A 57,671-nucleotide genomic window follows, 5' to 3' on the forward strand; every position below is an offset into this window, starting at 1 on the left:
GAGGCGTATCCCGACCTGATTATTGAAAACTGCAGCAGCGGCGGTATGAGAATGGAGTATTCCATGCTGGCACGCCAGAGCATCCAGTCTGTAACCGACCAGACGGATTACATCAAAATGGCGGCGATCGCGGCAAACTGTGCGACGGCATGCGCCCCGGAGCAGGCGGCAATCTGGTCCTATCCGCTGGTGGAAGGAACCGAGGAGGAGACGATCTTTAACATGGTAAATGCCATGCTGTTCCGCATTCACCAGAGCGGTTATTTAGGGCAGATCGGAGAGCAGCGCATGCAGTATGTGCGGGAGGGTATCGCCTGCTATAAAAAGATTCGGGAAGATATCCGGGAAGGAATTCCCTGCTGGCCGACCGGTCTTGCCTCCATGTCTGACGAATACATAAGCTATGGTCTGATAAATGGCGGAAAACAGTATCTGGCAGTTTGGAGAACCGGCGGTGAAGGGGAGAAATCATTTGAGATCCCTCTGGAAGGAAAATCCGGTGCGGCAGCCGAAGTCTTCTGTATCTATCCGGAAAAGAAGGAGACCCCATTTACCGTCAATGGGAACTGTTTAACGGTCAGCCTGGCTCCCAAAAGCGCACGCCTGTTTTTGGTTGTCACGGAACCTCGTGAATAAAGTTAGTACAGCGTTGCGTAAGTGCAGTACTGGTGCTGCCCGGCGTATTTACGCCGGGCGGCAATAGTAAGCGGTCAATAACCGGAAAGGTTAAGTGAGGTTGAAGATGTGACTGAACAGACGGTAAATAGGAAAAGCGGTATCAAATGGAAAGTAAAGTGCATTCTCGGGGGAACGATGCTCAGCCATAATTACTATCTGTTTTTGCTGGTACATACGCTTTTCCTGGTATTTACGAGGATTCCTGCTATTTTTATCAATACCCTTCTGATGAACCAGACCGGAGATGTAAACTCCACCCTGTTTTATAATGGGGCGATCTTCGCGGCATGTGCGCTGACGATGTCCGTCTCGGCGCAGATTTTGCACAAGACGGGATGCCGTGTGACGGCCACTGTCGGAATCATTGGTTATAATATCCTTTATCTCTGCTATATCCTGTTTCAGCCTTATGTGGGAACCTGCTATATGCTTTTCGGGCTGTTTAATGGAATGGCAGATGGCTTTTATTATATCAGCTATGGACATATGATTCTGGACTATACGGATGTCACCAACCGCGACAGCGGAATGGGAATCATCAGTACACTGAGCGCGGGAGTGAACTTAACCGTACCGTTTCTGGCAGGCAGCATTCTGTCTGCGATCGGCGGCGTGAAGGGGTATGTGGCAATCTTTGTACTGGCTTTTGCCATTGCGTTTCTTGCTATGGCCGCTGTATTTAAACTGCCGGGGGAGGTAAAAAAGGAAAAGAGAAATGTGCGGTATGGGGCATTTATCCGGCTGATGGGAGAGAACCGTCAGATTCTCTATGGACTGCTGGGAGAGACCTTAAAGGGAGTTCGGGAAGGAACCTTTATGTTCATTCTGAACATTATTCTGTATCAGCTCATTAAGAGCGAGTTTCTGATTGGGTGTAATTCTCTGCTGACGGGGCTTGTGTCGATCCTGTCCTTCTGGTTCATGAGCCATACCTTCCGGCCGGATAACCGGCGCAGGTTTATGCTTCTGGCCGTTACCGGACTGACTGGAATTACCATTGTCTGCTACTGGTTTTTGAATCCGGTTATGGTGATTCTGTTTGCGGCGGTAAATGCATTTCTGGCCGGTATGATTGAAATATCCTGCTATACCACATTTTTCGATGTTTCACAGAGTGTGAAGGAGATCGAAGATTTTTCACCGGAACTTCTGGCGTTTCACGAGATATTCGTGGTGACCGGGCGGTGTATCGGCCTTGGAGCGTTCGCGTTAATCAATACGGTGTCGGGGGCAACCTTAAAAGCCCAGATATTCAGTCTGCTGCTGTTGACGCTGGCGCAGTTTGGAACGGTGTTTATGTGCAGGACAGCGGTAAGGGCGGCTGTAAGGTTTAAAATGAGTGTGAAAATAGATTGATTTATATGAGCGAAAAAGGACTGATCGGTGTTTGGGTGAATGGCATTCAAATACAGTCGGTCCTTTTTGGTATGGAGTAAAACTTTCGTTTGAGTGTGTGGCGGAACTGTTACTGTGTGGTCGATAAATACGGTTTTTTATTGTTTTTTTGTAATAACCATGTTATACTCTTGTTACGCATTTTCTTATGCGTCACGATATCTTATGCCATATTAATGGCATCACGGCAAGTCTGCCAAAGCATTCACAATTGTTTGGAAATAGAAAGCGGGAGGAGTGGTCTGTCTATGGAATGAATGTAAAAATCTATTGTAAAGTACCAGCTATTTGAGTATAATGGAGGTAGAAACGTGGTAAAAGTTAATAAAAAGTATAAAGACAGATTATTTCGCATGGTATTTAACCGGAAAGAGGAGCTGCTTTCGCTGTATAATGCTGTCAGCCATTCCGAGTATACAAATCCTGAAGATTTGGAGATTCATACGCTTGATGATGTCATCTATATGAAAATGAAGAATGATCTCGCATTTTTAATTGACGACGTTCTGAATCTGTGGGAGCACCAGTCTACATGGAATCCAAACATGCCGGTCCGGGGAGCGTTTTATATCGTAGAGGAATACAGAAAGTATATTGAGCAGAAGGGGCTGAACCTGTATGGAAGCCGTTTGATTACGCTTCCCATTCCTCAATTCTATGTATTTTACAATGGCTTGAAGGAAGAGCCGGACAATGTAGAACTGAAGTTATCCAATGCATTTTCCACGCTTCATCCGGAACTGGAACCGTGTATGGAATTTAAAGCGGTCATGGTGAACATTAACCGGGGACATAATAAAAGCCTGATGGAGCAGTGTTCTGCATTAAGGGAGTATGCAGAATTCGTGGCGCGAATCAGAGAATGGATGAAAGCAGGGGCAGATCTTTTGGAGGCAATCGGAGAAGTGATCGATTCCTGCATCCGGGATGGAATACTGGCGGAATTTTTGTCATCACACAGAGCGGAGGTGTTCGAGGTGCTGCTGACAGAGTATGATGAGCAGAGGCATATAGCGAGTGAGAAGGAAGCGAGCAGGGAAGAGGGGATGCAGGCTGGCATAAGGAAAGGTCACCGCGAAGCGGCCATAAATTTATTTGAGAGAGGTTTGTGCATAAAAGATATCGCAGTGATTTGCAAGGAAACTTACTGTCTTATAGCAGAATGGTATGAGGAATGGAAAATTTCCAAAGGCGTTAGCCGTTAGGATCGAAGCAGAATGCAGCAACCGCGCAGAAAATCACTTATTTCTAATTGAAAGTCAGAAATAGGTGATTTTTTGCTATAATCCTAAACCGATAGCCAGCAAAGCATTTTGTTGAGTCCTTGCGGTTCCTTATAAGGAAAAGTATTATAACCAGAAAAAATATGGAGATGCTGCTGAATTATAATGAATTGAATAAGAATAGGGTTTATGATACACTTGATTTATGCAACGGTATTCATTTTAACGCAATTGGACAAGGTTATATTTTTGATTCGGAGGATAGAATGGCAGCGAGAATTGTGATTATTTCAGGGGCGTGTGGAACAGGCAAGTCCAGCAGCTCCAGGTTGCTGGCTGAAAAATCACCGTACGATTGTGCGGTTCATATTCACAGTGACGATTTCTATCAGTACATACGTAAGGGATATATTGCCCCCTGGCTGGAGGGCAGCGGGAAACAGAATGAAGTCATAAAAAATAGTAGGGGCAGATTCCACATTCGTCTGCACAGAAAATCGCCGAGAATCCCTCAAAATCCCGCCTGGAGCGCATAAAGAGCTTCAATAAATTATGGGACGTTTGGGCTTAACCCGTCAGACGAGTTTTCTGATCTTGATGTCATTATGATTGTCGATAATCCCGACCTTTTCCTGCAATCTAATCAATGGCTTGAGCAAATTGGGTGTTTCTATATTTCTTTTATTGAAAATACGATTGGTGGTGCGAAAGAAAGAAGAATACTTTTTGACGATGCGCTGGACGTTGATTTCGTTATTCTTTCAAAGGGAAATTTTGAAAATGCGGTAAAGAATGGCGGGATTGATATATTAAAACGAGGCTATCGCATTTTGGTTGACAAGATTGATCTTGAGCATACGTTGACGACGTTCTCCATAGGAAATTTGCCTTACTCGCTGTTATCAGAACACGAATTTATCAATATAATAAACGATTTTTGGTATCATACTATTTGGACAGCAAAGAAAATAATGCGAGGCGAACTATGGGCGGAGGATTGGATTATTCAAAAACTATCGAATTGCTATGCTCATTACGAAAAAAATGACATTAAAAAAGCATTATCATCAACCATGGAGTTATTCAGACTGGTAGCTGTGGAGGTTGCAGGTAAGCTGAATTATAAATACCCAACAAAAGCTGATGAGTATTCGACCGAATGGATTAAAAAAAGCCTATAGTATAAAGCGTTACTTCCACCCTCTTAGTAAAATACACAGAAACAAATACAGGCCTATACAATAGTGGCAGGCAGTGTATGAGTGTACACACTCATACGTATGCATAAAGGGCTATGAAAAATAGTAAAACAGTGATATAATTCTATCAAAAATTATCATTAGGAGGTCAATCACGTGACATCAAAAGAATTCGCTGAAATTATAGGGGTATCACAGTCCACCATATCGAGAGCGTTAAACAACAGCAGCCAGATTTCTGTGGAGCGGCGCGAGTTTATTCAGAAGAAAGCGGAGGAGTACGGTTTCGTTTTGAACAGTCAGGCGAGAAGTCTAAAGACAAACCGCACAGGCACGGTGGGGATCCTGTTTCCGAAGCATTTTATCGGAATGAGCTCTAATCTTGGGCTTGCGCATTTATATGATCTGGTGCAGGCGGAGCTGAGTAAATATGATTATGATGTGATGGTCGTCTATGATGGGGAAAAACAGAATGGTCTCTCCACCTTTGAAAGAATGATTAAGATCGGGAAAGTGGACGGATTTATCATTTTTCGAATGGAATCCAGCAAAAAAGACCTGGAACTGATAAAAAAGTATAAGGTTCCCTGCGTTTATCTGCTTCATGCAGAAAAGGCCGGCTCCTATGGCAGCTGCCTCTCAGACTGTGAATACAGCGGATATCTGATCGGAAAACTGTTCGGAAAATATAAGGAATATAAAAGCTTTTACATCAACGTAAAAACCTCCGCGGAATCGAAAACGAGACTGGCCGGATTTAGACGCGGTCTGAAAGAACGCGGCGTTGTTATGGATAAGGATGCTGTATGGCAGAGCGAGTTGTCGGTAAAGTCCGCATACGAATGCATCATCGATAATCAGGAGACGATTAAATCGAGAAAATGTGCGATCCTGGCATTCAATGATACGGTTGCCCTCGGCGTTTTAAATGCATGCAGGGATTTGGGACTAAAAGTGCCGGAAGACGTGCAGATATCAGGCGTTGGAGGTCTGCCGATCATTGCTGAAATTGCGCCGGATCTTACCACTGTGAATGTGTTCCATGAGAGAATCGCCTCCATGGGGTGCGAGATGCTTCGCTCTGCGATTGTTCATGGTGTCCAGGAACCGATTCATACTGTGATCAGGCCGGAACTCGTACTGAGGGGAACTACTCTACGGTAATTCTTTGTGCTATTCGCATAAAAAATCACAATAAAATGTATTAACTGTAACAAAAGTGAATAAAGGTATTGACAATGACTTTACCGGGAGCTATAATTTAACCATGCAACAAACGCATACGTATGCGTAAACTCACACAAACCCAAAGGAGAGGGAGGATTACAATGGTTAGATTCGGAAAGAAAGTATTGGCGGCAACATTATCGGCTTCTATGGTTCTGGCGATGACAGCTTGCGGTTCCGGCAGTTCAAGTAAGACCACAGAGAAGGCGGCGGAGACCACAGCCGCAGCTGAGAGTGCAAAAGAAACCACAGCAGAGGCTAAAGAGGAGTCAGCGGAGGAGACTGCGGGGGCGGTCATGCCGAAAGCGTCAGGCGAGAAGCTGGTGATCGGCACTCTGGCAAACTGGGTGGGACTTCCAGCATGGTATGCCTATGCGGAAGGATATTATGAAGAGGTAGGACTTGATGTTGAAATCGTAAACTTTGGTTCTCAGGGGACCCTCGTCAATGAAGCGATGGCAGCCGACGAATGTGATATTGCCGTATCCGGTATGGCTTCTGTATATGCTCTGTCTACCGGCATGTATAAGTATATCGGGGACGGATGTCTGACGATCAGCGGTGAGACGCTTTACGGCCGCCCGGATGATGCGATCTACAAGGCCGGCGCAGATGCGAATGGTGTCTATGGAAGTGCAGATGCATTAAAAGATGCGGTTATCCTTGGGCCGATGAATACAACTGCTCAGATGAACGCTATCGCATATATGCAGTATTTCGGCATTGATGCAAATTCCTTTACCTTTACGAACCTGGATTACTCCTCTGCACTGGCTGCATTTGAATCCGGTCAGGGCAATTTAATTGCGGTGAATCCTACTTATGCCGCTATTCTTGCAGCAGATGGTTATGTACAGGTCTCTGATTTTACACAGGTGTCGCCCCAGGATATTATTGACGCGGTTTATTGCCAGAATGAGGTGGCCGAGGAGCGCCCGGAGGATGTGGAGCTTTTCCTGTACTGCTACTATAAAGCATGTCAGGATATGTTAAACAATCAGGATAACAGAGTTGCGGTAGCTTATAAATGGTATGTAGATGAGGGGCTTGATTATAAAGAGCAGGATGTCATCGATGAGTGCAGTCTTAAGAGCTATTTTACTCTGGATACGGTGGACAGCGGCGACTATCTGCTGGGAAGCTTTATGAATTACGCTGCAGAGTTCCTTCTTACCAACGAAAAGGTAACAGAAGATGATGTGACTAATGTAAAGGCAAGTATTGATAACAGCTTCATTACTTCCATAAAAAAGTGGGCGGCAGCTGAGTAGTCAGGCAGCCCGCTGCTCGCGGAAATAATTATTGAGAATCCCGGTCCTTTTGTTTTGTAATATTTTTGCGATAACTAAATCTTACATTAAAAGGGCCGGGATTTCTTTGTAATATCGGCAGAGCCGATGGAGTACTGACGGGATAAAACCGCAGAAACTTGAGGAGTAATACGATTGATTTAAAATGGAGAAAGTTCAATGAAAACGAAGAAGAAAATCAGCAAATATACAATTATTTCCTGCTGCACGGTTCTGTTCGTGCTGGCAGCCTGGTATGTCTGCATTAATGTTCTGCATTTAAAACAGGAAACCGTCTTTCCAGGACCGCTCACTGTTGCCAAAACATTTGTGCAGAAAATGACTTCGAAAGTACCGGATGGGGCGACGCTTCCGACCCATCTGATGGGAAGCCTGAAAGTAGCGCTGTTCGGATACTCTCTGGGAGTGCTGTTCGGGGTTCCGATGGGGATCATGATGGCCTGGTTTAAGTGGGTAGACCGTCTTGCAAGACCGCTGTTTGACTTAATCCGGCCGGTTCCGGGCCTTGCCTGGATTCCGATGTTTATTCTACTTTTCGGTATCGGCATTTTACCAAAGGCCGCTGTTATTTTTCTCAGCACCTCGGTTGCATGCATCGTAAACAGCTACACCGGAATTAAACAGACGAAACAGGAACATCTCTGGGTTGGAGATGTCTTCGGATTTTCAAATTTGCAAAAGTTATTTAAAATAGCGATTCCCACTGCACTGCCGATGATCTTTACCGGGCTGAGAGTGGCGATGGGAGCGGCCTGGATGGCTCTCGTTGCGGCTGAACTCCTTGCCTCCTCCGTAGGCCTCGGATATATGATTCAGCAGGGCAGGTACGCTTCAAAACCGGCGCTTGTATTTGTCGGTATGATCATGATCGGAATTGTCGGATTACTATTCGATACAATTCTGCACTGGCTTGAAGTAAAAGTTGCGAAAGGAATGAATGCAGAATGAATGAAAATACAAAAGAAAAATTATTATCAGTCATATGTGCGGTTATTTCGATTGGAGCATTTTTGCTTCTCTGGTGGTTCGTGACGCATTACACAGACTTGTCGAAGCTTCTGCCGGACCCCGTAGTGGTGCTGAAGGCGACCTTCGAGTACTGTATCGGCGTGGTGGGCAAATACAGTCTTATCATTCACATGCTGAGCAGTCTGAGACGAGTACTGATCGGCTTCTGCCTGGGATCTCTGGCCGGTGTAATACTTGGCTTGCTGATGGGAAGATATCTCCTCGCCAGGGCAATTTTTAATCCGATTTTCAGATTTATACGTCCGATTCCTCCGATTGCCTGGATTCCGATTTCTATTATATGGTTTGGACTTGGAGAAGAAGCTAAAATATTCCTTATTTTCCTGGCGGCATTTGCCAATACCACATTGAATGCGATGACTGGGGCCATGAATGTCGATCCTGAAGTGATTCATGCAGCCCGGATGCTTGGGGCAAAGGAACGTCAGATTTTTACCACTGTCGTAATTCCAGCATCGGTTCCTGCTATTTTTGCAGGACTTCAGGTCGGAATATCGTCTGCGTGGGCAAGTGTGGTGGCAGCCGAGATGATCAAGGCAGAGAACGGCCTGGGATGGATTATTCAGGCCGGTATGGATAACAACAATATGACCCAGATTCTGGCCGGAATCATTATGATTGGCGTTGTTGGTTTTTTACTGGCTTATATTATGCGTAAAGCTGAAGAGGTGATGTGTCGATGGAACAAGAGCGGAAGATAAATACAGTAATAGAATGCAAAGGCGTCTGTAAGACATTTGATACGCCGGAGGGGAAACACGAAGTCGTGCGCGTGCTGAATTTTGCCGCCAGAGAAAATGAATTCCTGGTCCTTTTTGGCCCCGGCCAGTGCGGAAAAACAACCATTATCAACATGATTGCCGGTTTTGAACCGGCCACAGAGGGAAGCATAACCGCTTCCGGCAAGAAGGTTGACCGGCCGGATGTCTCCAGGGGAGTGGTGTTTCAGTCCATTTCACTTTTTCCCTGGATGACAACCATGGGCAATGTCGAATATGGACCTAAAATAGCCGGAGTGAATAAGGAAGAACGGAAAAAACGGGCGCAGAAATATATCGACCTGGTAGGGCTTCAGGGCTTTGAAAATTCCTATCCCGTTCAGCTCTCCGGAGGTATGAGGCAGCGTGTCGGCATCGCGAGAGCATACTGCAACGAGCCTGATGTAATGCTGATGGATGAGCCGTTTGGCGCGCTGGATGCGCAAACCAGATATTTAATGCAGGAGGAACTGCAGAGAATATGGAGCGCAGAGAAACGTACGGTTATTTTTGTAACCAATAATATTGAAGAAGCACTGTATCTTGCAGATCGAATTATTGTTCTTACCAATTGCCCTGCAACAGTAAAGAAGGAATATGTCATCGATCTTCCCAGACCCAGAAATTTGGTTTCGAAACAATTCCTGGCGCTTCGTAAGGAAATAACCGGCATCCTGGATAGATGGGAGGATTAGGTATGAGTGATCAGATAAAAGTACAGGTCAGACACCTGACGAAGAAATTTGGGGATCTGCTGGTTCTGAGCGATGTGTCTTTTGACGTAATGGATGGCGATTTACTTTGCGTCGTGGGTCCCACGGGCTGCGGAAAAACAACCTTTCTGAACAGTTTGGTAAATATTTACGATACTACCTCCGGCGAAATCCTGTTGGATGGACAGAAGGTGGATACGAAAAAGCAGAATATAGCGTATATCTTTCAGGGAAATTCAACCATGCCCTGGCTGACCGTAGAAGAAAATGTGGGCTTTGGACTGCTGTATAAGCCGCTTTCCGATGCAGAAAAGAAGGAGCGGACAGAGAAGTATCTGGAAATCGTGGGATTAACCAAATACAGGAAATACTATCCCAAACAGCTTTCTGCCAGTATGCTGCAGAGGGTGAGCATCGCAAGAGCATTCGCCACGGAGCCGGAACTGCTGCTGATGGATGAGCCGTATGGGCAGCTGGATATTGAGCTTCGCTTCCGGCTGGAGGATGAGCTGGTGAAGCTGTGGCAGATGACGAAAACTACGGTATTATTTATCACACATAATATCGAAGAGGCGGTCTACCTGGGCAATAAAATTATGATTCTGACGAACAAGCCGACAACAGTTAAAACAACATTGATCAACGAGCTTCCGCGTCCGCGTGATATTGCGGATCCGCAGTTTATTGAGCTTCGGAATAAAGTGACTGAACTTATTAAATGGTGGTAAATATGGAAAAGAAGAAAAAGAATATTGTCTGGTTCTGTACGGACCAGCAGAGGTGGGATACCATTCACAGCCTTGGCAATCCCTATATACATACGCCGAATATTGACCGGCTGGTGGAGGAAGGCGTTGCATTTACCAGGGCCTATACGCAGGCGCCGATCTGCACGCCCAGCCGCGCCTGCTTTTTAACGGGACGTTATCCCAGAACGACGAAGACGATCTTTAATGGAAATGAAGAGTTCTCAAAAGATGAAAAACTGGTGACGAAGCTGCTGGCTGATGAAGGGTATACGTGCGGCCTGGCAGGCAAGCTTCATCTGACATCTGCGGAAGGCAGAGTGGAGAAGCGGTGCGATGACGGGTATTCCTATTTCCAGTACAGTCACCACCCTCATAATGACTGGAAGGATGGAGGAAATGATTATCAAAACTGGCTGAATGAAAAAGGCGTCCACTGGGAAGAAATCTACGGCGGTAAGTTTATGACTATGGCTACGTGGCCGCCGCAGGCAAATCCCGCATTTTCGGGGAAGCAGGTGGGCGTTCCCGCACAGTACCACCAGACTACATGGTGTGTGGAGAAGACGATCGATTTTATTGAGAGCAGGAGAAATACCGGAGAACCGTGGCTGATCAGCGTGAATCCCTTCGATCCCCATCCGCCGCTGGATCCGCCGCAGGAATACAAAGACCAGCTGAGCATAGGAGATATGCCGCTGCCTCTCTGGGAAGACGGTGAGATGGAGGGGAAGCCCCCCCATCAGCAGAAGGATGTGATTCAAGGTGGACAGGATGGCCAGGCGGAGCCCATAGGCTCGCTTACAGATGAAGAAAAACGGGAGCATTTCAGAGATTACTATGCGGAAATAGAGCTGATCGATGACCAGTTTGGAAGACTGCTTACGTACCTTGACCGAACCGGGCAGCGTGAGGATACGATTGTTATTTTCATGAGTGATCACGGTGAAATGAGCGGCGATCATGGGTTGTATTGGAAGGGCGCCTATTTCTATGAGGGCCTCGTGCACGTACCCTTAATCATTTCCTGCCCGTCCGTCTTCAAACAGGGATTACAGTGCGACGCGCTGGTGGAACTCGTAGACATCGCTCCGACACTGATGGAAGCTGCAGGACTGGAAGTTCCTTATTTTATGCAGGGAAAGAGTTTTTATGGTATACTGACAGGAGAGGCGGATCCCCATCATTTCAAAGATGCAGTTTACAGTGAGTTTTATCACTGCCTGAGAGGAACTCATGAAGACATTAATGCAACAATGTATTATAATGGGAGATATAAGCTGGTAATTTACCATGGAAAAGAGTTCGGAGAGTTGTATGACCATGAGACGGATCCGAATGAATTCCATAATCTGTGGGATAAACCGGAATATGAGACGTTAAAAACAGAACTGGTGAGGAAGAGTTTCGATCATACCGTACTCTGCAATATGGATAATTCCATGCACCGAGTCTATGGTTTCTGATAAAGGAGATGGAGAGATGAGTCAGAAACCGGTAAATATTGTTTGGTTTTGTACGGATCAGCAGCGCTATGATACGATTCATGCGCTGGGAAATCCATATATTCATACACCAAACATCGATCAATTGATAGAAGAAGGGGTTGCATTTACCCGGGCCTATACCCAGGCGCCGGTTTGTACACCCAGCCGTTCCTGTTTTTTAACCGGAAGATATCCCCGAACTACAAAAGCATTTTATAATGGCAATGACAATTATTCAAAAGACGAAAAGCTGGTGACAAAGCTTCTGGCTGATTCCGGATACGTTTGCGGCTTATCCGGAAAGCTTCATTTGACTTCTGCACAGGGGCGGATGGAAAAGCGCACGGACGATGGCTACAGCTATGTTCAATGGAGTGAACATCCTAACGACGACTGGCCGGGCGGCGAAAATGATTATCAAAACTGGCTGAAAGAGAAAGGCCTTCGCTGGGAAGATATCTACGGGGGAAAATATACCAGTATGGCAACGTGGCCGCCGAAACCGAATCCTCATTTTACAGGTAAAACAGTTGGTGTGCCGGCCGAGTACCATCAAACAACCTGGTGTGTTGAAAAAGCGATTGAGTTTATCGAACAGAACCGCAGCAGCGGGAAACCGTGGCTGATCAGCATGAACCCTTACGATCCGCATCCACCCCTGGATCCGCCTCAGGCCTACAAGGACAGACTAAACATTGAGGATATGCCGCTGCCTTTGTGGAAGGCTGGGGAGCTGGACAGCAAACCTCCGCACCAGCAGAAGGATTATATGCAGGGCGGCCAGGATGGGCAGGCGGAACCGTATCCGACTCTGACGGAGGATGACAGGAGAGAACGTTTTCGTGATTATTATGCAGAGATAGAGTTGATTGACGATCAGTTTGGCCGTCTGATGAATTACCTGGAGGAGACGGGGCAAAGGGAGCAGACCCTCGTGATTTTTATGAGTGATCACGGCGAGATGAATGGAGACCATGGCCTTTATTGGAAAGGTGCCTATTTCTATGAGGCGCTGGTTCATGTTCCGCTTATTATGTCGTGTCCGTCCCTGTTTAAGAGCGGCCTAAAAAGTGATGCGCTGGTTGAACTTGTGGATCTGGCTCCGACCCTGATGGAACTTACCGGACAGGAAGTTCCTTATTATATGCAGGGGAAGAGTCTCCTCCCTATTCTGACCGGACAGGCGGATCCCCATCATCATAAAGATTCGGTTTATTCAGAATTCTATCACTGTCTCCTGGGATCGCATGATAATATTTATGCGACCATGTATTATGACGGCAGATATAAGATTGTAAATTACCATGGAATGGAGTATGGAGAACTTTACGACCATGAAACGGATCCGGAGGAGTTCTGCAATCTGTGGGATAAGCCAGAGTACGCCTTGAAAAAAGCTGAGTTGATCAAGAAGAATTTTGACAGTGCCATTATAAAAAATATGGACCGGTCTATGCATATGATTAATGAATACTGACAGGATATGCAGACCAAAGGAGATGCTGATGAAACTTACTTTAGAAGGAATAAAAGACAAACAACTATGGAATCAGGCAGGAATCGAACTGCCATCCTATGATTTGGAAGAACTGGCACAGCGGACAAAAGAAGCGCCAGTCTGGGTTCATTTTGGTATTGGGAATATTTTTCGTATTTTTATTGGCAGCATTGCGGATCGTCTGATCGCAGACGGATTGATGGACCGCGGGATTGTCTGTGTGGAGACATTTGACTATGAAACCATTGACCGGATCTATAAGCCCTACGACAATCTTTCCCTGTCGGTGATCTTAAATAACGATGGAACGACAGAAAAAAGGGTATTTGGCTGTTTCACGGAAGCACTAAAGGGGCTGCCTGACGGGACGGAAGACAGACAGCGCTTAAGAGAGATCTTTGCCAATCCGAGTCTGCAGATGGTTTCCTTTACGATCACGGAAAAGGGATATGCGCTGCGCGGTGCGGACGGACAGTATTACCGCTTTATTCTGGACGATATTGACTATGGCCCGGACCGGGCAGCAGGGGCTGTTGCGATCATAGCCGCCATGCTCCTTGAGCGGTATCAGGCGGGGGCGAAGCCGCTGGCGCTTGTCTCCATGGATAACTGCTCCCATAATGGGGAGAAGCTTCGCAGCGCAGTGCTGGAAATCGGACAGGAATGGAAAAAGAAGGGCTTTGTCGATGAGGAATTTTTAAGCTATATCAGTGACGAGGAGAAGATTGCATTTCCATGGTCCATGATAGATAAGATCACGCCGAGGCCGAGTGAAGCGGTGAGAGCGATGCTTCAGGACGCCGGAGTGGAGGACATGGATATTGTGGTCACCGATAAGCAGACGTACATAGCGCCCTTTGTAAATGCCGAAGAACCGCAGTATCTGGTGGTGGAGGACCATTTCCCCAATGGACGTCCGGCTCTCGAGAAGGCCGGGGTCTATATGACAAGCCGCGAAACCGTGAACAAGGCGGAGCGGATGAAGGTTACGGTCTGCTTAAACCCCATCCATACCGCTCTGGCGCCTTACGGGTGTATGCTGGGCTTCAACCTCTTTTCTGATCAGATGAGTGATCCAGAGCTGGTTAAGCTGGCTGAAAAGGTGGGGCTGCAGGAAGGCATGGAGTTTGTGGAGGATCCCGGTATTATTTCTCCGAAAGCGTTTATTGACGAATGCATCAATGTGCGTTTTTCCAATCCTTATCTTGGGGATACACCGCAGCGTATCGCAGTGGATACTTCACAGATGGTTGGAATCCGCTTTGGGGAAAATATCAAGGCCTGTGTTCTCAAATACGGTGACGCGAAAAAGCTGAAAGGGATTCAGCTGGCCATTGCCGGCTGGCTTCGGTATCTGCTTGCTGTCGATGACGACGGCAAAACGTTTGTGCTTTCCCCGGATCCCATGATCCTTAAGCTGCAGGAGCAGATGGCCGGAATCGCATGGGGCTATCCGGACAGCTTAAAAGACCAGCTCCGGCCGATTCTGGGAAACGCGAATATTTTCGGTATCGATCTGTATGAGGCGGGAATCGGAGACGATATTACGGAGATGGTGCGGGAAGAGATCGCGGGTAAGGGGGCGGTCAGAGAGGTGCTGAGAAAGTATTTGAAATAAGAGTAAGTGAAGTGAGGAGGCAGTCAGATTAATTCTGGCTGCCTTTTTGATCTTCTTGGGGGGGTGTAGTAACTGCTCATTTGACTTACAAAAAGCTGCAAAAATCTTAAAAAACCTCTTGACTTAGAGTTAACTCCAGGTAGTACAGTGGTAATACAAAAAGGAAGGAGAACACGATGCAATCAGTCATTATCTATTATTCCTACAGTGGAAATACGAAAAAGATTGCGGAAATGGTACAGCGCGAGACGGGATTTAGGACGGCAGAGCTGAGAACCGTGGTGCCCTATTCAGAGAACTATGATGTGGTGGCGGATCAGGGGCAGGACGAAGTGAAGCGGGGATTTATGCCGGAGATCCTGCCGCTGGAAGTGGACCCTGAGGAGTATGGCACCGTATTTCTGGGAACGCCGGTATGGTGGTATACGTTTGCCCCGGCGGTAAAGACATTTTTGGCACAGTATAAGCTGGCCGGAAAGACGATTCTGCCATTTGCCACAAACGGCGGTGAAGATATCCAGCGGAGAGCCGGGAGGCCATCATTTCCTGTCATTCAAGCTGATAGAGCCACTGGTAAAAGAGATAAACGGCACGATTGTGGAATGCAACACGGCATATGGCGGAAGAAGGGCCGATACTAAATCTCATTGTAAAGTAATGGAGGAGCATGGCTTTTAAACTATCGCGCCTTATGATATTATGGATACAGATGGTTCCATTGCTATTCCGGTGGCGGGCGGTGTTCATTTAAAAGAGGACATGGTGGGCTCGCATCTGGCATACTATGATTTTATCGTAAATCTGGCTCATTTTAAGGGGCATGCCATGGGCGGCTTCGGCGGCGTGCTCAAAAATATGTCCATTGGTATTGCATCAGCTATGGGAAAGAGTCTGATTCACAGTGCGGGAAAGGAAACGACCGGATTTGGAATCGATACACCTCAGGATGATTTCCTGGAGTCCATGGCGGAAGCGGCCAAGGCGGTGGCCGATTACAGGAACGGTTCCATCCTCTATATCAATGTGATGAACCATCTCTCGGTGGACTGCGGCTGTGATTCCCACCCGGCTCCGCCGGAAATGAACGATATCGGAATCTTAGCTTCCTTAGACCCGGTGGCCTTAGACCAGGCCTGCGTGGACCAGGTCTATGATGCTCCCGACGGATCGGCACTCATTGAGCGAATCGAGTCACGCCACGGAATCCATACCGTGGAGCACGCGGAAGCAATCGGAGTCGGAACGAGGAACTATGTCTTGTATACACTGGATGAGTGAAACAGAAGGAGAGATAAAATGACCATAGCAGAGGTGAGCAAAAAATATGATATCACTGCGGATACACTGCGCTATTACGAGCGGATTGGTCTGATTCCGCCCGTTCCGCGGACGAAAAGCGGAATTCGTGATTATGACGACGTTTCTTGCGGATGGATTGAGCTAATGATCTGCATGAGGAAGGCGGGAGTTCAGATTGAGGCTCTGATCGAGTATGTAGCCCTGTTTCATCAGGGAGACTTAACAATTGATGCCAGGAAGAATCTTCTGATTGAACAGAGGGAACAGCTGGCCCAGCGGATGAAGGCCATGCAGGTCTCGTTAGACCGGTTGAACGACAAGATCGACCGCTACGAAAAGGGGCTTATGGTGACGGAGAAAAGGCTGCAAAAGCTGTGAAGTTTCATTTCAATTTCATAAATAAAGAAATAAAGAAATAAAAATATAAAAAAGGCCGCAGTCCGTTGTAATTGCAACATACTGCGGCCGCTTTTTATGATAAGCTGTTTACGAATTCAAAAGAAACTGATTGTAGATATTAAAAAGCAGGAAATATAGAATGGAGGAAGTACAATATGGAGAACAAGATGTTTTGCTATCAGTGCCAGGAGACGGCGGGATGCGCCGGATGTACAAAATCAGGTGTCTGTGGAAAGGGGCCCCGTACGGCCGCTTTACAGGATATGCTGGTGTGGGTGACAAAAGGGCTTTCAGAAGTGGCGGTACGCATGCGGGAGGAGAATCAGAACGTTCCGGATGAGGTAAACAGCCAGGTGGTGGAAAACCTCTTTATCACGATTACCAATGCCAATTTTGACGATGAGGCGATTATCCGGAAAATAAAGGAAACGCTGGAAATGAAAAGAGAGTTAGCAAAAAGCCTGTCAGGAACGGAACCAATGTCTCCAGCGGCTCTCTGGGATGACGCAGAGCATATGGAAGAGAAGGCGAAAAGCGTCGGTGTGTTATCCACGGAAGATGAGGATATCCGCAGTCTCCGGGAACTGATTACCTATGGTCTTAAGGGAATGGCAGCCTACTTAAAGCATGCCGCGGCTCTGGAAGCAAAGGCGGAAAACAGGAACACGGCAGACGGCAAAAGAGACACGGCGGCATTTTTAGAGAAGGCGCTGGCGGCGACTCTGAATCCGGCGCTGACCGCGGAGGAACTGACAGCGCTCGCCCTTGAGACCGGAGAGTACGGAGTGACAGCCATGGCGCTTCTCGATGAGGCAAATACCTCCTCATATGGCCATCCGGAGATTACGGAGGTCAGCATCGGGGTCAGAAAGAATCCGGGAATTCTCGTATCCGGCCATGATTTATACGATCTGGAACAGCTTCTGGAGCAGACGGATGGAACCGGCATCGATGTGTACACTCATTCAGAGATGCTTCCGGCTCACTATTATCCGGCCTTTAAGAAATACTCTCATTTTGTGGGAAATTACGGGAATGCATGGTGGAAACAGAAGGAAGAGTTTGAGGCGTTCGGCGGGCCGATTCTGCTGACTACCAACTGCCTGGTTCCGCCGAGAGACAGCTATAAGGAACGGCTCTACACGACCGGAGCGGTTGGATATCCGGGATGCAGGCATATAGAAGCGGGCGAAGATGGAAAGAAAGATTTCTCGCAGATGATCAATCAGGCGAAACAATGTCCGTCGCCGGTGGAACTGGAAACGGGCAGTATTGTCGGCGGATTCGCCCATAATCAGGTTCTTGCTCTGGCAGAGCCGATTGTAGAAGCAGTGAAAAGCGGAGCCATTAAAAAATTCGTTGTGATGGCAGGCTGCGACGGCCGGGCGCCATCGAGAAATTATTATACGGATTTTGCCAAAGCGCTTCCAAAGGACGCGGTCATTTTAACCGCCGGATGTGCGAAGTATAAGTATAACAAGCTGAATCTCGGCGACATCGGAGGAATTCCCCGCGTGTTGGATGCCGGACAGTGCAACGACAGCTACTCCCTGGCCGTGATCGCTCTGAAGTTAAAGGAAGTATTCGGCCTGGAGGATATCAACGACCTGCCAATCATCTACAACATCGCATGGTATGAGCAGAAGGCGGTTATCGTTCTGCTGGCCCTGCTTTCCCTCGGCGTGAAGAATATCCACCTGGGACCGACGCTGCCGGCCTTCTTATCGCCGAATGTGGCGAAGGTTCTGGTTCAGCAGTTCGGAATTGCAGGAATTGGAACGGTGGAAGATGATATGAAGTTGTTTTTTAAGTAGCAAATAAAGTTTTCGATTAGCGAATAAAGTGTTGCAGTTGAAATATGGAATTGAGTGTGGGCGGAGCAAAGGCTTCGCCCATTGTTTTTAATATAGGAAGGTGAAGTGCAACGGCTGTGAACTGCAATTGATGCATAGGACACAGGAATATTTGCCGATAGTTTCAATTGCGTTTTCCAAACCTTTGTGGTAGAATTATCTCAGGTTTTTATGATATTCTGTTTCTAACTTCTATAGAGCAGGCAATTCAGAAATTTCTTTCATACATCCCATAGTGACAGGCGGCATTGGCTTCAAAATTGTGTTATGACAAAAAACAAAAACATTGAGGGCGGTTTGTAGGCGCATGTCATGCAGGGGCATGTGCTGAATGAGGGAGACGAAATTTACAAAAGGGGAAGTATAATTTAATATGGCATATAAAGCAGAGTTATGGGCAGAAGCAAAAAAGAAATGCAGACTGGGAGAAGAAGAAATTCGCATGGCGAAAGAAATGGGCCTTAATCCGAAAAGCCTGATAAAAAACATCCCGAGCCCAAAACAACAGTGGAAGGCGCCTGTAAAAGTCTGGATTCGTGAAATGTATGCGGAACGGCAGAGAAAAGCAGAGAACAAAAAGAGAATAAAAGCAGATAGATTAGCTGAAACGGTTGAGAACTGCAGGGAAGAGGAGCACGAGAAGAGGGACATATGAATAAACATCAAGTGTTAAAACAATACTTTGGTTACGACGAGTTCCGTGACGGACAGGAGACGCTGATCGACAGCATTTTAAGCGGCAGGGACACATTGGGGATTATGCCTACCGGGGCAGGTAAATCGCTGTGTTTTCAAATCCCGGCACTTATGATGGATGGAATTACACTGGTCATCTCTCCATTAATCTCACTGATGAAGGATCAGGTGGAGGCGTTAAACCAGGCGGGGGTTCACGCCGCCTATTTAAACAGTTCCCTGACGGCTTCCCAGTATTACAGGGCGCTGGCCTATGCCAGAGAGGGGCGTTATCCCATCATTTACGTCGCTCCGGAGCGGCTCGTGACGGAGGAATTCCTGGATTTTGCGCGAAATACGAAGATTTCCATGGTGGCGATCGATGAGGCCCACTGTGTATCCCAATGGGGACAGGATTTCCGTCCCAGCTACTTAAAGATTGTAGAGTTTATCGAACGGATGGAGGTACGCCCTGTGGTCAGTGCCTTTACTGCTACGGCCACAAAGGAGGTAAGGGATGATATCAGCGATATCCTGATGCTGCGGGAGCCGACAGTTCTGACCACGGGATTTGACCGGCCTAATCTATATTTCGGCGTCCAGGCGCCGAAAGACAAGTATGAGACGATGAAGAATTTTCTGGAGCTTCATCCGGGGCAGAGCGGAGTGATCTACTGCCTGACCAGGAAAAACGTGGAAGAGGTCTGCGAGAAGCTGCGGGCAGATGGATTCTCTGTTACCAGGTATCACGCGGGATTGAGCGATGCGGAGCGGCAGAAAAATCAGGAGGACTTCATTTACGACAGGGCGGCTATCGTTGTTGCGACCAACGCGTTCGGCATGGGAATTGATAAATCCAATGTCCGGTTTGTCATCCATTACAACATGCCGAAGAATATGGAGAGCTATTACCAGGAAGCAGGCAGAGCAGGCAGAGACGGGGAACCGGCGGAGTGTATCCTTTTGTACGGCGGCCAGGATGTGATTACAAATCAGCTGTTTATCGATAATAACCGGGATAATCAGGAACTGGATGCCGTGACCCGTGCCATCGTCCAGGAGAGAGACCGGGAACGGCTGCGTAAGATGACATTTTACTGCTTTACCAATGAGTGTCTGAGAGATTATATCCTTCGGTATTTCGGAGAATATGGAGAGAATTACTGCGGAAACTGTTCCAACTGTCTGAGTCAGTTCGAGACGGTGGACGTGACGGAGATTGCCGTGGAACTCATCGGATGCGTGGGGAGCAGCAGGCAGCGGTATGGGACCAACGTGATTATCGATACGGTCCACGGCGCCAATACGGCAAAGATCCGTCAGTACCGTATGGACGAAAATCCCCATTATGCAAAGCTTTCCAAAGTGCCGACCTATAAACTCCGCCAGGTGATGAATTACCTTCAGCTCAAGGAGTATCTGGGCGTGACCAATGACGAATACGCCATCGTAAAGCTGACGGAGAAGTCGAAGGCGGTTCTGGAAGAGGAAGAGCCGGTTGTCATGAAGATGGCGAAGGAGCAGGAACACCCGGCAAAGGTGAAGAGCGAAAAAGGAAAGAAGAGCCGGAAGGGGCTGGCGGCCGGCCTCGGCGGCGCTCAGTTTACAGAGCGCGAGGAAGCGCTGTTTGAGAAGCTGCGGACTCTGCGCGCGGAGATTGCGAAGGAGGAAAAAGTTCCGCCGTATATCGTATTCTCTGATAAGACACTGACCCACATGTGCGTGGTGAAGCCGGGGACGAAGGAAGAGATGCTTAAGGTAACCGGGGTAGGGGAATTTAAGTATTCGAAATACGGAGAGCGGTTCCTTGCATGTGTAAAGGAGGAGACCCCGGCAGAGGCTGGGGCAGAGACTGGTGTAACGGCCGGGACAGCGGCAGCGGTTCCCGATTACAGCGGATACGACGACGGTGATGATCTGTACTTTTTCAGCGAGGAAGAGGATTTGCCGGACTACTCGCTGGAGGCGGCTCTTACGGCGTGGGAAAACGGAAGTCCGGAAAAAGCGGATCTGCCGGGAGATACATTACCGAAGAAGGTGGCTTCGGCGGAGGGAAAGGGAACTAAGAAAAGGTCATCGAAAACGAAATCAGAATTTGTAATGACAGAGGAACTGGCAGACCAGATTCACTATTCGGACCGGGTAACGCTAAGTGATTTTGTGGGACAGATTAACGATTTAAGGGACGATGAGACCATGAAGCGTCTGACTATAAAATCCGTGGAGCAGAAGCTGATGGAGGAGAAGTGCTGGGAGATACAGTTTTTCAACGGAATGGGCAGAAAAAAGCTGACGGAAGAGGGCGGAAACTTTGGAATTGAAGCGGAGAAACGGCTCAGTGAAAAAGGGAATGAATATGAGGTCATGTACTATACGGAGAAGGCTCAGCGCGGAATCGTAACATGGCTTCTGGCTGGGGATCAGAACTTATCCTGAAATCAGAATTTGTCCTAAAATCAGACTTTCTTCCAGTATCAGTAAAAATATATCTTTTTCAACAAAATCCTAGCGTGAGTTATTTTTTTAACACAGTGTTTGAGCTATGATAGGATACGAGCTGTGTTAAAAAAATAACTATTGGAGGGTAACACTGTATGGGAACAAAAGAGAAGGAGCAAAAGACGCTTAACGGGATTCAGTCGGCGGTGCTTCTGCTGTTAATTGTGGCGGCAGTAGCGGTCTGTATTCGTTTTAAGGTCGGCGGACCGATGATCGGGCTGTTTTTCAGCTGGCTGATTATCTATGTATTCTGTATTGTATTGAAGATTGACTATGAGCATGTAAAAGAAGGAGCCTTCGACGCGTTGAAGGTGGTTCTGCCTACGATGACCATTTTGATGGCGATCGGCGTTCTGATCGGCACCTGGATGGCGTCAGGAACGATTCCTACCATCATTGTGTACGGTTTGAAATCCATCAATCCGGCATTTTTACTGACATTTACTCTCATTTTTACGGCGGTATTAAGCCTGGTGACAGGAACGTCATACGGCTCCGCGGGCAGCGCCGGTGTGGCCATGATGGCGATCGGCAATGCTATGGGAATCAATCCGGGAATGGTCGCTGGAGCGGTAATCTGCGGCGCCATGTTCGGTGATAAGTTAAGCCCGTTTTCCGACACGACCAATCTGGCTCCTGCCGTTGCGGGGGCGAAGCTGGGAGACCACATCAAGAGTATGCTGTGGACGACGCTTCCTCCGATGATTATCAGCATTATTTTCTTTACCATAGTGGGGATACAGCAGACAGGCGGCGGCTATGATCCGGGGGATTTGAATATTTACATTGATTACTTACAGGGCGCGTTCCACATCGGATGGACCACTCTGATCCCGGCTATTTTGATTATTGCACTCCTGATGTTCCGGGTAGGCGCGTTTGAAGCGCTGGGAATCGGTGCGATTGCGGGAGCGCTTGTGGCAATCTTCGTCCAGGGCGTTGATGTGCGGTCGATCCTCAAGGTCTGTTATGACGGATTTACCAGCGATACAGACATTGCTGTGCTGAAATCTATCTTAAACAGAGGCGGTATGGCGAGCATGCTTCAGTATGTGGCTATTATCACTTTTGCAGTAGGAATGGGCGGTATGCTGGACCGCCTGGGTGTTCTTAACAATATTCTTTCCATCTTTATCAAGCGGATCAACAGCGACGGTTCCCTGGTGCTGGCAACGCTTTTAACCGGATATGTAACCAGTATTGTCAGCTGCTCCAGCCCGATGTCCCATGTACTGACCGGACGTCTGATGCAGCCCCTCTTTAAAGAGCGCGGTGTTGCGCCGAGAATTCTTTCCCGGTGTCTGGAGGACAGCGGCACACTGGCAGGACCTATGATTCCATGGCATGGCTATGGTATTTACATGGCGGGAACACTGGGGGTTACATGGGCGCAGTATATCGGATTCGTTCCGCTGTTGTGGCTGACGCCGGTATTCTCGATTCTGTATGGATTTACGGGAATTTCCATCAAGCATGTGAACGATGAAAAAAAATAGAACGCAGGCAGAATACGCCGGAGGAAAGAGGGTGCGGAGCAAACCGCGCCCTTTTCTTTTGGCGTATTCTGCTTTTTAAGGGGCAGGAATGACTGTGAACAGCTGACGGATATTTCTCAAAGGAGTTGCTGAATGATTCTCTGCGTGCTACAATCGAATCAACAATTATAAAATAGAATTGGAGTATGTGCAGTGAGTAAGATCGTAATATTGACAGGAAGTAAAAGAAAGGGCGGCAACACGGAGCTGCTGGCGCGCGCATTTGCAGACGGTGCGGGGGAGCACCATGAGGTGGAGATTATTCCGGCGGCTGATTATAAGGTCAATCCGTGTATTGGCTGTAATTCGTGTTTTACGAGGGAAGGGAATCAATGCTTTCAGGAAGACGATATGCAGCTGATTTACGAGAAATTGACAGATGCAGAGATTCTGGTAATCGCATCGCCGGTCTATTTTTACGGAATCAGTGCGCAGCTGAAGGCGGTCGTTGACCGCTTACATACACCGATGAGAAATAAGTTTAAAATCAAGAAGATGGTACTGCTTTTGGTCGCAGGTGCTGCTTTGCCCTCCGTTTTTGACGCGATAAAAGTACAGTATCAGCTGATCCTTGACTTCTTTAAATTGGAGAATGCGGGGATGGTTCTGGTAAGGGAAGTGAGAGAGAAAGGGGAAATCAAGGGGAATCCCGCACTGGAAGAGGCGCGCGAATTGGGCAGGTCGCTTTGATGGAAAGCGGCCGGTCTCAGCACCGCGCCTGTGCCATCGCCGTCAGCTGTTCCATGTCCTGGATTACCGTCTGATGCCCTCGTTTGCTCACGATCCCCATGTCCTTTAACTTTCCCATGAGCCGTGTCACCGTGATCGTATGGATTCCCAGGTAGCCCGCCAGCTCGCTGTAGGAAAAATCCTTATGTATGACGTAATGCGTGTCCTCGTAGATAGCCAGTTCGGTCAGGGCACAGCAGAGGCTGACGAAATTATCGCCATCCTGGAGCGCATAGCAATGCTTTAACGCGTTATCATAATGGGCGATCGCTGTCTCAAAGAGCCAGCGGTAGAAATCAGGATGCGCCTCTACAAATTCCCGGAAGGTAGAATAGGGGATCTGATAGAGTGTGCAGGCGGATTTGGCCGTAATGGAAAATGCGTAAAAGGTATCGTCGGGATAGGTACGGGCATAGGCCGGTATAAAGCCGACAAAATCACCAGGAAGAAAATACTGATAGATCCGTTCTCTGCCGCCTGGAGAGACGCTGTGCAGGGCGCAGAGTCCTTCTTCGAGGCAGTATACGTATTTGTCCATATGGGCACGATTGTACAGACAGTCGTGCTTTTTTTTATGGGTCAGAGTACCAAGGCCGCGCAGGGCGTTCATGTAATTCATATTGGATTCCATCATAAGGGATACCTTTCATAAGGACTACTAGTGCCGCCCGGCACTAGTTCGTGAAAAACTTCACTAAGTGTTCCTATTATACCACAGCACCAGGCAAATAAAAAGTAAAATCATAGCAACTGATATTTTTTTGACCGTGAAGACAGTGTTATAATTTTAACAAAATAACAGGAGGGGAATTACTATGGAACGAAAAACAATCGGCTATGAGCGAATCAGCCACTTAGTGGAGCGTCAGTACGAGCAGGAAACGGCTATGATAAAAGAACTCGAGGGAGGAAATTATACCGCAGAGCATCCGTATGTGGTGGTAAATCCTTATTTTGTCAATCCGCTGACAGCCCTGTTTATATTCAATACAGAGAAGGAAGAGGCGGTAACACTGACCGTTAAGGGAAAGGAAGCTGCGGGCGATATCACCCACACATTTCCGAAGGCAAAGGAACAGATTCTCCCTGTGCTGGGGCTTTATCCCGAGTATGACAATACGGTTGTGGTCACGCTGGAAGACGGAACTGCTTATGACGTGACTGTGACAACAGAAAAAATTGAAAATATGCCGTATCAGGCAGATTACATCAATACGACGAGTGACTACATGAATGGGCAGCTCATGTTTGTGACACCGGCGGGGGACTCGCTGGCGGGCGGCTACGACTACCGCGGCGACTGCCGCTGGCATCTGGTGGAGCCGTTTATCTTCGATATGAAGCCCGCGGCAAACGGCCGCATTCTTATAGGCTCCAACCGGCTCTTGAACATGCCTTACTACACGGCGGGAGTCTGCGAAATGGACCTGGTCGGTAAAATATACACGGAGTACCGCATTCCCGGCGGATATCACCACGACCAGTTCGAGATGGAGGATGGAAATCTCCTGATTCTGACTCAGGAGAAAAATGCCGCCACAGCGGAAGATATGTGCGTGCTGGTGGACCGCGGAAGCGGGGAAATCATCAAGTCCTGGGATTACAAAAAAGTACTTCCGCAGGAAGCAGCGAAATCCGGAAGCTGGTCCGAACACGACTGGTTCCACAACAATGCGGTGTGGTATGACAAACGAACCAACTCTCTGACACTGTCCGGCAGACACCAGGACGTAGTTATCAATATTGACTTCGAGACGGGAGCGCTCAACTGGATCATCGGAGATCCTGAAGGGTGGCCGGAAGACATGGTGAGCCGTTATTTCTTTACACCGGCAGGCGAAGGCGATTTCGACTGGCAGTATGAGCAGCACGCCTGTATGATGCTTCCGGATGGTGATATCATGATGTTTGATAATGGCCACTGGAGATCCAAAAATAAGGAACATTACAGACTCAACCGGGACAATTTTTCCAGGGGAGTCCGCTACCATATCGATACCGAGAAGATGACGATCGAGCAGGTATGGCAGTTTGGAAAGGAACGGAAAAATGATTTCTTCTCCTCCTACATTTCCAATGTAGAATACTACCGTGATGGTTACTATCTGGTACATTCCGGCGGAATGGGGTATAATCATGGTGTTACATGCGAGGAACTTCCGGTTTATATGAATCTGGAGGATCCGGAATGCGTATTAAAGAGCATTACTGTGGAGATCATGGACGGAGAGCTGATGTATGAAATGCATCTGCCATCCAATTATTACCGTGCCGAGAAGATGAGCCTTTACCGGGAGGGAAAGAGTCTCGATTTGGGAAAGGGAAGAGTCGTAGGAAAACTGGGCGTTACGGGCGAATTTGATACGGAGGTTCCGGCAGAAAGCACCGGAGAACTGCTTCCGGAATCCTGTGAGGCGGTGCTCACGGAAGAAGACGACCGCATCATTTTCAAAGCCAAGTTTAAGAAGGGGCAGCTTGTCATGTTCCAGCTGGAAAAAGAGGATGATCCGGCGGAAATCCACCGTTACTTCATCTCAACCAGCGCACAGAAATTCCTGGCCATGTGTTCCGGTACCTTCCTGCCAAAGGACGACAGGGAAGTGACCTTAAATGTGGACAAGGAAGGACTAAACGGCACATTTGATGTGCGCGTGATTATCGACGACGTCAAGTATGAGACCGGACTGAAGCTGGAATTCTAAAGGATAAAGGATAAAGGATGAGTCTGGAATACCGGCTTCCAATGACAGATCATATTAACGGACTATAATTACAAAGGGGAAGTGAGCTGACAATGAGTAAGAAAATAGGAAAGATACTTGGAATTGTGGTGGGAAATGGGATTTTTGCGCTGGGGCTCTCGGCGTTTTCCATGCCCAATCATTTCCTGGTGGGAGGCGCCACGGGAATTGCCAGAAGCGTGCAGCATTTTGCACATCTGGACGTATCGGTGACGGTGGCAGCCCTCAATGTGGTCATGTTTTTGCTGGGATTCTACATTCTGGGAAAGCGGTTTGCGCTGACCACTATTGTCAGCACACTTGTATTTCCCGTGTTTCTGAATCAGTTTTTGAAGATCGAGGCATTCAGCCATCTGACGAATGACCGCCTACTGGCGGCCCTGTTCGGCGGTATGCTGACCGGACTGGGACTGGGGATCGTCATGCGTCTGGGCGGTTCCACCGGAGGTATGGATATTCCTCCGCTGATTCTCAACAAGAAGTTCCGGATTCCGGTGGCGGTGTCCATGTACTTCTTTGACATTTTCATTTTGCTGTCTCAGATGATATTTTCCAATACGGAAGAGATTCTTTACGGCATCATGTCTGTACTGCTGACCTCCATCGTATTAAACCAGGTGCTGGTATTCGGCGCGGGCGATGTGCAGGTGCTGATCATCAGCCGGGAGTATGAACGGATTAATGAGATTATCCAGAAGGATTTGGACCGGGGGTCCACCTTCCTGCCAATCCAGACTGGATTCGAGAAGCTGGACCAGAAGGCAGTTCTCTGTGTGCTCCCGAACCGGGAAATGAGCCACTTGAACCACTGTGTGCAGGAGATCGATCCGAAGGCATTTATCATTATCAACGGCGTGCGCGAGGTGAGAGGGCGGGGATTTACGCTGGATAAGCATCTGGTGTGATATTGCAGTGAGAACAGAGAGAGCAGAAGCAAAACGCATAAATCAAACAGAAAACCGGGAGTTTAAGACGTTATCTTAAACTCCCGGCTTTCTGCCTTCTGTTTTCAATCTCTGTCATTCTACAGCCACCGGTTCCGAGATTCATAATCCGTATTTACTCCCGTCCCTGCCTCCTCGAAGAGAAGACGGTTTGCGAAGTGATACGTTACAGTGCCTTCGCCAAGATACGTCCCATCCTTCCGGCAGAGGTTAAAATAAGCCGGAATGGGAAGGTCCCTTGCTTTCATGGAAGGGCTGAAGAGCATGACCTCATAAACCATTTTTCCGGATATCATGTTTTCCAGAATGTCTGAGGCGTTTGGGATCAGGTGAAATGGTACATCTCCCTCGGGAAGCATCATAACGGCCCTGTAATACTCGTGTTTGTCCGGTGTGAAATCTGCGTTTGTAAAAGTAAACTCTGCCTGAAAGAGACCGGCCCTCTGGTCCAACGGCCGCATGGTGACTCCATTTGTCTCGTAATCCCCGGCAAACAGCCGAAATTCGGTGCCGGGATTCTTAAGGCACTCCGGTGTGTTCTCATCGGTCTCAATAAAGACCTCGGTAACGTCTTCCCTCATATGAATAGTGACTTCCAGAACGTCAGAGGGAGAAAAGTCCTTCTGGTTTAGAAGCTGTATCTTCATTCTGCTGTGGTAGAAGGAGGGGGTGCCCCGGCCTTCCAGAAATATATAAGTCCCCTTCTGAGCTGCCCCAACGCTCTCCGCTTCTCCATTTCCCAGGTTCGTTTCATTTTCTGATACTCCGTACTCTTTTTCGGATTCGGCCTCCTTAAGTGAGACCTTAGCCAGATAGACCTTCGGCCGTCGAAACAGGAAAAACGTTCCGTAAAGGACGACAAATACGATGCTAATAAAATCAATACCGGATCTGCGTAGACTGTTTCTGACCGCAATGTACAAAAACATCAGGAACGTGATGATATAAAAGGCATATGCCTGCAGCAGAGGAACCTCGCTTCGCCGGGTACGGTACCGGTTATAGAGCAAAATGACCGGGCGGTACGGCTTGCTGCAGTGTTCGCAGGTTCCGCGGGTTAAATGAGGACTCTCTATTTCCTGCCCACACCAGGGACAAGGCTCAGATTTTATCAGCATGGCGCCTCCTTATAGATAAAACGCAAGGGAAAGGTCCACATTTATTCCCCCATAGCCGGCCGGATGAAGAACCGCAGAATGGCCAGCGCGCTGGCGCCCACGGCCCCGTCCACGGCCGCATACGGCAGGATTTCCACGTTCCCTGCGTAGGTGCGATCCACGAAGATCAGCTGGCGTTCGATGTAATCCATCAGTTCGTTCTGAATGTCCTGGTTGTCAAAGAGTTGGCCATGCAGAAAAATCTTACCAGGGTTGGTGATGATGGCGATATTGGAAATGGTGATGCCAAGGTATTTTAACGCCTCCGCGATATACATTCCGATTACAGGATCACCCATGGAATAGGCGGTGGTGATTGTCTCGATGGTGATCAGGGAATCGTCGGGGACGAGGCTTCTCAATATGGTGTTCGGCGTGTTTTTGTACAGCAGTCTTGCGTTGCGGATCAGGTGGTTTTCGCTGGCGTACGTCTGGAGACAGCCGTATTTGCCGCACTCACAGCGGCGGCCGCCCTCGCTGACGATGGTATGGCCGATCTCGCCGGCCACGTAGTTCTCGCCGAGGAACATCTCACCATCCACGACGTTGGCGCAGAACATTCCCATGCCCACATGGAAAAAGGCGAAGCTGTCAGGGCTCTCCTGCGGGGAAAAAAGATATTCGCCAAGAGCCATGCAGCGTGCGTTGTTTTCATAGACAATGGGAAGCGGAAGTTCCTTCTCAATCCGTTTCGGGTCGAAATTCTGCCATGTCTTCCGGTTGGTCACGAGACTGGAGGCGCTCCCGTTCATATGGCCCGGAACCGCGGCTCCGATTCCAACGATTTCGTCCCAGGAAATACCGGACTCTGCGACCAGGCCCTTGACACCATCGATAATGGCGTCTGTGATCCGGCTGGCCAGCTCCTCGTTAAACGGTTCCGCGTGCTGAAAACGGATTCGGCCTTTTAAGTCCGTGATACAGATGACCAGGGCCTTCTGGGTAAACTCCAGACCGATACTGTAAGCCCTGTCGGGTATGATATCGATCAGAACCCGCTTGCGGCCCGAGGAGCCCTCGTCCGTGGAGGCTTCTCCCAGCTCCCTTACAAATCCTTCCGAAATCAGTGTGGTAACGTTCATGGTTACCGTTGCGGGTGTGATTTCGGTCTCTTCTGCGATATCGGTTCGGGCAATGGGCGCGTTCCGGTAAATACACTCCAATATCCGGCTCCGGTTGGAGGCTTTCTTCTTTTTTCCCTTATACATGGCTGCAGCAACCTCATTCTTCCATCGTTATAATATTACCAGAGCATGTGGAAAGCTAGTACAGCATTCACCAGAACTTATGCAATGCTGTACTAGTTTCAAACAAGCTCTAAAGTGTGCTGACGAGCGGTTCTTCCAGCCGGAAACCGGTGTATTTGGTGGAAACTTCGGTGACACGGTAAACATCGAGGCAATCCTGGAATTCCGTTTCCCGTTCGCAGACCATATTCTGGAACTGCCGCCAGCATTCCTGTGCCTCCGATTCGTTTCCCTCGGCCAGCTTCATCAGCGCTTTCCCTAATCGTAAACTATATTCTCGGTGGTAGTCAAGATATTTCCAAAATAAATTTTGCACGGCCGTGCGGCCCTTTGCACTGTCTGTCCCGGACACGGGACTACAATCCACGTATTTGATCAATTCCCTCATGGCTGCCGCCTCTTTCGGATCCTTTCGGTTTTCTTTTCCGTTGAAGTAGTCGCAGCTGCACAGGGAAGACAGTTTTGTTAAATAGGAAAGAACCCGTTCCCAGCCCGGCCCGTAGGCGGCGCTGAAGTACTCTTCCTTCAGCTCTTCAAACGTCACATCCTCATCAAAGAGCATACGGCCCATGACGTAGCCTGGAAATGCGTTAGGGAGACATTCCCGAAGCTCCTGGCAGCTGATATAACCGTCCATGCCCATCTGTTTCAGTTTCCGGATGTCCTGACCGATGATTTCGGCGATGTGGATATAGCCGAAATCACCGTAGTGTGCCCGGCCCAGCGGATAATCGTATACGAAGCTTTCCCCGTGGAAATAGTTCTGCCACGATCTCAAGAACACCATATTCTCATCGAGTCCCACTGGAAGGGTGATCCGGTTCCGCTCATAGGCCGGAATGGGACCGTAGCTGTCCCTCAGCTGGTAGGATTGCTCGAAGGTGCGGCTGATAGGGGCAAACATCAGGAGAAAACGGTCCGGATTGCGGAAGGCTTCCTCTGCTGGCGGCCACAGAAGCTCCTGATAGAGCAGAAAGACGATTTTTGTGTCGAGGTGCAGACTGGTCAGCTTCTCGTCGATCCGGTTCAGCAGCCGTATATACTGGTCTGTGGGAAGCTGGGCACGGCAGGCCTCACATTCACAGATATTGTTAAATTCATCCGCCAGCCACACGTGGAGGCAGGAAACGGCTGGATGCTGTACACAGTATTCCGCAACCCGGTCGGAAAACCTTTCGATAACGGTTTCATTGGAGTAGCAGAGGTTTGTGTTCATGGGCACTCCGTGAAATAATTCCCGCTTTCCATTCACGCAGGCGGCGAGGGAGCTGGTCTCCGGCAGCAGCGGTTCGGTAATGGCTTTCCAGTCTGCACAGGGGAAGCCGAGCACATCTCCGGTCCAGCCGTGGCCCGCCTGATGGAGCAGAAGACCACGCGTTTGAAGCGCCTCCTCGATCTTTTCCGTGAAGGAGGCGGCAGTCTCTCTCGTAAATTCCTCCGGTTTTAAGAGCGGGTTCATCTCGTGGTGATACCAGCGGGCCATAAAGGTATAGGGAAGCTGAAACTGTAGAAAGAAGCTGTTGTATCCCATTTTCGGCAGCCAGTCGATGAAGTCCAGAATATTCTCCAGTGAGTTGGCTCCCTCGATACAGACGCCCCGGTGGCGCAGCGCGGCTTTCTTCCGGCAGCAGGCGGAGAGCTGTTCTTTCTTATATAAGGAAGGTATGTATTCATGCTTCTGACCGGGAGCGGGAAAACGGCAGCCAAGGAGCCATAAGTATTTGTAGACGCCGAGAAGGACACTGCGGTCATTGCTTCCCGAGATGATTCCTCCGGATGAGTTGACGTCAATGGAGTAAGCGTCCTCGCTGTTTTTCGGGTTTCCCAGCGATTCGAGCCGCAGCGTGACGTCAGCCGGTCTGCAATTCTGATTATTAAGTATAATTATTGAATCCGCAACTATTTCCGCCAGGCACCGGGACAGCTCCTGTGCTGCAAAGGCGACAGGCGAACCGGAATGTGAGGAATATAAAATGTTGATCGTCATGGAAATCCTCCTGTAATGTATCTGGTTAATTAATTATATTTTATAACTATTATATCAAAAAGAAAGAATAAAAATATATGTGTAAAATGCACAATAATATTTCTTGAAAAGTGATATAATAAACAAAAACACTTTATTTTTTGATTTTATATTGCACGACATGCGGAAAAGTGTTATATTATAACCAACAAAAGCAATGCCAAATTAATTATAAAATATAATTAAAGGAAGAAAGAGAGGGCTTTCCATGAAAGGACAGTTTTCAGCCGCTTCGCCGGCCAGAACAGTGGACCGCAGAAAGAAGCAGAGAAGGCGCATAAACATGTGGTGCTGGATTTTTATGATTCCCACACTGATACTATACATATTGTTTCAGGGGTATCCGATACTCTCCAGTATTTTTTATTCGACTCTGGACTGGTCGGGAATGACATCAAGCGCCCTGTTCATCGGACTGGACAACTTTAAAGAGCTGTTACAGGACAAATACTTTTTTAATGCGGTGGCTAACAGCTTCAAGTACATGCTCATGGCCGTTCCGCTGCAGCTGGTGATTTCTCTGGCCCTGGCCTATATCTTTAACAGTATATTAAAGAAGGGCGCCACATTTTTCAGAACTGTGTTCTTCCTGCCAGTCATTACAACGGCTTCCATTGTGGGAATTATTATGATGTTCATCTTCGGCGGAACCGGCTCCATTAACCAGTTTCTGTCTCTCTTCGGAGTGAGGGGATTAAACTGGCTGGGCAATGCCAATACGGCGCTGATTGTGGTAGTGCTCATCGGTGTCTGGAAGGATTCCGGAACCTTTATGATCTACTGGCTGGCGGCGCTGCAGAGCGTATCCCAGGACGTATATGAGGCGGCGACCATCGACGGTGCGAACAAGTGGCAGACATTTCTCCATGTGGTATTTCCCCTGATCATTCCGATCGGCGGCGTGATTACCGTACTCTGTATCATCAGCTCCTTAAAGGTATTCGACCTGATTCAGACCATGACCAATGGCGGACCGTTTTACTCCACTGATGTGGCGGCTACCTTTGTATACCGGACGGCCTATGCCAGCAGCAGCGGAATGCCCCGGCTGGGTTACGCCAGTGCCGCAGCCATGACCTTTGGAATTATTGTCGTGGTGATCGGAACGGTGGGCAATGTGGTGAAGACGGCGTTTCAGAAGAAAAACGCGATATAGGAGGGGCATATGGAAAAAACATCGATTTTAAACAAGGTGGGGAAGATGGTCCTCTACGCAGTCCTGGCGGTGGCTTCATTTCTGTGGGTCTACCCATTTCTCTGGATGATTTCGGCTTCCTTCAAGACGCAGAATGAATTTTTCGCCAGCGGGCTGAATCTGATTCCCCAGTCCTTAAACCTGGACAATTTTATCCGCGCATGGAATAACGCGAATTTCGGCATATACTTTAAAAACTCCATCATCGTAACGGTATCGGTTGTGGTGATCGTACTTTTAAGCACCTCCCTGGCCGGATACGTCATGGGCCGTTACTCCTTTGTGGGAAAGGGCTTAATCATGAAGATATTCATGGCCAGCATCACCATCCCCCTGGTATTTACCGTGATCCCGATCTACGAGCTGTTAAAAAATATCGGCCTTTCCCAGAGCCTGGTGGGGCTGATCCTGGCGGAGTCGGGCGGCGGCCACGTCATCTTCCTGATGCTGTTTTCCAGCTTCTACGCCTCAATACCGAATGAGATGGAAGAGGCGGCCACCATTGACGGCGCAAATTTCGTTCAAACCTATGGAAGCGTCATGTTTCCGCTGGCCAAACCCATCATGGTAACCGTGGTGATCATGCAGTTTATCTGGACATGGAACTCCTTTTTACTGCCACTTATCATTACGCTTAACAATCCGTCCCTGCGTACGCTCGCTGTGGGACTCTACGCCTTACGAGGCGAAAATGTCGTTGACTGGACCGGCATCGCTGCCGGCGCCAGCATTGCAATCGTACCGGTTATCTGCGTGTTCATCGCACTGCAGAAGTATTTTGTAGATGGTATCGCCGGAGCTGTAAAGAGTTAAGAAAATCAAATAAAGGAGGATATATTTATGAGAAAAGTGAAGAGAGCCCTTGCGGCGGTGCTGGCGGTGCTTATGGCCGGATCCTTAAGCGCCTGCGGAGTCAAGGTGCAGACAAAGGATGACGCGAATACGACGGCAGCCGTGACAGAGGCAAAGGAAGAGTCTGAAGCCGTGGATACGCCGACAGACGAAAAGGTGACATTAAAGATCATCGACTGGAGTGACAGTACGAAAGAGCGCAGGGAGGCTTTCCACAAGAAATTTATGGAGGAGAACCCCAACGTCACGATCGAGTACACGGTTCTGACTGCGGATCAGTTCAAGGAGACCGTTATTTCCGCCATCAAGGCGGGGAACGCACCTGATTTATTCCCGCTTCCCTCTGGCATGAAGCTGAGCGCGGCCCTGAAGGAAAACTGGTTTATGCCAATGAACGATTACGTATCCGATGATTTCCTGAATACGTTCGCGGATGGCGCTCTGAATGAAGGAATAACGACCATTGACGGCAAGACGTATGTGCTTCCGGAATCGGCAAATATCATCAATACCCTTGTATTTTACAATAAGAATGTGTTAAAAGAGGCAGGCATCGATGAGAGCCAGCTCCCGAAGACTCGCAGCGAGTTTATCGACGTGTGCAGGAAGATAAGCGACGCTGGAAAGGGCAAGTATTTTGGAATCATCGACAGCGGCGCACAGGCGAACCGTCTGGAGCTGGCGCTTCGCTCCCTGGCCAGCTTAGATGGCGGCAAGTGCAGCGACATTTCCCAGATGATTCTGGTGGATGGGCAGAATACGCTGAATTCCGAGGCAATGCAGAGTGCCTTTGATTTCTATGATACACTGGTGAAAGAGGGATGCTTCCATCCGGATACCGTTTCCATCAAAGCACCGGAGGCCCGCGCACTGTTTGCACAGAATCAGGCGGCGTTTATCATTCAGGGCGCATGGTGTATCTCCACATGGCGCAAGGATAACCCGGATCTGGATTTCGGTGTCATGGCGCTTCCGGCACCGGACGATGGAATGAAGGGCAAGCTTCCTTATATCGGAGCGCAGCCGTGGATGGGAATTTCCGCAAATTGCAAGCATCCGGATGTGGCGGCCAAGTATTTAACCGCGCTCTATTCTGAGGATTATCAGGCGGGCCTCGTGGAAGACGGTGGATTTGTATCGGTAATCGACGCGGCCAACAAGGCTCATATGACTGACGACGTTATGCTTCAGTATTACAATTTAAACAACGAGGAAGCGGCGCTGGCACCAGATCCGATCGTGGGAAATCCGGCCACAGCTGACGTTTATGCAGAAGTTTCCGCGATCACTCCGGGACTCGGGGAAATCGCCCAGGGTATTCTGGCGCAGAACATCGATTATAAGACGGAGTTAAAGACACTTTCTGACAAGACACAGGAAGAGTGGCTGAGAGCCATCGATGCCGCTAAGGCGAAGGGCGCCGATGTGTCCGCCGATGACTTTGAATTCAAAAACTGGAATCCGATGGAGAATTATACGGCCGATCTTTATAAGAGCAGATAGAGGCCGGATGCCATAAAAAAAGAATAATTTTTTGCCATTGCTGCATACTGTTAGAAAACGTTCCGGTGGGAAGTGAGCCGGAGGAAACGGAGACGGTATGCAGCATTTTAATGAAGTTTATTATGAGCCGGAGATCTTGAATTACCAGTTGGGAAAGGAGTTAAAGGAACAGTTTAAAGAACTGCCGTGGATTCCCATAGAAAGCCACAACCGAATTCCCGAGATGCAGGAGAAGTCCAATAAGGAATTTGGGCGGATGAAGCGGAACCTGATTATTGGAATCAGGAAGACGCATAAGTATGTGGAGAACCATAAGGTATCCGACTATCTGGTTCCCTATACCTCTTCCGGATGCAGCGCCATGTGCCTGTACTGCTACCTGGTCTGCAATTACAATAAGTGCTCGTATCTGCGGCTTTTTGTCAACCGGGAGCAGATGATGGACCGGCTGATCAAGGTGTCCTTCAGCAGCGATACTGAGAAAACCTTCGAGATCGGCAGCAACAGCGACCTTGTGCTGGAAAATACCATTACGGGGAATCTGGAGTGGACGATCACACAGTTTGCTGAAAGAGGACGCGGCCATATTACATTTCCGACGAAATTTCACATGGTGGACCCGCTGCTGAACCTGGATCACAGGGGAAAGGTGATTTTCCGCATGAGTGTGAATCCGCAGCCCATCATCAGCAGAATCGAGCTGGGGACATCATCTCTGATGCAGCGGATCGACGCGGTAAACCGGATGTGTGACGCCGGTTATCCCTGTGGCCTGCTGATCGCCCCGGTCATCATCATGGAAGGCTGGAAAGAGGAGTACCGGACGCTGCTTGAGACGCTGAGAGACCGCCTCTCGCCCAAAATGAAGCAGGAGATGTTTCTGGAGGTTATCCTGATGACATACAGCTTTGTGCATCGGGCGATCAACGGAGAGGCATTTCCGGCTGCGCCGGAGCTCTACGACAAGGAACTCATGACGGGACGCGGCCGGGGAAAGTACTGCTACCGTCCGGAGGTGAGGGCTGATGCGGAGAAATTCCTGCGGGAGGAGATAAAGAGAACGCTGGGCGATGCGGAGATTTTATATATTGCGTAAAATGAAACGTGTGAAATGGCGGAGGCGTGCTGGCCTCCGCTGTTTTTGTGCTGAGAAAGTTTCACTGCTGAGGCAACCGCAGACCGGACGGCAGGACGGACAAAGGGGCCGTGAACTGTAACGCGTTCCGGTACGGAGACAGGGGAAATTTCACAACAGGATTGCTGACATGGTTTGGCTGTGTTATACTACATGGGATAAAAGAAAGCCCGTTTTGGCGGGGGATCGAATGACAGGATGCAGGACTGGAAGGGAATTTTGATAAGGATGAAACGAAAAAATAAGATAAAATACGTGATTATGGCAGGTGCAGTGTCGGCAGTGGTTCTGTCGGCCTGCTCCCATGGCCAAACGGCAGATATCACTGCAGCGGAGCAGTCGGCCGCAGAGGAAACGCAGACCACGGAGCCGTTGACGGTCTCTGCGTCTGAGGCCGCTGCTGCCGGTGGAGAAGCGGAAGAGGGCGGAGAACATACGCTGGATGGCAGCCGGATTATTGCCGGACAGAGCTTTGATGTCACCTGGAAGAACTGGGGAGATGTCCGTTTCGTTTCCTATGCGCCGCCTGCCGGTCGTGTTCATGATGATGCCGCGTTCTATTTGACGAAAAATGATGAGATATTATATGAATTTCCTCAGGCATGGGATGAGGGCTGTGTACCGTGGACCTTCGAATCGGTGGATATGGTATCCTTTCGTGATATTGACGGTAATGGAAATGAAGATGTAATCGCTATTCTTTCGTATATAACGGGAGCGGGTCCGCAGGCGGCGGTTCCATTTCCCACTACGCGAATCTTTATGGGCGACGGAACGAAATTTGTGATTGACACCGAACTGTCCGAAGCGGTCGATGAGGCACACGCCAACGAGAATATCAGCACGATCATGGATTTTATAAAAAACCGGACATCACCCGTCAAGGGGGAAGGGGCCGATAAAACGGCGGAAGCCGGAACCGGCGCAAAAACGGACTCCGCCAGTCCGGAGAGCGGAGCCGGTGAGGACAAGATGTATGAGATAACCGGGATTCGGGAAAAGGACGCGAGGGCCTTTCTAAAGAAATTTGTAGGCCATGTAAAGGCGGGAGAGAAGGCGGAAGCCTCCCGGATGATCGCATTTCCGAGGAAAGTGATTCTGCCGGACCAGGAAGTGACGGTAGAGAGTCCGGAGGCATTTTTAACGTATTACGATGAGATTTTCACGGAAGACTTTAAGGAGCGCCTCAGTCAGTTTATGGATGAGGATTCTATCTGGTGGAACTATAGGGGAGTAGCCGTGGGAAATGGCGAGATCTGGCTGAATGAAAGCGATGGCGCCCTATGGATTGTAACGTTAAACAGCGCGGAGGACCGGACGGTTCTGTATCCGGGAGAAACGGGGATTCAGGCCGGATAAGGGCGCTGGAGCGGCAGTTTTGATAAGAGAATATGAGGAGAGAGGAAGGAACAAATGGAGAATCAGGAGCAGACACATAAACGCAGGGTCCGGTATAAAGGGACTCATCCGAGAAATTATAAGGAAAAATATAAGGAGCTTCAGCCGGAGAAATACGCCGATACCGTGGCGAAGGTGGTGAGCAAGGGAAGTACGCCGGCTGGGATGCATATCTCGATCTGTGTGCAGGAAATCCTCGATTTCCTTCAGATCAAGCCGGGGCAGAAGGGGCTTGACGCCACGCTTGGCTACGGCGGCCATACCCGGGAAATGTTAAAGTGCCTGCAGTCGGAGGGCCATCTCTACGCCCTTGATATCGATCCCATCGAGCTTGTAAAGACACGGGAACGCTTACAGAGCCAGGGCTTCGGCCCTGAAATACTGACGATAATTCAGGAGAATTTTGCGAATGTCGGCCGCGTGGGGGCCGAGGTGGGACCGTTCGATTTTGTGCTGGCGGATCTTGGCGTATCTTCCATGCAGATCGACAATCCCGACCGCGGATTTTCTTATAAAACCGAAGGCCCGCTGGATCTGCGGCTGAATCCGGAGAAGGGAATCACGGCCGCGGAGCGCCTGCGTACAATCGATGAGGAAGAGCTGCGGGGTATGCTTCTGGAAAATGCGGACGAGCCATACGCGGAGGAGATTGCCAGAGCGGTCGTCCTGGAGATTAAAAAGGGCAATCCGATCGATACGACGACGCATCTCCGCCAGGTCATTGAGAAGGCTCTCTCGGCAGTACCGGAAGCAGACCGGAAGGAAGCGGTGAAAAAATCGTGTCAGAGGACATTTCAGGCGCTGCGGATCGATGTGAACAGCGAGTTTGAAGTGCTCTACTCATTCTTAGAGGCGCTTCCGGGCGTGCTGGCGCCGGGAGGCCGTGTGGCGATCCTGACCTTCCACTCCGGCGAGGACAGGCTGGTGAAGAAGTCCTTTAAACGCCTGAAGAAGGAAGGCGTTTACAGTGAGATCGCGGATGAGGTGATACGGCCGTCGGCGGAGGAGTGCTTGAGGAACGGACGGGCACGGTCGACGAAGATGAGATGGGCTGTGAAGGCGTGAGGAAGGCAGAAGGTGCCGCAGAATCTTAGAAAATAGTGATTCTGCGACACCTTTTACTTTGCCTCGCTACTGTTTGTCTGCGTGTAATGAGTTGGCACGAATAATATCTCGGTACCAGTAAAAACTGTCTTTTCGGATGCGGCGTAAATCCTTATAATCACATTCATCCCGGTTGACATAGACGAAACCATAACGTTTAGAACAGCCTTCGCCAGTACTGACAAGGTCTATAGCACTCCATGGACAGTAACCAATAAGTTGAACACCCTCTTCAATAGCTTTTCTGCAGGAAAGTAGATGTTTTTCCAGAAATTCGATTCGATAGCTATCGTGAATAGTCTGGTCGGACTCCAGCGTATCGGGAACTCCACAGCCATTTTCGGTGATAATCAGTGGGAGACGGTACCGGTCCCAAAGCATCCTTAGCACAAGGTGTAGTCCGACAGGATCAATCGCCATATGGCTTGCTGTCTGAGGCAGACTGGTATTGGGGACATTCTCCGCAATTTTGGGCTTATCGCCGGATTGAGCCATAAAAGTTACGTTTGGGTCATCAGTATTTTCAGACCGCTGTGATGCCTTATCTTTCGGATAGGCCCGTACGCATTCTGAGAAATAGTAGTTAAAGGCAATCCAGTCAGGTTTACCGTCCGCAATGGTCTTCATATCTCCGGGAAGAATATCTGGTTGCCAGTTCCGGTCGGACAAATACTTCCAGAGTGCAGAAGGATATTCGCCATTTACCAGAAGATCGAGATACAGGGTATTGCGGAATTCACTGTAGTTCATAGCGGCCAGCGAATCTTCCGGAAGGTTGGAAGCCGGATAGATGGCTGTAATATTAGGGGCGGGTCCAATCAAACCACCCAGTTTCATCTCATGATAAATGGCCATAGCCCTGGCTTGGGCAATACACATGTGATGATTGATATTCATAACGGTTTTCCGTTCTTTTATCTTTTCTCCGTAGAAGAGACTGGCAACAGAAGACTGTCCGTAGACGATCATCATATTCTGTTCATTTATAGTCAGCCAATATTTTACCTTTTTTCCATACCGCTCAAACAGAATACGGCAGTAATGGACGTAATCGTCTATGGAACGGCGGGATATCCAGCCGCCATACTGCTCAATCAAAGAGACAGGATAATCGAAATGATAGATGGTAACAATGGGTTCGATGTGATGTTCTAAAAGCTCATCGAACAGATTATCATAAAATTCCAGTCCTTTTTTATTGGGAACAAGATCGTTGCCGTGTGGAAGGATGCGGGTCCAGGAGATAGAACAGCGGTATGCCCGGAATCCCATCTCAGCCATGAGGGCAACATCTTCCATATAATGATGGTAATGATCACTTGCTACCTTGTAATCAGTAACCCCTTGTGGAGTTTTACGCATATCTGCGGTAGATAATCCTTTCCCATCCTCATTCCATGCGCCCTCGAACTGGTGTGCACTTGTAGAAGCACCCCACAGGAAGTTATTTGGGAAGCCTGTTAATTGATTCTGTTTCATAATTGTTCCTCCGAGTAAGCAACTGCATCCATCTTTTTAAAGAACGGATAATAGCTGATAATAGAAAGCGGTATCAGGATAAGAAGCTGAAACGCCGCAACACGCCAGCCGCCGGCCAGAAAACCAGAGATGCCAAATGGAATTCCAAACATAAATATTCCATTCAGCCGTGGCAGTATTCCAATAATTGTAAGTAAATAGGCAAGAGTTCCGCTAATGAGTGGATTTAAGATAAATGGTATCGCCAGCATTGGATTTAACACGATGGGGGTACCGAAAATGATGGGCTCATTTACACCGCAGATTCCGGCTGGAAGCGCCAGTTTTCCTAAGGTACGGTATCGCTTGCTTTTCGCTTTCAGCATAAGAAGATTTAGCCCGATGGTATTGCCTGTTCCGGAAAACTGAAAGAACAGCATGCCAAATGCATAGCCTAGGATATAGGGAAGCTGGTCTCCGGCATTGTAAGCGGCTAAATTGGCATAATCCATGGACAGCCATAGCGGTACTGCAACTGAATACATGACAAGTCCTCCGTGAATTCCAAACATCCATAAAATATTGGTAATGAGTTTTAACAGCAGGAATACAAGCAGGGTGTTTCCAAGATTGGACAGGGGAGCCTGAAGAATCTGATAAACAAATGCGTGAACATTTTCAAAGGGCGTAAAGCGAAAGATAACCCGTACTGCAATTGAGATAATGATAATGATGATCATGGGAACAAGTCCCATAAATGCTTTGATTGTGGTCGGAGGTACTCCGGCGGGAAGTGTTATTGTAATGTTTTTGTCAATCAAGAAAATATACAGTTTTGTCATAATCAGGGACATGATAAAGGCAACAAAGAGTCCGCCTGCGCCAGTCCACTGAAAAGTCAGGGCCAGCGTGCCGCTGTCACCGATCATTGTGAGCGGCGTAATGATGAAAAAACTGGTCAGCGATATAAAACCGGCTGTTAAGCCGTCTTTTCCAAAGGAGTCGGCAAGTTTGTAAGAGATGGAAAAGACTGCATAGACCGCAATCATTCCTGTCGTAAGCTGACAGGGAAGGTTAACAATTTCTTTTAATCCGGTATCGCTCAGAAAATTGACAAATGGTTCATACTGCAGGTTATTTACAATGGCAAATAGCGCACCAACCATAAGTATTGGAAAGATGGCGATCAGACCATCGGATACCGCATTAATGTATTTATTGCGTTTAAGCCGGTTCGTAAGCTTCATAAGTGTATTTTGCATAGCCTCAATCTTATTATTAATCCCCATTATAGTATCCCCCTTTTTATAATAAGCGTAATGCTTTGGAAAGTACTGCACCGCCGTCCATCATGCCATAATCCATCATGTCAATTACGGCGACCTTCATCCCTGCTGGTCGGTATCGCGTTTCCATGTCTTCTCTCAGATAACCCACTTGCGGACCTAACAGCAGGATATCGGTATGTCTGCTGCAGTTCTCGAACTTTCCCTCCGGCATGGCCTCGATCTGCACATCCAGATGGTGGGAGGCTGCATAGGCCTTCATTTTCTCCATCAGCATGCTGGTTGATAGGCCTGCAGCACAGATCAGTGTAATATATGTCATAAATACATCCCCCTTTTACATTAATTTACGACAGAGATCTACGATTTCCATAGCCAGATCCTTTACTGTCATGGCATTCATAAGATGGTCCTGGGCATGAATCATTAAGAGGCTGATTTGGGCAGGAGTATTACCATTTAATTCCCCCTGTATCAATTCAGTTTGATAATTATGTGCCGTGTTTAGCGACTCACTGCATTTTTGAAGATACTGGTCTGCTTCGGCAAAATGCCCTTCTTTGGCAGCTCGTATGGCCTGAATGGCCATACTTCTGGCATTCCCCCCATTTACTACCAGCTCCATAACAATATGTTCTATTGAAGTTTCACTCATTGTTCCTTATCCTTTCCGGGACCGCTTAATAATGGAAATAACATTAGCGTTTTCCGTATCACTAAATGTGATTCCAAAGGTCCGCTCAATGTCCTGCATACTTTCTTTCACAGCCTGATATAATTCTGGATTTCGTTCGATGATCTCCGGGGCATATATATTTACAGGCAGCTCCCTCCCCTCTGTCAAATGCTGGATACAGCAGAATATATGTACCAGAAGTCCTATTTTAATATCTTTAGTCATATCGTTGACAGAGGCTGTTTCCATATGGCTGATTGCCTTAAGAAGCTTAGGCTTCAGCCGGTTGATATCTATCTGTGTGGACTGTTCCTTCAAATGATCAAAAATTACATCGTAATCATTCGTAGTCAGACTACCTTCAGGAGGGAAAGCTGACTCCGGAGTGAGATTTAAGCGTGCCGGGAGATCGGATTCACTGCATTCAAGGACTTCTGAAATAGGAATATAGGAAATTCCTACGATCTGCGGATCATAGCTGCTTATAATGCATAAGATCCGGCAGTGACGGCGAAGTTCATCAATCTCTAATAGCAGTTCCTTTTTTCTGCTGATTGCCAGTGGAATAATCTCGGGACAGCTGGTTTTAAGTGTTTTTTCCAGGTATGTTTTTACTAAAATGGCACCGCCTTCCCCGCTCATGCAAAGAGTGATTATAACATCGCCGCCTTTTTTTCGATTTTTCCTGTCTGCATGGTAATTTTGTATGGCCCAGGAAGCTGTTTCCTCCATATCAGAATTCAAGAGTAACTTCCTGCTTATGTCCAGTGCCAGAGCTGTGATTGGAATTTCGATACCTTGGACTGGAATTCCGGTTTCCTGCTCAAGCATGTCCAACAGTTGCGAAACGGAACCCATATCGTACAGGGCGAAAACTCCCTTTCCCTGGTTGATTTTCAGGATAAGACTTCGCAGCCCCTCATAGGTTACGTTCAATGCCTGTTCGAGTGGAATATCGTAAGCCCAGACCTGAGTTCCGCTTAATGAACTGACCACTTCAGAAAGAGAAGCGGCACCATGTGATCCATGCATAATGATGAGAAGGACTGGTTTGGGTGTATCAGGAAGTTCACCTCCTTTACATAAAAACATGGTGAGAAAAACGGCTTCATCTACAGGAAGGGAAAGATTAAATTCCTGTTCCAGTCTGGCGATAAAGTTGGTACAGTAAGCATATTCCCGTTTGTGAGATTCGGCGGTTTCCAGGATCTGGCTGCCGTTTAACTTTCGGGAACGGTTTGAATGCTTGATAGCAGAATCCAGATGAAGGCACAGTCCATAGAAGAGTGACTGTGAATAAATCCGGTCAAATTTCTGCACTGCCCCGTTTATAAATTCCGTTACAAGTTCAATTAAATGAGGGTTTGTCATTAGGGCGAGCTGCTCACGGTTTATGATATGGCTGCCTAGTCCCCTGCTGTATTCCTGAAATTCATGTTCAATATCGATACTGATTAATGTGTTGATTTCGACTGCCTCAAGACCGCGGTTCTTAAGTTCTCCAGTCCGTTTATCGATCCATTCATAGATATTAGCGGGTTTCGGGGTAGAACGCTGGTATCGGGTTTTTATTTCTTCATTCGGTGTAAATAAATAAGTGTAACCATCACGTATCGTTTTTTTCAAATCTTCCCGCTTTCCTTTTAGTTCAAGGTAACCAGATCTGACATAAAACGGAAAATCCGACAGAAGGAGCTCTAACTGCGTATTTTTCCTTTGGTAGTCTCTGGCGTAAGCGGTGGCACAGCCAAGCTTCATATCATTCTTAAGCTGACTGATGTTTTGACGGCACTGATAGAGAAGCAGACAGGTCATAATTTCGGAAGAGATACTTAGAGTTCGTCCGCACCGCACGGCCTCATTTGTGAAAAATCTGCATATCAGTCCAAAACGTTCCTGTAACGGTCGTATTTCAAGGGGTGTTAATTGAATTTTGACAGGAAAGGATATTGAACACATTTCAATAAGTGAATGATTTCCTTCTTCTCCGATGGAGCAGATTAAAATGATGTCGTGTTTCATTATATTTTTTGATAAGTCCATGATACGTATCCTGGTGTCTGCATCCAGATATTCCAATCTGTCAATAAAGAGGATTCCGCCATTCGCCCGCTGCAGACAGGATAGTGCGTCTTCCTCCTTGGAAGATGAGATGCCGAAAAGCTCTAAGCCGGCTTTTTGCTGTTTTTCGGCGTACAGAGAGCAATTGAATGTGATAAACGGAGGATTTTGCTCCGTGACATTACTCTCCTGGGCAAAGCGTGATATCAGCTTTGCAAATTCCCGCTTTCCAGAACCTTCCGGGCCGGTTATCAGTACCGGAAGACTGTAACCGGGATACAGTATAGCTGCTTTAGCCAGTTGTACTGCGCCTTTTAGACTTCCTGCATTTCCGATCAGTTCTGAAAAGCATGATTTCTCCGTACCTGCGGCTGAGACCGAAGGAATCCGGTATAGAACGGGGCGTCCATCTGTTTTATCGATCGCTCCTTCTTTAACCAGTTCGTTTAAAATGCTGCTTACATTGCTGCGCTGCATTTCAAGCCTTCTGGCCAGATATTGAGTGCTAACCCCTTCTAATGGCTTTCCGGAATCAGTTGATTGTTTAATAAAGTCATAGACTGTTTCTTTTTTTGATTTCATTCTGCCACCTCCAATTGAATTATACACTCGATACTGTGATTACACTATAATGAAAACAAAATGCTTTGTCAAATACAGGAAATACAAGAAAATCTCTGCAAAATATACACTTGTATTAGTGTATAACTGTATAAAACTATGACAGAAGTAAAGTCTGAAAAGTTTTAGAAAAAAACTATACACTGTGCATTTCGATAAAAATAAATGAGAAAAATAATACAATAGATCAAAAAAATTCCTATAAATTCATACACTTAGTTTATAGGAATTTTATTATTTGTAATCGGGTGTCTAAGAATAAAGGAAGGGTACGTAGACAGATTTAATTAGGAGACGATTGTTTATAGTTTTTCTTCCAATGGTTTTATCCTATGATAATAGGTGTGTCAGATGGACAATACAACAAAGACCAGTGCACATAAATTAGTTGACATAAAAATGGGACATGTCGGAAAGGAAATCTATGTAGACACAGTATATCTGCTGCCATTTGCCATTATCCCGGTCGGATATCCGAAATTGAAGAAGAAACAGGGAGACAGGTATGATGAGAGCCGCAGCCATTGGGTAGAGCAGCGGATTTATTGAATATACAGAAATGTTTGGTGCAGGGGTATCAGGGGATAGTCCTGCGCTTTTATTTTGTAACGGTTCACAGCCCATGGATTACGTCTGCCGCCCGGCCCGCTCTGCCGGAGGAGGTGATTCGTGGGCTGCGAACCGTTATGCATTTTTCAGGAAAAAGAGGGGAGAAGCCGACTGTTCTTGACAGGGAAAGAGCCAGAACCTATAATTTCTGTAGGACAAAACGACGAGGTTATGGGATATGGAAAGAATGGATGCACTGCTGTACGACTGCGATATCAGGGAGCCCCTGTTTGACTACCTGGAAGAGCGGTTCGGGAAAGCAAGGATGTTTGAGGAGAAAATCATCGGAAAATCGAGGGCTGACGTCTTGATGGTGACGGAGGGCAGAATCACGGGGCTGGAGATTAAGAGTGATGCGGATACGTACGAGCGTCTGAAGAGGCAGATCCGTGACTACGACAAATACTGTGACGAGAATTACGTCGTGATCGGCAGATCGCACGCAAAACACGTAGAAGAGCATATTCCTGCCTATTGGGGAGTGCTGGTCGTGTCTGTGAACGGCAGAGAGATCGTGATTGAGGAAATGCGTCCGGCGCAGCAGAATCCTAAAATGAAGCGGGAATTGCAGCTTGCCATTCTTTGGCGGGCGGAGCTCCAGAACATTATCGAACAGAATCATTTGCCTCATTACAGGCAGAGGAGCAAACGGTTTGTGAGGGAAAAGCTGTTGGAGAAGCTGGAGTGGAACCGGCTGAAGCTGGAGGTCTGTGAGGAATTATTTGAACGGGATTATACGCTTCTGGAGGACGTGGAGGAATGAATGAGGGAAGATGGATTGTGTTAATAGAAATGAACTGCTTGTGAACATAGATAAACTGCATACCACAGATTTGGGGGTGGTGCGGATTAAGAAGAATCTGACATTGGATACGGATGATGTGGTGGCGTGGTGCAGAGCGGTGATTGAAAACGTAAACACTGGTATAACCAGAAAGGGAAAGAACTGGTATGCGGAGAATGAAGCCTGTATCATAACAGTCAATGCGTTCAGCTATACGATTATTACAGCTCATAAGCGCAGGAAAATGTTGTAATCTACACGATATTGGTTTGGGGCATTTATAGGGGAAATGGGGATGAAAACTGGAAACTCGGAGGAATAAACAGTTAGTCCTGATTTGATGTTGTGTTATAAACAAGGATATCAGATTTTTTTTGAGAATCTGAAGCAGTCATGGTGGAAGAGGCGGCAGCGATGCCTTGAGGACAGCGAATTTCGATGATTGTATGAAAGTCAGATGATACTTATCGTCAATTGCATGTATGTGATTGGCGGTATTTTTTTGCGGCAAAGAAGATTTATTTAAATAAATGTATTCTAAAAAAATAAATTACAAGGTACCTTGACAAATGGACGGCGGAGGTGTAAGATGAGATTACAAGGTACCTAGCTAATTGAAACATACCTAACAAATTAAAACGTAACGAACGAATAAACAAACAAAACAGGAGGATTTCTATATGGATGAAAATAAAACAACATGCCCATGCTGTCCAAATCAATGCGAGGCCGGAGCACTGCAGTGCGGAAAAGGGAGGGCGTACTTCCGTAATGAAGACAATGGCGGAAGCGAGCGAAGCAATCGAAACGAGAGTGAGCATAACCACCACCAGGGTGAGGGGCGGCAGAATCATGGCGGCAGGAGAGAACTGGGGGAACACAGAAGAGGCAGATCCATGGAAGCCCATGGAAGGAACTGTAAAATGGGAGTGCGCCGTCACGGCTTTGTAATAGAAGAAAAGCTTCAGGGCCAGCTGCGCGCCTGCGGCCACTTCCTTCATTATAATATGGGGCAGAAAGTGGGGCAGGCCAGAATCTTATCTGTGCTTTTAGAGCGTGGAACCATTACCCAGCGGGAGCTTCAGGATATTCTGGAGGTGCGGTCCGGATCACTGAGCGAGATTTTAAATAAAGTGGAAGACGACGGATTCATTGAGAGGAGCCAGAGTGAGAATGACCGGCGGCAGATGGAGGTAAAACTGACGGAAGCGGGAACGGAGGCTGCCTCCAGACTGGAAGAGGAACGCGTAGATATGACGTCCGGACTGTTTTCCTGTTTGAGCAGTGAGGAGAAGAAGACACTGGCGGAACTGCTGGATAAGCTGTTGGACGGCTGGGAAGGCCCGGAGCGTGAACGAGGCTGCAGAGGCAGGGGACACGGTCGGCGGATGCATGGCCGGGAAGCTGGCCAGCCACTGTAAAACCATAGTAAATCTGCACAATATACAGGCGATTGTGAATGGATAGTTTTTAACAAACTTTTCCCGGACAGTAAAAAAACGCTGACAATTTATTTCCCAAAATGTTAAAATAAACCTATAGGAAAGGGAGGTTTTAACATGAGACGAATTGTAAGCGCATGTTTACTGCAGACCATGAGATTTGATACGACGAAGGAGGCTGATCCGGAACAGGATTTTACCATCTTTTGCAAAAAGCTGGAAAAGAGCAGTGTCAAATATGTCATTGAAGAGAAGACAAAGGAAGCGGACGGCTCCCTGGTGGTGAAGATCAGGAAGCAGTATAACTCCTGCAGTACGGACGGATATCTGCAGTAACAAACGTTGATGCTTTGGAATCAATGAGATTCCAAAGCATCTATTTTAATTTCAGGAGGGAAACTATGTTTTCGGTAAATGATCATGTTGTATTTGGAAATCATGGAATCTGTGTGATAAAAGCGATCGGTCCTCTGGATCTCAGCATTGCGGAACGGGGACGGCTTTATTACACGCTGGAACCGCTCTATGCACAGAAAAATACCATTTATACGCCGGTGGATAACGAAAAAAGCTCCCTGCGCAGAGCGATTACAAGGGAAGATGCGCTGGAACTGATTGACAGGATTCCACAGGTGGAAACTGTTTGGGTCCTGGATGAAAAACGGCGTGAGGAAAAATACAAGGAAATCATGAAGCAGAATGACTGTATGGGCTGGATGCAGATTATCAAGACCCTGTATTTAAAGAAGCAGAAACGTTTGGCAGAGGGACGGAAGAATACAGCGCGCGACGACTTATATCTCAAACTGGCGGAAGACTTTTTATACGGCGAATTTGCCGCGGCTCTCGGAGTGGAAAAAGATCAGGTGGAAGAGCTGATCGGCCGGAGAGTAAGGGAAATGGAATCCGCTTAAAGACCAGGTACGACTGTATCAGAGAAGAGAGGAGGCGGCCGTAAATTGGATAGTCCTGAAAAACATGAAGCAGTAAATGCGGAGAAACACACAGAACATCCGGAAGAATGCACAGTAGAACACACAGCAGAACTCAGGGAAATACTCACGGAAGAACAGGCAGAGTCGTCATACGACTGCTTTGCAGATGCTCTGGCAGACAGCCGGCTGTAAGAGGCGGAATCTTTCGATTTCGAAGACGAAGGATCGGAGCTGCCTGCGTTTAGCGAGGAAGACGAATATCTCCATGAGGACTCCGTCCATATCTATTTGAAAGAAATAGGAGGCGTGCGGCTTCTGAGCCCGGAGGAGGAGACGGAACTCGCCCTGAAGGTAGAGCAGGGAGACGACGACGCGAGAGACCGCATGGTGCGCGCCAATCTCCGTCTGGTGGTCAGCGTTGCCAGGCGATATGTGGAGGGTAGCGGTATGTCCTTCCTGGACCTGATTCAGGAAGGGAACATTGGCCTGGTGAAGGCGGTGGAGAAAGCCCTGGGCCATTTAAGCAAGCGGGAGCAGGAGATTTTAAAGCTGCGTTTTGGTTTTGTGGATGGGCGGATCTGGACGCTGGAAAAATGCGGGAAGTGTCCTGGCTCTCGGCTGCGGAAGCCGTGAGGAGATAAAGGAAAGCGAATATTTAAGCCAGGCAGAAGTGCTTGGAAGGTCAGTTTAACCGAAGAAGAAGCCGCTGTATCAGCAGATAAAAATACTGATACAGCGGCTTCTTCTGTTCTGTGCCGGTTGCAGTGCTCCGGTGTATTACCCTTTTGCGTCCTCCTGGCGGAGATTCGTGAGCCCGGTAATGAGCTCCACACACCGGTCCAGGCCCAGCTTTCCGCTGTCCAGGGAGATGGCGTAATTTTTTGCCATGCCCCATACCTGCCCGGTGTAGTATTTGTAATAGACTTCTCTCTTCTTATCCTTTTCCTCCAGGCGTTTCGCAGGACTTTTTTCCGTTTCCCCGTAAAGGCGGACAATGCGTTCGGCCCGTGTTTCGGCTTCGGCGTGAACGAAGACATTGAGGCAGTCTGTCCGTTCCTTTAAAATATAGTCTGCACACCTTCCAACGATGACGCAGGGGCCTTTTTCCGCCAGGTCCAGAATGACATTTCTCTGGATTACCCAAAGGAAATCGTCGGCCGACATCCCGTTCATGGCTCCATTCATTCCTCTGGCGGCGAAGGCGTATCCGAAGATGCTTTTCGAGGGAGCATCCTCGCCCTGTTTTTCGATATAGGATTCATCAAAGCCCGTTTCCACGGCCACTTTTTTGACCAGATCCTTGTCGTAGTAGGGGACTCCCAGTTTATCAGCTGTCATTTTTCCTATGGTACGTCCGCCGCTGCCGAATTCACGGCTGATGGTGATGATTCGATTATCCATGTGTTCTGACCTCCATTTGCTTTAAACATTTATATTCGTGAGAGACAAGAATAATTGTAAGAATCAGAGAAAGCACATCGGCAATGGGGGCCGCCCACAGCATTCCCGTGACGCCGAAAGCCATCGAGAGCAGGATGACGCCCGGAACTAAGAAGACGATGTCCCTGGACAGGGAAAGGATAGTTGCCTTCACCGGTTTTCCAATCGACTGCAGAAAAATACTGCTGGCCTTCTGTACGCAGCAGAGCAGGATGCCTCCCAGGAAAATACGGAAGCACATATTTGCGTATTCATTATACAGACTGCTCTCGCTGCCGAACAGGCTGACAATGGCCTGCGGACAGAATTCAAAGAGCAGTGTGGCAATGATGCCGACTACCGCGGTGGCGGCAATAATATGACGATACGTATCGAAGACCCGTTTAAAATTACCGGCGCCGTAATTATATCCTGCGATAGGTTGGCCGCCGACAGCAATACCCACTGAAAATGCAATGACGATGCCGAAGACTTTCATAACGATTCCAACAACGGAAAGAGGAATATCAGCCCCGTAAATGGACTGGGAGCCCTTGATTACAATCATATTGTTGGACACACTCATGACGATGACAATGGCAATCTGTGTGATAAAGCTGGAGATGCCCAATTGGCCGATCTGCCTCAGCAGATGGCCATCCGGAAGAAAACTGGCCTTCGAGAGGCGAAAGGATTTCGGCTTCCGGAAATAAAGGATGGTGACGAAACAGGAAACAACCTGGCCGATGACTGTGGCAATGGCTGCACCCCGTACACCCATGTGAAATACGAAGATGGCGACCGGATCCAGAATCAGGTTCAGAACGGCCCCGATTACGGTGGAGAACATGGAATAAGCAGGGGAGCCGTCAGCCCGGATTGCCGCATTCATGCCGGAGGCGAAAATATAGAAGGGGATTCCCAGCAGAATGACCTCCATGTATTCTTTGGCATAGGGATAGCTGGCCTCCGTCACTCCAAACAAGCGGAGAATCTGATCCATAAACAGAAATCCGATTACGGTCAGCAGGATGCCAATGAATACTGTAGCCAGGATTCCATTGCCGATACATTTGTGGCTGGTTTTTTTGTCGCCGCTTCCCAGGGAAAGGCTTAATTTGGAGGCGCTTCCGTCCCCGATCAGCAGGGCCATAGCCAGAGCAGCTACAGTGAACGGGTAGACGACGTTAGTTGCCGCGTTTCCTAGGTAACCGACACTCTGACCGATAAAGATCTGATCCACGATGTTATAGAGGGCGCTGACCAGCATGGAAAGTACGCAGGGAACTGAAAATTTCATCAGCAGCCGGCCGATGGGTTCTGATGCAAGATAGGCATTTTGTTTTGTTTCTGTCATAGATAAACACTCCTTATAAATAAAACCTGCGCGCAATCAATTCGGAAGGTTCCCGCTTATAGATTACACGCAGATATTGCTGGATTTACATCTATTCAGATTAACGCACACGGTTGAAACGGAAATGGTAAAATTTTTCCGCCGTGAATCATTATAACTGTTTGGACGGTGCTGATGTAAGAAGAAAATTTAATTTTTAGCATTTTTGTGTAAAATGCGCATATTAAAATAGAATGCAAACGCGTAAACCGGTAGGCACGAAAACCAGAACACAGTTTTATAATAGAATTTTCTCAAACCAGACACAGTCCGGCTGAGAAGGCAGCGGTTATCTCTTTTCTTTTGATATCGGCCGCATTTTTGATGGCGGAGATTGGACTGATGGATATTTCTTAACTAAAGGCCCCGGAACTGATCCAGTGGATCTATGATAAAGTAATACTGCCGGAGAATCTGCTTTTTATCAGCCATTTTAAGGGGCTGTTTGGATTTTTGGTGATGGTGATCAGTTGTCTGCCGGCACTGGCATTCATGGGGATCACAGGTATGGTGATGTCGAAGATTGCGGATAAACAGCAGGAGTCTGATAGAAGGCGGGAAAATGTGCATGGCAGACGGTAAATGCCGTGAGAGATAAGCAGCCCGTCTCCCGCATTGAGCGGCTTTTGCAGTAAAACGTATAAAATTCCTGAAAAACAAGCTTCTATACATATCCGGCGGGCAATTGGCGAAAGCTATTTAGACATATTTCATAAAAAAACAGATGGAATTCCGTTATAAATCCTCTGTACAAACTGATATATTAGTACTAATATATTAGCATAGTGGAAGCTGTAAACCAATCTTATTTATCATCAGGAGGAAAATCATATGAATATGTCACTTCGCTGGTATGGACCAGGCTATGACACCGTAACTCTGGAACAGATCCGTCAGATTCCGGGCGTGAGAGGCGTCATAACGACACTCTACGGAACGCAGCCGGGAGAGGTCTGGGAAAGGGAAGAGATCAGAAGCTTAAAGAAGACCGTCGAGGATGCGGGACTTTCCATTCTTGGAATCGAATCGGTCAACGTCCATGACGACATCAAGACAGGGGCAAAGGACAGAGACCGCTATATTGACAACTACATCACGACGCTGGAACGCCTGGGCGAGGAAGACATTCATATGGTGTGTTATAACTTTATGCCTGTGTTTGACTGGACCCGTTCCGAGCTGGCCAGAAAGAGGGCGGACGGCTCTACGGTTCTCGCTTACAATCAGGATATCATCGACAAGATTGACCCGGAGCATATGAGGGAATCCATCGAAGCCATGTCAGCCGGTTATGTCATGCCGGGATGGGAACCGGAGCGTATGGGCAGGCTGGCAGATTTATTTGCGATGTACCGGGAGGTCGATGAGGAGAAGCTGTTCTCCAATCTCGTTTATTTCCTGGAAGCCATCGGGCCGGTCTGCGAGAAATACGACATCCGCATGGGAATCCATCCGGACGATCCGGCGTGGCCGATATTTGGACTTCCGAGAATCATTACGGATAAGGCTCACATTGAAAAATTCTTAAAGGCAGTTGATAAGCCGTACAACGGTCTGACGCTCTGCACCGGATCCCTGGGTTCCAATCAGAACAATGATATTCCGGGCATCATCGAGGCAGCAAAGGGAAGAATAGCCTTTGCCCATGTCAGGAACTTAAAATACAATTCCGACCGGGACTTCGAGGAGGCCGCGCATCTATCTTTCGACGGCTCCATGGATATGTATAAAATCATGAAGACGCTTTACGACACCGGCTTTGACGGCTGTATACGTCCGGATCACGGCCGTGCCATCTGGGGCGAGGATGCGATGCCTGGCTACGGCCTGTACGACCGTGCATTGGGCGCGATGTATTTACAGGGCTTATGGGAAGCGATCAGGAAGAATGGGTAGCCGGGAAGACCTCATGTATGACGTGCTCAGAACGGATATCCTGGATTTGAAGCTGAGACCCGGCCTGGTTTTCAGCATAAAAGACGTCTGTGATGCGTACGGGACGGGGCGAACCCCGGTCAGGGAAGCGCTGATCCGGCTTTCCAAGGAGGACCTCATCACATTTCTGCCGCAGAAGGGAACGATGGTATCGAAGATCGATTTCCAGAGGGCCGACAATGAACGCTTTCTGAGAAGCTGTGTGGAAGAACAGGTAATGCTGGAATTCATGGCTTTGAATGACCATGACCGGGCTTCGGAGGCTGCCGCGGCCTTAAAGGCGTCTCTGGACCGGCAGGAAATAATCGTGAAGGACAGGGACTGCCGCGGATTTCTGGAGGAGGATATCGTGTTTCACTCCGTATTTTACCAGGCAGTAAACCGGGATACCTGCGCTCACATCATCCATGCGAACTCAGGCGATTACCGTCGTATCCGGCTGCTTTCCCTGACGGAGACCGGAATCAGCGACGGAGTGGTGCAGCAGCACAAAGAGCTGATGGAGGCCGTTCTGGAGCGTGACGAAGAACGGATGCACCGGCAGCTGGCCCTTCATTTAAATAAAATGGTGAACGAGGAGCGGTTCCTGGTAGAGAAATACGCAGAGCTGTTTACCAGCGGCGAGGTGGAGGAAAAACGGAAGAATGACGGCTTTGCCGAGGATTTTCTGGTCAGCACTGCATTGCGTGAGGGGGAAACACCCCGCCGCAGGCAACGGGGGATTTAACCCTTGCGGGAATAAATGAGAGAGGTGTAAAGATGAATTTAACAGATACAGGATTACAGGAAAGACAGGCATGGGAGAAGGCGGGGATTGAGATTCCTTCCTATGACAGGGCGGCAATGGTTAAAAAGACAAAGGAGGCGCCGGGCTGGGTACATTTCGGCGCGGGTAATATCTTCCGCGGCTTCATTGCGGGTCTTCAGGATATGCTTCTGGAGGAAGGTCTTGCCGACACGGGGATCATTGCGGCAGAAACCTTTGATTTTGACATCATGGACAAGATCTATGAGCCGTTCGACGATCTGGCTCTTTTAATTACCTTAAAGGCGGACGGGAGCACGGAGAAGAAGGTGATCGCCTCAATCGCGGAAGGCGTGAAGGCGGATTCTGCTGATGCACAGGAATGGGAACGCCTGCGCACCATCTTTATAAGCCCATCTCTTCAGATGGTATCCTTTACCATCACGGAAAAGGGCTATGCACTGAAGGGGGCGGATGGGGCGTATTTCCCATTCGTTCAGAGCGATATCGACAATGGACCGGAGCATCCGGCCGGCGCCATGGCTGTCGTCTGCTCCCTTTTACTGGAACGGTACAGACAGGGCGCCGCGCCGCTGGCCGTTGTCAGTATGGACAACTGCTCCCATAACGGAGAGAAGCTTCAAAATTCCATTCTCACCATGGCGGAGGAATGGAAGAAAAAAGGCTTTGCGGACGATGGTTTCCTGGAATATTTAAAGAACGAAGAAAAGATAGCGTTCCCCTGGTCCATGATCGATAAAATTACGCCAAGACCAAGCGTTTCCCTGGCAGAGCAGCTGGAGGCCGACGGAGTCGCCGCCATGCAGCCGGTGATCACGTCTAAGAGGACGTATATCGCACCGTTTGTCAATGCGGAGGGGCCGCAGTATCTGGTGATTGAGGATAAGTTCCCGGCAGGAAGGCCAGCGCTTGAAAAAGCGGGAGTCTATATGACAGACAGAGATACGGTAAACAGGGTGGAGCGCATGAAGGTAACCACCTGCTTAAATCCGCTGCACACGGCGCTGGCTGTATACGGCTGTATTCTCGGTTACACCTCGATCGCGGAGGAGATGAAGGATCCCGAGCTCAAGGCGCTGGTGGAGAAAATCGGTTTGACAGAAGGTATGCCGGTGGTGACCGATCCGAAGATTCTTTCCCCGGAGGCTTTTGTGAACGAAGTCATCTATGACAGGCTTCCGAATCCATTTATCCCGGACGCGCCGCAGAGAATCGCAAGTGACACCTCCCAGAAGGTGGGAATCCGGTACGGCGAGACGATCAAATCGTATGTGGAACGGTACGGCGACGCTAAGAAGCTGACCTTTATTCCGCTGGCGATAGCCGGATGGTGCCGTTATCTGCTGGCTGTAGATGATGAGCTGAACCCGTTTGAGCTCTCGGCTGATCCGATGGTTCCGGAACTGAAAGGCTGGCTGCATGGCGTTGAGGCGGGAAAGCCGGAGACGTATGCAGGGCAGCTGAAGCCGATTCTTTCCAATGAGAATATTTTTGGTGTTAATTTGTATGACGCCGGGATTGGCAGCCTGACAGAAGCGATGTTCCTGGAGGAAATAGCCGGAGCCGGTGCGGTGAGAGAGACACTTAGAAAATATCTGAATTAAATATTGAATAAAATGAATGGACAGAGCGGTTCCGAACTTTTGCAATATTTACAGCGTTTCACACGATCTTAGAATCAGGAACAGACTTCTATATCCCCCCGGTCTCGACAGACCAGGGGGGATTTTTGTGCATTAGGGTGAGTTTGAAAATTCATTCCTGTCATACGGAATGGTAACGATGACGCTGTTCTTCAAATACGGAATACTGACAAAGGAAATATTGGCTTCTGTGCCGTAGCACGCCATGAGTCTGCGATAAATATTGTTCAGACCAAAGTGATCTCTGCCTTCCGGCTGTTCCTCGGTCAGACAGGCTGTGGCCCTGGGGATATCAATCCCTTTCCCGTTGTCGGACACCTCGATGACCATGTGGGTGTGAGTCTGATCTAAGGTGATGGATATTGTGATCTGCGGTGCAACGGGCCATGTCTCCAGACTCATGTTTCCAAAGCCGTGCTTTAAGCAGTTCTCAGCAAGCGGCTGAAGAAGTACCTTCATAATTTTGCAGTTTTTCAGATGCGAATCGATATGACAGGTAAAATGAACGCCCTCTCTGGAATGACGGTTCATGATCTCCATATAGGAGGTAACGTGTTCTGCCTCCTTTTCGACAGAGATGAAGGTTTGTCCCACACTTAACGTGATCCGCAGATAGCGTCCCAGGCTTTCCAGCATACTTCCCGCCGTATCGGAGTGTCCGTTTAATATTTGAAAATGAATACATTCCAGTGTATTATACAGAAAGTGCGGATTGATCTGTTCCGACATCATCTGAATCTCCGCCCTGGCTTTTTTCTGTTCCTCTTCTTTAATCTGCAGTAACTGGAGCTGAATCGTATCATACATCTGGTTCAATTGTATTCCCAGCAGGCTGATCTCATCAGCGCGGGGAAATACGACCTTTGTCTGGTAGGAACGGCGGTTGATTTGAGCAATAATATCTCCCAGCGTTTTAATATCCCTTGTCAGGAAATGGGACAGGCCGAAGGCCAGCAGGGCTGCTGCGGCAGAACAGAACAGCCATACCATAAAAAAGAAAGAACGGAATTCCTGAATATCGCCGGTGAGTGCGGATTTTCTGCTGATATGGACTACCTTAAGATCACAAAAACGGATAGCAGCCGTTGAAACCACCAGCTCGTCCCGGTCTGTGGCCAGATGCTCTCCGCGGAGATTATCCGTCTGTGCTACCAATGCTTCCAGACTGGTCCCAAAGGCATCGGGATACATCTCTTCCTGTATATCCAGGGGAATTCCATTGGAGTCGGCCAGATACATGCAGTAAGTATAGCCGTTTGACATCTGGTCAAAGTATGACCGGATCTGTCCCGTATCCATCAAAATAATGACCCGCGCCTTATATTTGCCTTCTGTATCGCGATATGCAAAGGTGCCGGTTCCCCTGCTGTAGGAGACCGGATAGGAGACGGGGATAGCGCCTCCCTGTCGGAACAGTAAATTCTGACGGGTTGGAAATACGGTAATAAGAGGATATTCCCAGATGTTT

At 48.3% G+C, this 57,671-nt stretch carries 54 protein-coding genes and 1 pseudogene (2 of these 55 cut by a window edge); 43 read left to right on the forward strand and 12 right to left on the reverse strand.

Annotated elements, in window-relative coordinates; all coding sequences use genetic code 11:
- The 22 genes from H8S75_RS26690 to H8S75_RS26795 form a co-directional block, all read left to right on the forward strand.
- Positions 1-636, forward strand: the end of a protein-coding gene (locus H8S75_RS26690) for a glycoside hydrolase family 36 protein (protein ID WP_187024128.1). The gene continues 1,443 nt to the left of window position 1, outside the view; 636 of the gene's 2,079 nt are visible here — the last part of the coding sequence; the start codon falls outside the window, past its left edge; its stop codon occupies positions 634-636.
- Positions 637-744: 108 nt separating this feature from the next.
- Positions 745-2,034, forward strand: coding sequence for an MFS transporter (locus H8S75_RS26695; protein ID WP_187024129.1), 1,290 nt, complete (start codon positions 745-747; stop codon positions 2,032-2,034).
- 350 nt (positions 2,035-2,384) lie between these two features.
- Complete coding sequence (locus H8S75_RS26700) at positions 2,385-3,278, forward strand: RpnC/YadD family protein (protein WP_187024130.1); 894 nt, start codon at positions 2,385-2,387, stop codon at positions 3,276-3,278.
- A gap of 284 nt (positions 3,279-3,562) precedes the next feature.
- Positions 3,563-3,832, forward strand: coding sequence for a zeta toxin family protein (locus H8S75_RS26705; RefSeq protein ID WP_187024131.1), 270 nt, complete (start codon positions 3,563-3,565; stop codon positions 3,830-3,832).
- 9 nt (positions 3,833-3,841) lie between these two features.
- Entirely contained in the window at positions 3,842-4,477 is a 636-nt protein-coding gene (locus tag H8S75_RS26710) for an aminoglycoside 6-adenylyltransferase (RefSeq protein WP_349768999.1), read from the forward strand.
- 174 nt (positions 4,478-4,651) lie between these two features.
- A complete protein-coding gene (locus H8S75_RS26715) occupies positions 4,652-5,659 on the forward strand; it encodes a LacI family DNA-binding transcriptional regulator (RefSeq protein ID WP_187024133.1) in 1,008 nt (335 codons plus the stop codon).
- Positions 5,660-5,823: 164 nt separating this feature from the next.
- Positions 5,824-6,993 (forward strand): ABC transporter substrate-binding protein, encoded by a 1,170-nt coding sequence (locus H8S75_RS26720; RefSeq protein WP_187024134.1) that lies wholly within the window; start codon positions 5,824-5,826, stop codon positions 6,991-6,993.
- A gap of 198 nt (positions 6,994-7,191) precedes the next feature.
- Positions 7,192-7,980: an ABC transporter permease gene (locus H8S75_RS26725; RefSeq protein ID WP_002602762.1), complete on the forward strand. Its 789-nt coding sequence runs from the start codon at positions 7,192-7,194 to the stop codon at positions 7,978-7,980.
- Positions 7,977-8,762, forward strand: coding sequence for an ABC transporter permease (locus H8S75_RS26730; protein WP_002602763.1), 786 nt, complete (start codon positions 7,977-7,979; stop codon positions 8,760-8,762). Before H8S75_RS26725 ends, H8S75_RS26730 begins: the two co-directional genes overlap by 4 nt.
- Positions 8,741-9,514 carry an ABC transporter ATP-binding protein gene (locus tag H8S75_RS26735; protein ID WP_187024135.1) on the forward strand — a complete coding sequence of 258 codons (774 nt, stop codon included), beginning with the start codon at positions 8,741-8,743 and terminating at the stop codon, positions 9,512-9,514. The genes H8S75_RS26730 and H8S75_RS26735 overlap by 22 nt, the downstream gene beginning before the upstream one ends.
- A gap of 2 nt (positions 9,515-9,516) precedes the next feature.
- Positions 9,517-10,260, forward strand: coding sequence for an ABC transporter ATP-binding protein (locus tag H8S75_RS26740; protein WP_055659243.1), 744 nt, complete (start codon positions 9,517-9,519; stop codon positions 10,258-10,260).
- Between the two features lie 2 nt (positions 10,261-10,262).
- Positions 10,263-11,744 carry a sulfatase family protein gene (locus H8S75_RS26745; RefSeq protein WP_187024136.1) on the forward strand — a complete coding sequence of 494 codons (1,482 nt, stop codon included), beginning with the start codon at positions 10,263-10,265 and terminating at the stop codon, positions 11,742-11,744.
- 16 nt (positions 11,745-11,760) lie between these two features.
- Entirely contained in the window at positions 11,761-13,242 is a 1,482-nt protein-coding gene (locus H8S75_RS26750; protein ID WP_187024137.1) for a sulfatase family protein, read from the forward strand.
- Positions 13,243-13,270: 28 nt separating this feature from the next.
- Positions 13,271-14,881 (forward strand): mannitol dehydrogenase family protein, encoded by a 1,611-nt coding sequence (locus H8S75_RS26755; protein WP_187024138.1) that lies wholly within the window; start codon positions 13,271-13,273, stop codon positions 14,879-14,881.
- A gap of 176 nt (positions 14,882-15,057) precedes the next feature.
- Positions 15,058-15,522 carry a flavodoxin gene (locus tag H8S75_RS33440; RefSeq protein ID WP_349768997.1) on the forward strand — a complete coding sequence of 155 codons (465 nt, stop codon included), beginning with the start codon at positions 15,058-15,060 and terminating at the stop codon, positions 15,520-15,522.
- 58 nt (positions 15,523-15,580) lie between these two features.
- Positions 15,581-16,159, forward strand: a complete 579-nt coding sequence (locus tag H8S75_RS26765) for a DUF362 domain-containing protein (protein ID WP_349768998.1) — start codon at positions 15,581-15,583, stop codon at positions 16,157-16,159.
- A gap of 18 nt (positions 16,160-16,177) precedes the next feature.
- Positions 16,178-16,558, forward strand: a complete 381-nt coding sequence (locus tag H8S75_RS26770; RefSeq protein WP_187024139.1) for a MerR family transcriptional regulator — start codon at positions 16,178-16,180, stop codon at positions 16,556-16,558.
- Between the two features lie 176 nt (positions 16,559-16,734).
- Positions 16,735-18,393, forward strand: coding sequence for a hydroxylamine reductase (gene hcp / locus H8S75_RS26775; protein WP_187024140.1), 1,659 nt, complete (start codon positions 16,735-16,737; stop codon positions 18,391-18,393).
- Between the two features lie 412 nt (positions 18,394-18,805).
- Entirely contained in the window at positions 18,806-19,087 is a 282-nt protein-coding gene (locus tag H8S75_RS26780; RefSeq protein ID WP_187024141.1) for a hypothetical protein, read from the forward strand.
- Positions 19,084-21,543, forward strand: a complete 2,460-nt coding sequence (gene recQ / locus H8S75_RS26785; RefSeq protein WP_187024142.1) for a DNA helicase RecQ — start codon at positions 19,084-19,086, stop codon at positions 21,541-21,543. The genes H8S75_RS26780 and recQ overlap by 4 nt, the downstream gene beginning before the upstream one ends.
- A gap of 158 nt (positions 21,544-21,701) precedes the next feature.
- Positions 21,702-23,102 carry a Na+/H+ antiporter NhaC gene (gene nhaC, locus H8S75_RS26790; protein ID WP_187024143.1) on the forward strand — a complete coding sequence of 467 codons (1,401 nt, stop codon included), beginning with the start codon at positions 21,702-21,704 and terminating at the stop codon, positions 23,100-23,102.
- A 192-nt stretch (positions 23,103-23,294) separates the two neighbouring features.
- Complete coding sequence (locus H8S75_RS26795) at positions 23,295-23,831, forward strand: flavodoxin family protein (protein ID WP_117623676.1); 537 nt, start codon at positions 23,295-23,297, stop codon at positions 23,829-23,831.
- Between the two features lie 16 nt (positions 23,832-23,847).
- Here H8S75_RS26795 and H8S75_RS26800 read toward each other — a convergent pair whose 3' ends face one another.
- Positions 23,848-24,504, reverse strand: coding sequence for a Crp/Fnr family transcriptional regulator (locus tag H8S75_RS26800; RefSeq protein ID WP_002602796.1), 657 nt, complete (start codon positions 24,502-24,504; stop codon positions 23,848-23,850).
- Positions 24,505-24,685: 181 nt separating this feature from the next.
- On the opposite strand from H8S75_RS26800, the gene H8S75_RS26805 reads away from it, so the two are divergent.
- Together H8S75_RS26805 and H8S75_RS26810 are read left to right on the forward strand one after the other, a co-directional pair.
- Positions 24,686-26,572: an aryl-sulfate sulfotransferase gene (locus H8S75_RS26805; RefSeq protein ID WP_187024144.1), complete on the forward strand. Its 1,887-nt coding sequence runs from the start codon at positions 24,686-24,688 to the stop codon at positions 26,570-26,572.
- Positions 26,573-26,664: 92 nt separating this feature from the next.
- Positions 26,665-27,516 (forward strand): YitT family protein, encoded by an 852-nt coding sequence (locus H8S75_RS26810; protein WP_002602798.1) that lies wholly within the window; start codon positions 26,665-26,667, stop codon positions 27,514-27,516.
- 119 nt (positions 27,517-27,635) lie between these two features.
- On the opposite strand, the gene H8S75_RS26815 is transcribed toward H8S75_RS26810, so the two are convergent.
- From H8S75_RS26815 to H8S75_RS26825, 3 genes are all read right to left on the reverse strand, one after another.
- Positions 27,636-28,673 carry a hypothetical protein gene (locus H8S75_RS26815; protein WP_187024145.1) on the reverse strand — a complete coding sequence of 346 codons (1,038 nt, stop codon included), beginning with the start codon at positions 28,671-28,673 and terminating at the stop codon, positions 27,636-27,638.
- A 41-nt stretch (positions 28,674-28,714) separates the two neighbouring features.
- Positions 28,715-29,920, reverse strand: coding sequence for an ROK family transcriptional regulator (locus H8S75_RS26820; protein WP_187024146.1), 1,206 nt, complete (start codon positions 29,918-29,920; stop codon positions 28,715-28,717).
- A gap of 109 nt (positions 29,921-30,029) precedes the next feature.
- Positions 30,030-31,946, reverse strand: coding sequence for a DUF4838 domain-containing protein (locus tag H8S75_RS26825; protein WP_187024147.1), 1,917 nt, complete (start codon positions 31,944-31,946; stop codon positions 30,030-30,032).
- A 247-nt stretch (positions 31,947-32,193) separates the two neighbouring features.
- Between H8S75_RS26825 and H8S75_RS26830 the strand changes: the two genes are divergently transcribed.
- The 6 genes from H8S75_RS26830 (at position 32,194) to rsmH (ending at position 39,133) form a co-directional block, all read left to right on the forward strand.
- A complete protein-coding gene (locus tag H8S75_RS26830) occupies positions 32,194-33,141 on the forward strand; it encodes a carbohydrate ABC transporter permease (RefSeq protein WP_187024148.1) in 948 nt (315 codons plus the stop codon).
- Between the two features lie 9 nt (positions 33,142-33,150).
- Entirely contained in the window at positions 33,151-33,993 is an 843-nt protein-coding gene (locus H8S75_RS26835) for a carbohydrate ABC transporter permease (RefSeq protein WP_187024149.1), read from the forward strand.
- Between the two features lie 27 nt (positions 33,994-34,020).
- On the forward strand, positions 34,021-35,535 hold the full coding sequence (locus H8S75_RS26840) for an ABC transporter substrate-binding protein (RefSeq protein ID WP_187024150.1): 1,515 nt from the start codon (positions 34,021-34,023) through the stop codon (positions 35,533-35,535).
- Between the two features lie 97 nt (positions 35,536-35,632).
- A complete protein-coding gene (locus H8S75_RS26845; RefSeq protein WP_187024151.1) occupies positions 35,633-36,631 on the forward strand; it encodes an SPL family radical SAM protein in 999 nt (332 codons plus the stop codon).
- Between the two features lie 267 nt (positions 36,632-36,898).
- Positions 36,899-38,029 carry a hypothetical protein gene (locus H8S75_RS26850; RefSeq protein ID WP_187024152.1) on the forward strand — a complete coding sequence of 377 codons (1,131 nt, stop codon included), beginning with the start codon at positions 36,899-36,901 and terminating at the stop codon, positions 38,027-38,029.
- Between the two features lie 54 nt (positions 38,030-38,083).
- Entirely contained in the window at positions 38,084-39,133 is a 1,050-nt protein-coding gene (rsmH, locus tag H8S75_RS26855; protein WP_002602807.1) for a 16S rRNA (cytosine(1402)-N(4))-methyltransferase RsmH, read from the forward strand.
- Positions 39,134-39,199: 66 nt separating this feature from the next.
- Here rsmH and H8S75_RS26860 read toward each other — a convergent pair whose 3' ends face one another.
- From H8S75_RS26860 to H8S75_RS26880, 5 genes are read right to left on the reverse strand one after another with little or no spacing between them, the layout of a single operon-like run.
- A complete protein-coding gene (locus H8S75_RS26860) occupies positions 39,200-40,651 on the reverse strand; it encodes a glycoside hydrolase family 1 protein (RefSeq protein ID WP_187024153.1) in 1,452 nt (483 codons plus the stop codon).
- On the reverse strand, positions 40,648-41,919 hold the full coding sequence (locus H8S75_RS26865; protein WP_187024154.1) for a PTS sugar transporter subunit IIC: 1,272 nt from the start codon (positions 41,917-41,919) through the stop codon (positions 40,648-40,650). Before H8S75_RS26865 ends, H8S75_RS26860 begins: the two co-directional genes overlap by 4 nt.
- 16 nt (positions 41,920-41,935) lie before the next feature.
- Positions 41,936-42,238 carry a PTS sugar transporter subunit IIB gene (locus H8S75_RS26870; protein ID WP_187024155.1) on the reverse strand — a complete coding sequence of 101 codons (303 nt, stop codon included), beginning with the start codon at positions 42,236-42,238 and terminating at the stop codon, positions 41,936-41,938.
- A 15-nt stretch (positions 42,239-42,253) separates the two neighbouring features.
- On the reverse strand, positions 42,254-42,571 hold the full coding sequence (locus H8S75_RS26875) for a PTS sugar transporter subunit IIA (protein WP_117623667.1): 318 nt from the start codon (positions 42,569-42,571) through the stop codon (positions 42,254-42,256).
- Between the two features lie 6 nt (positions 42,572-42,577).
- Positions 42,578-45,235 carry a PRD domain-containing protein gene (locus tag H8S75_RS26880; RefSeq protein ID WP_187024156.1) on the reverse strand — a complete coding sequence of 886 codons (2,658 nt, stop codon included), beginning with the start codon at positions 45,233-45,235 and terminating at the stop codon, positions 42,578-42,580.
- A 390-nt stretch (positions 45,236-45,625) separates the two neighbouring features.
- On the opposite strand from H8S75_RS26880, the gene H8S75_RS26885 reads away from it, so the two are divergent.
- From H8S75_RS26885 to H8S75_RS32865, 9 genes and pseudogenes are all read left to right on the forward strand, one after another.
- The gene (locus H8S75_RS26885) at positions 45,626-45,823 is read left to right on the forward strand and encodes a hypothetical protein (RefSeq protein WP_187024157.1); all 198 of its coding nucleotides are present in this window, start codon (positions 45,626-45,628) and stop codon (positions 45,821-45,823) included.
- Between the two features lie 238 nt (positions 45,824-46,061).
- On the forward strand, positions 46,062-46,646 hold the full coding sequence (locus tag H8S75_RS26890; protein ID WP_187024158.1) for a sce7726 family protein: 585 nt from the start codon (positions 46,062-46,064) through the stop codon (positions 46,644-46,646).
- A gap of 10 nt (positions 46,647-46,656) precedes the next feature.
- Positions 46,657-46,920 carry a DUF3781 domain-containing protein gene (locus H8S75_RS26895; RefSeq protein WP_187024159.1) on the forward strand — a complete coding sequence of 88 codons (264 nt, stop codon included), beginning with the start codon at positions 46,657-46,659 and terminating at the stop codon, positions 46,918-46,920.
- 431 nt (positions 46,921-47,351) lie between these two features.
- Positions 47,352-47,618, forward strand: a complete 267-nt coding sequence (locus H8S75_RS26900) for a hypothetical protein (protein WP_187024160.1) — start codon at positions 47,352-47,354, stop codon at positions 47,616-47,618.
- Positions 47,591-48,088, forward strand: a complete 498-nt coding sequence (locus H8S75_RS26905; RefSeq protein WP_187024161.1) for a MarR family winged helix-turn-helix transcriptional regulator — start codon at positions 47,591-47,593, stop codon at positions 48,086-48,088. The genes H8S75_RS26900 and H8S75_RS26905 overlap by 28 nt, the downstream gene beginning before the upstream one ends.
- A 138-nt stretch (positions 48,089-48,226) precedes the next feature.
- Positions 48,227-48,445: a protein pyrBI gene (locus tag H8S75_RS26910; protein ID WP_187024162.1), complete on the forward strand. Its 219-nt coding sequence runs from the start codon at positions 48,227-48,229 to the stop codon at positions 48,443-48,445.
- Positions 48,446-48,510: 65 nt separating this feature from the next.
- Complete coding sequence (locus H8S75_RS26915; protein WP_002602812.1) at positions 48,511-49,023, forward strand: CarD family transcriptional regulator; 513 nt, start codon at positions 48,511-48,513, stop codon at positions 49,021-49,023.
- Between the two features lie 45 nt (positions 49,024-49,068).
- Complete coding sequence (locus H8S75_RS26920) at positions 49,069-49,236, forward strand: hypothetical protein (RefSeq protein ID WP_187024163.1); 168 nt, start codon at positions 49,069-49,071, stop codon at positions 49,234-49,236.
- Between the two features lie 75 nt (positions 49,237-49,311).
- A pseudogene (locus tag H8S75_RS32865) lies at positions 49,312-49,551 on the forward strand (sigma-70 factor domain-containing protein); the annotation flags it as partial.
- 270 nt (positions 49,552-49,821) lie between these two features.
- Here H8S75_RS32865 and H8S75_RS26930 read toward each other — a convergent pair.
- Positions 49,822-50,445 (reverse strand): cytidylate kinase-like family protein, encoded by a 624-nt coding sequence (locus H8S75_RS26930; protein ID WP_187024164.1) that lies wholly within the window; start codon positions 50,443-50,445, stop codon positions 49,822-49,824.
- A complete protein-coding gene (locus tag H8S75_RS26935) occupies positions 50,438-51,820 on the reverse strand; it encodes an MATE family efflux transporter (RefSeq protein WP_187024165.1) in 1,383 nt (460 codons plus the stop codon). Before H8S75_RS26935 ends, H8S75_RS26930 begins: the two co-directional genes overlap by 8 nt.
- Before the next feature lie 495 nt (positions 51,821-52,315).
- Here H8S75_RS26935 and H8S75_RS33175 point away from each other — a divergent pair, with 495 nt between their 5' ends.
- The 4 genes from H8S75_RS33175 to H8S75_RS26950 all read left to right on the forward strand — a co-directional run bounded on the left by H8S75_RS33175 (position 52,316) and on the right by H8S75_RS26950 (position 56,164).
- On the forward strand, positions 52,316-52,441 hold the full coding sequence (locus H8S75_RS33175) for a hypothetical protein (RefSeq protein ID WP_279288731.1): 126 nt from the start codon (positions 52,316-52,318) through the stop codon (positions 52,439-52,441).
- A gap of 249 nt (positions 52,442-52,690) precedes the next feature.
- The gene (gene uxuA, locus H8S75_RS26940) at positions 52,691-53,755 is read left to right on the forward strand and encodes a mannonate dehydratase (protein ID WP_187024166.1); all 1,065 of its coding nucleotides are present in this window, start codon (positions 52,691-52,693) and stop codon (positions 53,753-53,755) included.
- Positions 53,748-54,521, forward strand: coding sequence for a GntR family transcriptional regulator (locus H8S75_RS26945; protein WP_243270484.1), 774 nt, complete (start codon positions 53,748-53,750; stop codon positions 54,519-54,521). Before uxuA ends, H8S75_RS26945 begins: the two co-directional genes overlap by 8 nt.
- A gap of 32 nt (positions 54,522-54,553) precedes the next feature.
- On the forward strand, positions 54,554-56,164 hold the full coding sequence (locus tag H8S75_RS26950) for a mannitol dehydrogenase family protein (RefSeq protein WP_187024167.1): 1,611 nt from the start codon (positions 54,554-54,556) through the stop codon (positions 56,162-56,164).
- Between the two features lie 132 nt (positions 56,165-56,296).
- On the opposite strand, the gene H8S75_RS26955 is transcribed toward H8S75_RS26950, so the two are convergent.
- On the reverse strand, positions 56,297-57,671 hold the 3' portion of the coding sequence (locus tag H8S75_RS26955; RefSeq protein ID WP_187024168.1) for a sensor histidine kinase. Its footprint extends 437 nt past the window's final position; only the last 1,375 of its 1,812 coding nucleotides appear in the window; its start codon lies off the right edge, out of view; the stop codon is at positions 56,297-56,299.

This window comes from Hungatella hominis, from assembly GCF_014288005.1.
Lineage (GTDB): Bacteria > Bacillota > Clostridia > Lachnospirales > Lachnospiraceae > Hungatella > Hungatella effluvii.

Bases quoted from the DNA above. Each gene is read 5' to 3' on its own strand.
- H8S75_RS26705 (WP_187024131.1), top strand. From the start codon at position 3,563: ATGGCAGCGAGAATTGTGATTATTTCAGGGGCGTGTGGAACAGGCAAG.
- H8S75_RS26720 (WP_187024134.1), top strand. From the start codon at position 5,824: ATGGTTAGATTCGGAAAGAAAGTATTGGCGGCAACATTATCGGCTTCT.
- H8S75_RS26725 (WP_002602762.1), top strand. From the start codon at position 7,192: ATGAAAACGAAGAAGAAAATCAGCAAATATACAATTATTTCCTGCTGC.
- H8S75_RS26730 (WP_002602763.1), top strand. From the start codon at position 7,977: ATGAATGAAAATACAAAAGAAAAATTATTATCAGTCATATGTGCGGTT.
- H8S75_RS26735 (WP_187024135.1), top strand. From the start codon at position 8,741: ATGGAACAAGAGCGGAAGATAAATACAGTAATAGAATGCAAAGGCGTC.
- H8S75_RS26740 (WP_055659243.1), top strand. From the start codon at position 9,517: ATGAGTGATCAGATAAAAGTACAGGTCAGACACCTGACGAAGAAATTT.
- H8S75_RS26745 (WP_187024136.1), top strand. From the start codon at position 10,263: ATGGAAAAGAAGAAAAAGAATATTGTCTGGTTCTGTACGGACCAGCAG.
- H8S75_RS26750 (WP_187024137.1), top strand. From the start codon at position 11,761: ATGAGTCAGAAACCGGTAAATATTGTTTGGTTTTGTACGGATCAGCAG.
- H8S75_RS26755 (WP_187024138.1), top strand. From the start codon at position 13,271: ATGAAACTTACTTTAGAAGGAATAAAAGACAAACAACTATGGAATCAG.
- H8S75_RS33440 (WP_349768997.1), top strand. From the start codon at position 15,058: ATGCAATCAGTCATTATCTATTATTCCTACAGTGGAAATACGAAAAAG.
- H8S75_RS26765 (WP_349768998.1), top strand. From the start codon at position 15,581: ATGGATACAGATGGTTCCATTGCTATTCCGGTGGCGGGCGGTGTTCAT.
- H8S75_RS26770 (WP_187024139.1), top strand. From the start codon at position 16,178: ATGACCATAGCAGAGGTGAGCAAAAAATATGATATCACTGCGGATACA.
- hcp (WP_187024140.1), top strand. From the start codon at position 16,735: ATGGAGAACAAGATGTTTTGCTATCAGTGCCAGGAGACGGCGGGATGC.
- H8S75_RS26780 (WP_187024141.1), top strand. From the start codon at position 18,806: ATGGCATATAAAGCAGAGTTATGGGCAGAAGCAAAAAAGAAATGCAGA.
- recQ (WP_187024142.1), top strand. From the start codon at position 19,084: ATGAATAAACATCAAGTGTTAAAACAATACTTTGGTTACGACGAGTTC.
- nhaC (WP_187024143.1), top strand. From the start codon at position 21,702: ATGGGAACAAAAGAGAAGGAGCAAAAGACGCTTAACGGGATTCAGTCG.
- H8S75_RS26800 (WP_002602796.1), bottom strand. From the start codon at position 24,504: ATGATGGAATCCAATATGAATTACATGAACGCCCTGCGCGGCCTTGGT.
- H8S75_RS26805 (WP_187024144.1), top strand. From the start codon at position 24,686: ATGGAACGAAAAACAATCGGCTATGAGCGAATCAGCCACTTAGTGGAG.
- H8S75_RS26810 (WP_002602798.1), top strand. From the start codon at position 26,665: ATGAGTAAGAAAATAGGAAAGATACTTGGAATTGTGGTGGGAAATGGG.
- H8S75_RS26815 (WP_187024145.1), bottom strand. From the start codon at position 28,673: ATGCTGATAAAATCTGAGCCTTGTCCCTGGTGTGGGCAGGAAATAGAG.
- H8S75_RS26820 (WP_187024146.1), bottom strand. From the start codon at position 29,920: ATGTATAAGGGAAAAAAGAAGAAAGCCTCCAACCGGAGCCGGATATTG.
- H8S75_RS26825 (WP_187024147.1), bottom strand. From the start codon at position 31,946: ATGACGATCAACATTTTATATTCCTCACATTCCGGTTCGCCTGTCGCC.
- H8S75_RS26830 (WP_187024148.1), top strand. From the start codon at position 32,194: ATGAAAGGACAGTTTTCAGCCGCTTCGCCGGCCAGAACAGTGGACCGC.
- H8S75_RS26835 (WP_187024149.1), top strand. From the start codon at position 33,151: ATGGAAAAAACATCGATTTTAAACAAGGTGGGGAAGATGGTCCTCTAC.
- H8S75_RS26840 (WP_187024150.1), top strand. From the start codon at position 34,021: ATGAGAAAAGTGAAGAGAGCCCTTGCGGCGGTGCTGGCGGTGCTTATG.
- H8S75_RS26845 (WP_187024151.1), top strand. From the start codon at position 35,633: ATGCAGCATTTTAATGAAGTTTATTATGAGCCGGAGATCTTGAATTAC.
- H8S75_RS26850 (WP_187024152.1), top strand. From the start codon at position 36,899: ATGAAACGAAAAAATAAGATAAAATACGTGATTATGGCAGGTGCAGTG.
- rsmH (WP_002602807.1), top strand. From the start codon at position 38,084: ATGGAGAATCAGGAGCAGACACATAAACGCAGGGTCCGGTATAAAGGG.
- H8S75_RS26860 (WP_187024153.1), bottom strand. From the start codon at position 40,651: ATGAAACAGAATCAATTAACAGGCTTCCCAAATAACTTCCTGTGGGGT.
- H8S75_RS26865 (WP_187024154.1), bottom strand. From the start codon at position 41,919: ATGGGGATTAATAATAAGATTGAGGCTATGCAAAATACACTTATGAAG.
- H8S75_RS26870 (WP_187024155.1), bottom strand. From the start codon at position 42,238: ATGACATATATTACACTGATCTGTGCTGCAGGCCTATCAACCAGCATG.
- H8S75_RS26875 (WP_117623667.1), bottom strand. From the start codon at position 42,571: ATGAGTGAAACTTCAATAGAACATATTGTTATGGAGCTGGTAGTAAAT.
- H8S75_RS26880 (WP_187024156.1), bottom strand. From the start codon at position 45,235: ATGAAATCAAAAAAAGAAACAGTCTATGACTTTATTAAACAATCAACT.
- H8S75_RS26885 (WP_187024157.1), top strand. From the start codon at position 45,626: ATGGACAATACAACAAAGACCAGTGCACATAAATTAGTTGACATAAAA.
- H8S75_RS26890 (WP_187024158.1), top strand. From the start codon at position 46,062: ATGGAAAGAATGGATGCACTGCTGTACGACTGCGATATCAGGGAGCCC.
- H8S75_RS26895 (WP_187024159.1), top strand. From the start codon at position 46,657: ATGGATTGTGTTAATAGAAATGAACTGCTTGTGAACATAGATAAACTG.
- H8S75_RS26900 (WP_187024160.1), top strand. From the start codon at position 47,352: ATGAAAATAAAACAACATGCCCATGCTGTCCAAATCAATGCGAGGCCG.
- H8S75_RS26905 (WP_187024161.1), top strand. From the start codon at position 47,591: ATGGGAGTGCGCCGTCACGGCTTTGTAATAGAAGAAAAGCTTCAGGGC.
- H8S75_RS26910 (WP_187024162.1), top strand. From the start codon at position 48,227: ATGAGACGAATTGTAAGCGCATGTTTACTGCAGACCATGAGATTTGAT.
- H8S75_RS26915 (WP_002602812.1), top strand. From the start codon at position 48,511: ATGTTTTCGGTAAATGATCATGTTGTATTTGGAAATCATGGAATCTGT.
- H8S75_RS26930 (WP_187024164.1), bottom strand. From the start codon at position 50,445: ATGGATAATCGAATCATCACCATCAGCCGTGAATTCGGCAGCGGCGGA.
- H8S75_RS26935 (WP_187024165.1), bottom strand. From the start codon at position 51,820: ATGACAGAAACAAAACAAAATGCCTATCTTGCATCAGAACCCATCGGC.
- uxuA (WP_187024166.1), top strand. From the start codon at position 52,691: ATGAATATGTCACTTCGCTGGTATGGACCAGGCTATGACACCGTAACT.
- H8S75_RS26945 (WP_243270484.1), top strand. From the start codon at position 53,748: ATGGGTAGCCGGGAAGACCTCATGTATGACGTGCTCAGAACGGATATC.
- H8S75_RS26950 (WP_187024167.1), top strand. From the start codon at position 54,554: ATGAATTTAACAGATACAGGATTACAGGAAAGACAGGCATGGGAGAAG.